Below are 57,671 nucleotides of genomic sequence, written 5' to 3' on the forward strand. Positions count from 1 at the left end.
CTAAGCTTCGCCAAGCCATAAGGGGCGAGGAGCGCGATCTCATCAATGCGGCGGTGGATGGGCTGGATCACGCGACCCACGCCTTTGCCCAGCGCCGGATGGATCGGGCCGTGGCCCAGGCGCTGAAAGGCCATTCCCTTGACGAGATCGAGGCGAGTATGGCAACTGACCCGGCCCCGGGCGGGGGCCGGACCGGGCGCCCTGGCGCGGCTGATTGAAATTGCGGAATTCCGAACGGAGTCAAATAGATGCCTAAGATGACCTTCATCAATCCTGACGGGACGCGCGTCGAGGTCGATGCGCCAGTCGGGCTTTCGGTGCTGGAAATCGCGCATCGCAATAACATCAATCTCGAAGGCGCGTGCGAAGGTTCGCTGGCCTGCTCGACCTGCCATGTGATCGTGGATCCGGAGTGGTACGACGTGCTGGAGACCGCGACCGAGGATGAAGAGGACATGCTCGATCTTGCCTTCGGCCTCACGCACACCTCGCGCCTCGGCTGTCAGATCAAGATGACGGAAGAACTCGATGGCCTCACCGTCAGCCTGCCGTCGGCGACGCGCAACATGATGGTCGACAAATAGCGGCCCCAAGGAAACGATCCGGAACAACGATCGGAGCTGGACGGACGATATGGCGAAAAAACTGCGCTGGACCGACGTCCACGATATCGCGATCGAACTGGAAGAGGCGCGCCCCGACGTCGACATCGTCAACCTGCGATTCACCGACCTGTGGAAGTGGGTGCAGGAGCTGCCGGATTTCGACGACGATCCAAACAAGTCCAACGAGAAGATTCTCGAGGCCATCCAGGCCGCTTGGATCGAGGAGCGCGGGTGACCGAGTCGTCATTGACTGATCCGGCTCAAACACCCCTCACCGAAAAGATCGCAGGCGAAGCGCTCGAGGCTGGCCTGCGCAAGACAGTGCAGTTCCCGCGCACCGGCTCATTGTTCCACGCTCTGTTGGCGCGGCCTTGGATTGATCCCGTCTGCCTGTGGGGTTTCAAGCGCGCCCTGCCCGCGTCGCGCGCCTGGGCCGCTGCGGCGGCGAGCAGCACGTCCCTCGAAGGATTTGCACGCCAGCTTGGGCTGTTCGGCTTACCACCGCGCCTGCGCGGCAAGCTCAACACGACCCATCGCTTGCGCCTGCTGTCGAAGGCAGCGCAGGCCCGCTGGGCGGAAATCGCGTTCGATGGCGTGGACGGCGATCTCGGCGCGGCTGAGCGTGAACGTCGAACGACCGCGCAATCCTATCTTGCCAACCGCTTCCGCTATCTTTCCTTCGCCAAGAAGTATCGCGTCTCGGCGGTGCGCTATCGCACGCCCAAACCGGAATTTGCCATCGAAGCCTTGTCCCAGGTGCTGATCGATCCCGATGCGCTGTTCCAAGTGGCCGATCCGCTGCCGCAAATCGAGCGTAGCCGGTCGGTCGATCACGGCGACGTGGTGGAATACTGGCTGCGGTTCGAGAGCGAGGGCGTGGGGGACGATCCGACCGATACCTGCTACGCCCACATCTACGAACCCAAGCAGCACCCGAACGGCTTGCCGACCTTCTTCTTCGCCCATGGCCTCGCCATGGAGACGGAGATGATGGTGGAAGGGCCGCGCTCCTTCCTGGATATGGCGCGGGTCGGCATGCGCATCGTCCTGCCGGACGGGCCCGGGCACAACCGGCGTTGCAAGGCCGGCTTCTATGGCGGCGAGAGCTTCCTCACCGAGCCGCCGATCTCCGGCATCCAGCATTTCGTGCGCGCGGCGCGGGAATACGCCGCCTTGATCGCATGGTGTCGGGCCCAAGGTCCGGGCAGGATCTCGCTCGGCGGCATTTCGCTCGGCGCCCTGACGGCGCAGGTCACGGCCAGCCGCTGGCGCTATTGGCCGGCGGAATACAAGCCCGACGCCCTGTTCCTAATGACCTCGACCTCGCGGATCAGTGCCCTGCCACTAGAATCATCGCTTGGCCAGATGGCGGACATCGACAACGAAGTGCGCCGCCATGGCTGGAAGGCGGAGCATTTCCGGGTGCTGGAGCCGATCACCGATGCCAGCGCAGAACCGCCGATGGATCCGGCCAATGTCGTGGTCATGGTTGGCTTGCGCGATAACGTCACGCCGGCGGCGGGCGGGCACCTGCTCACGCAGCAATGGCGCGTGCCGAAGGAAAACGTGTTCATCAGAGACCGGGGCCATTTTTCGGCGGCGATCGGCCTGGGCGTCGATCCGGCCCCTTATGCGCGGATGTTCGACATCCTAACCCGTTGAATTTAGCGATTAGTTGGCCCAGATAGACGTGGCGGGGTAGGATGGCCCTTGCGTCATGGCAAGGTCCGGAGACCTCGCCATCACGGATCGAAAGGTGTGAAGACAAACCATGAACTCACTCGGTTTCAACAAGCGGCCGGAAGATACGCGCGTCGTCGTCGCCATGTCGGGCGGCGTCGACAGCTCGGTCACGGCTGCCTTGCTGAAGCGCGAGGGCTATGACGTAGTCGGCATCACGCTGCAGCTGTACGACCACGGCCTGACGGTGGGGAAGAAGGGCGCCTGCTGCGCGGGTCAGGACATCTATGACGCGCGCATGGCGGCCGACAAGATCGGCATCCCGCACTACGTGCTGGATTACGAGAGCCGTTTCTCCGATGCCGTGATGCAGGATTTCGCCGAGTCGTACCTGGCGGGCGAGACGCCGATCCCCTGCGTGCGCTGCAACCAGCGGGTCAAGTTCCGCGACCTGCTGGCGCAGTCGCGCGAGCTGGGTGCGGAGGCTTTGGCGACCGGCCACTACGTGAAGCGCGTCGCGGGCGCGCGCGGTGCCGAACTGCATCGCGGTGCGGACCCCAAGCGCGACCAGAGCTATTTCCTCTTCGCGACCACACACGCGCAGCTCGATTTCCTGCGTTTCCCATTGGGCGACCTGCCGAAGACCGAGACGCGCGCGATCGCTGCGCAATTCGAACTTGCGGTGGCGGACAAGCCGGACAGTCAGGACATCTGCTTCGTGCCGACGGGTGGCTATGCCAAGGTCGTGGAGCGCCTGCGCCCCGGCGCGGCGGAGCCCGGCGAGCTGGTGCATCTGGACGGCCGCGTGCTGGGCAAGCATGACGGGCTGATCAATTTCACCGTGGGCCAGCGAAAGGGCCTCGGCCTCGGCGACCTCAACGAGAACGGCCAGCCGCTCTATGTCGTGCGCCTCGAGCCGGAGACGCGCCGCGTGTTCGTCGGGCCGAAGGCGGCGCTGGCCAAGCGGAGCGTCACGTTGCGCGAGGTGAACTGGCTGGGAAGCGCTGACGAGCGGACGGAGAATGTCGAGGTCGAGGTGAAGCTGCGCTCGATGACCGAGCCGAAGCCGGCGATCATCTCGCTGCTACCCGGCGGTTGCGCGCGCGTCGCGTTGCTGGAGCCGCAGTTTGGTATCTCGCCCGGCCAGGCCTGCGTGTTCTACCAGGGCAACCGCGTACTGGGCGGCGGGTGGATCCAGCGCGAGCCGGCGGCCGAGGCTGCGTAAGGGGACGGCAATGGACCTGACCGAACTCACCGAAGAGATGCGCAAACGTGCCGGACAGAACGTGAAGCTCGGCTACAAGGTGAAGTTCATCCTGGAGGAAGAGGACGGCATCATCTTCTGGGACGGGACCGAGCATCCGCCCGCGATTGACAACGAGGATAGGCCGGACGCCACCACCACCATCCGGATCTCGGCCGAAAACCTGCAGAAGCTGATGGCAGGCGGCCTGGACCCGACCCTCGCCTACATGACCGGTAAGCTGAAGGTCGAGGGCAGCATGGGGGTGGCCCTGAAGCTGACCTCCATGTTCTCGGATTAGTCCGCCGGATCAAAGGCTTGCACTATCCTTGACGGCGCGGACGGTGGCCTTTATATGCTTGCCTCCGCGTTCCGGCCGGTTACCTCAACCGGCCCTCCGGTGGCGCCGTAGCTCAGCGGTAGAGCAGGGGAATCATAATCCCTTGGTCGGTGGTTCAAATCCGCCCGGCGCTACCAAACTAACCCGCTGAACTCGCAGACTTTTTTCTGTTCTCGCCAGGGAACAATGGGCGAATTGGCCTGTCCCGCCCAGTGCCAGCAAAATCAATGCTTTGCCGTCCAGTGCCGTCCAATGCCACGCGAGTTTGGCCCAACGGATTCCACGTTTGTTCTCTGGACGAGGTCCGGCAAAATCGGTCCATTCCGAAGCGAGGCGGTGCATGTTGGTCTGGGTGCCCGACGAGACGATCGAATTCGTGATTATGGACGCGATGCGTGGCGTGCGCCTTCCAGCCGATCCACCCTCGCGCCGGCGCGGCCGCCTCCAGCTGACGAAGCTCGAGGAAGACCAGCGGCGCCTCCTGGCAAAGGCCGTGATGGAGAAGCTGCGGCAGAGCCACTGGCGGATCGTCCGACCGGAGATCCGCCCGCACGGAAGGCCGGATTTCACGTGGAAGGGGTAGGCCCGCTCAGCACTGATCGCGCACGGCGTGCGTCCACGCGGTTGGCAACCTGAAGCTGAAGCGGTCCCCTCATTGTGCATCTATGTGCTCCGGAGACTCGGGAGGAGCGAATGGTGAAGAAGGGGGAAGGCACCATGGTTGGTTCGTGGGGTGGAACGACCAAGAAGTCGGCCAAGAAGAAGGCCGTCAGGAAGGGGCCTAAGAGTCCGTTTGGAAAATCATGGATGAGCGGTTCTTCGTAGTAGGTTTCCGCCCATGGCGACGAGGATCATGGCGTGGGAGACGTCGATGCGCTGCTCGTAATCGCGCACGAGGCGTCGCCATCGGGTCATCCAGCTGAAGGTGCGCTCGACGACCCAGCGGCGGGGTAGAACCTGGAAGCCCTTTTGTTCTTCGGACCGGCGGATGATCTCGATGACGAAGTCGAGATAGGCAGCCTTGTCCATGAGCTTGAGCCGATCGTAGGCGGCATCGGCGAACAGATGTTTCACCCAGGGCCAGCGCTTGCGGATGCTGTCGAGAATGGCCTGTGCGCCAGCGCTGTCGGAGATGTCGGCTGGCGTCAGGTTGACCATCAAAAGCCGCCCGTCGGTATCGACCGCAATGTGGCGTTTGCGGCCGACGATCTTCTTGCCCGCGTCATAGCCCCTTTGCGCGCCAGGGGCCCGGAGCCTTCACCGATTGGCTGTCGATCACACCGGCCGTTGGGCTGGCCTCGCGACCGGCCCGTTCACGATCCAGCATCAGCGTCACGTCGTGGATGGTCTGGAACAGAAAACGCCGCGCCAACTCGCGGAAGCAGCCATAAACCGTCTGCCAAGGCCCGAAGTGGATCGGCAGCATCCGCCAGCCGCAACCGGAGCGTACCAGGTAACGCACGGCGTTGATCACCTCCCGGAAATCGACCTCACGCGGACGGCCCCGACGCCCGGGCTTGGGCATCAGGGGAGCGATCTGCTCCCATTCCTCGTCCGTCAGATCAGACGGGTAGCGCTTGGTCTTCTTGGCGATCTTGGCCATCCGGCCACGGCTCTGTTCTGTCCACATCCAGAGCTTGAATCACAACTCACCACCAAGCGGAAGCGATTTTCCAAACAGACTCTAAGGAGGCGGTTCACAAGAAGGGGGTAAAGAAGAAGGCTGCAAAGAAGAAGTAGCGCGATCTGTCCTATCCCAAGTCGACCGACGGCAGGCGAGGCGGTTTCCTGCGCCCGCCTACTTGCAGGTCGGATCAACGAAGAAGGCGACCTCCGCGAAACTCTGCACAATCAATCGGCAGTACCTTTGTTTCGTGTGTAATGGCCTTATTCTATTTCTAGTACGCCAAATTCTATTTATAAAACAACACGTTATGCCAAATTATTATTGCAGATATAGCCAAAAACGGCTACATCCCAAAATCAAGAATCATACTGCCGAAGTTCGCGAGTTGGGCAGCAGGACGGGGAGTGTTTCCCCTGTAACGATAGGATCATGGTTGGACTGAGTGTGGTCTGCGTCGAAACCGGGGACGGCGATGCTGATTGCGCCCGCAGCGAGGATGCCCGGGTGCCGGGCGTCAGCGGGCGAGTTGCGCATCAAACGATAGGAGACGGTCGTTCGACCAAGCGAGATCGAGGACCAGTAAACTGAATGATCCGCGATTACTTGCGATTGCGTGCGCCGGATCCCCCGGTGCGGCGACGATAAGCAGTTTCCACCAAGCTTGACCCGAAAAATACAGGATAAGTCACGTGCAAACGTACGAGGTCACGAATGAGACAACACCCGAGGACCATTTCGATCCTGGTGCGCCGGCCTTGTGTGGCGCGGCCGTCATGCCTTTCAGTGCTGATGCTATGACCGTGACGCTGTCGCTTGGCGAATTGCAGCGGGATTCTAACGGCGAGATCGTTGTCGTGAATTCCAGCGGCATCCCGACATTACAAATCGTGACCGAGCTGAAGCTGCTCAGATCCGGGGTCGTGGCCGATCACTCGATGGAGAGTGGGTTTCAGGTCGCCGGCTTCAATTACTGGCTCTTCGAGGACGGCACGAAGCTGTTCTACCCGACACATCTGTCGATCGTGCTCCAGAATCACTGAAGCAAGGCTGCCATGACCGATAATCTCCTTATATGGGCGCTCGTTCTCAGTGGGTGCTTTCTCATGCTGATCCTCGTGGAGTGGCTAAGGGCCCGCTTCGATCATATGGATCGAGTTCGAGGCAACGCAGAGGCGCAACGCCGGCTTGGTCTCGACGGGTGGGAGCGCTGGTGGCGGGAAGAGCCGGAGCGTCAAGAGCTACGTGGCGCTCGGTGGCAAAGATCATAGTGATTGCTCGACTAACATCAGCGGTCGTGCGGATCATCGCTCTCTCGAAGGCAAAGCACCAAAAGTCCTGCGTGCTGCCGGCGATGACCCTGCGCAAAAACAGGACACTCATGAGCCATTTCCGAAGGGGAATGGTGTTTGGTGTAGTTATTGCCTGCATCTTAGTCCTCCTGTTGGGTGCCTGAGCGCAGTTGATTCGTCATGCGGCGGAATTGGCAAACACCGAGGAGTTTGGTGTGGCGGGCCGCACACCGCCGTTAGAAACAAGGCCTCGATAGACAGCCACTCAATCTGCCGCTTATGCACGCGGCCTAGGCCACCGCTCGTCCAGTGCTCTGGCGTGCCTGCAATCCCGAACGAGGTTCGCGGTGGCTCAGGTGAGGCGCTGTAATAAACAGAATATGTGATAATATAAATAGAATTACATCGATGGCAGGTCATGTATTATCTCCGCAAATATTTGCTTGCATAACTAATTCTTAACTGCCGGTTCGCTAATCAATCGGCACCTTTAACTGTAACGGACGAGATTCGATGTCTTCCAAAGTCAAGAAGACGCTGGCCGTGGCCGCGGCGGGCCTGCTCTTGGCCAGCGGCTACGCATCCGCTGGCACCACGCTCAAGCTCGGCGGCAGTGCCGCCGTGGGCAAGGGCGTCATCGTTGCCAACCAGGCGGCGATCGAAAAGGACACTGGGCTGACGCTCGACATCACCGTGAACGGCGATGCAAACGGCCTCAAGCTGCTGAACGCTGGCGAGGTCGACGTCGCCATGCTCGGCGCACCGATCGAGTTTGCGGTGAAGCGCTTGAACGCGGAGGCTCCCGGTTCGATCAACCCCAGCGAGTTCGTCGCGACGCAGGTGGGCAGCGACACCGTCAAGTTCATCGTTCATCCGAGCAACCCGGTGAAGACGCTCACCGACACGCAGCTCAAGGAGATCCTCACCGGCAAGATCACGTCGTGGAAGGATGTCGGTGGTCCCGACCAGCCGATCCTCGTCGTAACCGGTGGGCCTGGTCTGGGCGCACGTGCCATCGTCGTCAACCTCTTCCTCAGTGGCACCGACATCGTCAAGACGGCGCGCGAGGTGCAGCAACTGGGGCAGGTAGCCCAGGTGGTTGCCCAGGCGCCGACCGCCATTGGCTATGGCAACGGCGGCAGCATCACCGATGCGGTGGCGGTCATTCCGGGCGTCGAGGTCGTGACGCCGCTCAGCCTCGTCACGCGCGGCGCACCTAGCCCGGAAGCGCAGAAGCTGATCAAAGCGGCGACGAAATACGCCCCGAAGTGACGTGATGGAAACCGGCAGGTCAGCGTGATTGACCGGGATTGCTTGATACAAGGTAGAGGTTCGATGTGATTGGGTTCGCAGGGTTGAAGCGGATGAAGATCTCCACCAAGCTTTCGAGCGTGCTAGGCGCCGCGCTGACGGCTCTGTGCATCATGGGCGCGATCGCCGTGTTTGCGTCGCGCGAGATCCAGGTTCTCGGGCGTGAGCTCAACGCCGAAAGCAGCCAGTTCTCGACTGTCGAGATGACCGTGTCGGTCAACGTCGAGCGCGCCATCGGCATCGTACGATCGGCCCCGTCCGACCTTGACCTGGAATCACTGAAGGGCAAGCGTCAAGACTTCCACGCGGTCCTCGACGAATCAAGGAGCACGCTGAGTGCCCTCGCCAACGCCAAGGCTGGCGTCAAGTCCGGTGCTGACACGATCATGGAAGCCATCGGCGCGTTCGAGGACGCGTCGATCACCGTCTTCGAGAAAACCGCATCGTTCGCTCAGCAGGAGGCCATGGCCGCATTGTCAAACGGCGTCGCGCCGGCGGAACTGGCGCTGCAAGATGCGCTCGAGCAGTTTCGGGTGGCGGCCAACCAGCACAGCGCGGAGAAAGGGGCGGACATCCAGGCGCTCGTCGATGAAATCGCCTGGATCGTCGTCGGCCTGGCCGTGCTGCTGGTGGTGGCAATCGCCGGCCTCGGCTACGCAACTGTCTCGCGCGGGATTGCGCGGCCGATCGCCGCCATCAACGCGGTAATGATCCGGCTGTCGGGTGGCGATGCGGGTGTCGCGGTGCCGTACACCGATCGGCGTGACGAGATCGGCGAGATGGCCCATGCCGTCCAGGTGTTCAAGGACAACGCCATCGAGGTAGAGCGCCTGAAGGCAGAGCAGCAGGCGCAGGAGCGCCGCGCCGCCGAGGAGCGCCGCACCGCGACGCTCGATCTCGCGTCGAAGTTCGAGGCGAGTGTCGGCTCAATGGTCGATGCGGTTGCAGCGGCGAGTACCGAACTGCAAACCACCGCCGGTTGCATGAATGCGACGACGGAGGAATCGAATAGGCAGGCCACCGCCGTCGCCGCCGCGTCAGAGCAGGCGTCGGTCAACGTACAGACGGTGGCGGCCGCGACCGAAGAGCTCAGCTCCTCGGTCAGCGAGATCGGCCGTCAGGTAGCCCGGTCTGCAGAGATCGCCGGCGGCGCGGTAAGGGAGGCGGAGCGCACCAATGCTGAAATGCAGAGCCTGGCGCAGGCGGCGCAGAAGATCGGCGAGGTGATTCAGCTCATTACCGACATCGCGGGCCAGACCAATCTGCTGGCGCTCAACGCCACGATCGAGGCCGCGCGCGCCGGCGAGGCCGGAAAGGGCTTTGCCGTGGTGGCGTCCGAGGTCAAGAACCTGGCGAACCAGACTGCCCGGGCCACCGAGGAGATCAGCGCCCACATTGCCGCCATCCAAGCGGCGACCAGCCGCTCGGTTGCCGCCATTGCCGGCATTGGCGGCACCATCAAGACGATTGATGAGATCGCCGCGGCGATCGCCAGTTCGATCGAGGAGCAAGGCGCCGCGACGCGCGAGATCGCCAGCAACGCCCAGCAGGCGGCGATCGGCACCACCGAGGTATCGGCCAACATCGGTGGCGTCAGCAAGGCGGCGCGCGAAACCGGCGCAGCGGCGGGCCAAGTGTTGTCCTCGGCGGGCCAGCTCGCCGAGCTGGCCAACCGTCTGCGCAGCGAGGTCGGACGCTTCCTCGGTCAGGTCCGCGCGGCGTGATGCGGGCGGCAACCGCTGCCTGCAGCTTGTGAGTCCTGTTCGCAAATCCAAACCCAGGAGATCATCCGTGAAAAGACTGGTTACAGCTATCGCCTTGACCATCTTCATGAGCGGCGCCGCGTTCGCGAGTTCGTGCCCGCTGCATGTGAAGAAGATCGACGATGTCCTGGCCGCGCCGCCGGGCGAGGTGAGCACTGAGGTCCTGGCTCGGGCGAAGGAGCTGCGCGACCAGGGCGAGGCCCTGCACAAGGAAGGTAAGCATGCTGAGAGCATGTCCGCGTTGACCGAAGCCGAAATACTCCTCGGCATCGGGCAGTAGTGGGCTGTGGTAAGAAGCGCGGTCGCTCGAACGGTTCGAAGAACTGGGTGAAGGCATGAAACTACACTTCACACTTGAAACCGCCGCCGGCTCGAACAGACGCAATTCGCTGTTTCATGTGCGATCCAGGCCGGTGCAAAGGGCGTGAGTTTCTGTCCAGGGAGGCCCAAAGTCGATTGGTCAATCGAAGTCGACCATGAACTGGCCTATGCATGAAGCTCCGTGTGCCCCGGGGCGAGGGCATTCCTCGCCACCGGCAACGCGTTCCGCTGGCAATAGACTTGAAGCGAGCTGATCCGGATGAATCGCGGAGCTCGCGGTTAGGCGAGAGTTGGGAAGCGGCTTCATCTCTGAGATGGTTACAGTTTCTGACTCTTTCCCTGAGGCCACTATGCTTACCTTCCATGAGTATGCCCTTCGCAGAACGCTTGGAAAGTTCGTGTGCTGCTGTGGCTGCTCGATATTCCGTATCGCTCGCAGCCCGTGGCGATCTTCTCCGGAGAGAGCCGTAGCGCAAAGTTCGTGAAGATGAATCCCGCCGGTGCAATTCCGGTGCTGGAATTGGACGATGGACGCACGATCGCGGAATCAAATGCGATCCCGTGCTGGCTTGCCGAGGGTACGCGGTTCATGCAGCGGTTCGCGCGCGCGAAGGTGATGCAGTAGTTGTTCTTCGAGCATTACTACGTGGAGCCGGTAATCTGCTCGCTGCGGTTCTGGACCTTGACCGGGCGACTCGAGATCAACGCGGCGCTGGTGCCGGGCAAGCGCGAAGCTGCGGAGCGGGGGCTGAGCTCGCTGGAGCGAGCCCTTACCGCTACTCCGTTCCTCGGTGGTCATTCATTCACGATCGCGGATATCGCGAACTATGCCTATGCACATCTGTCCGCCGATTGCGGTTTGTCGCTCGATTCCTATCCAGCGGCCAAGGAATGGGTTGCGCGAGTGGCGAAGCAGATCGGGCCGGGCCATCCCATCGTTCCATATGGGCGAGAGGCACGACCCGCATAGAACGTCGGTGACCTCTGCCACACCAGATGGTTGCGGCGAAGACCGCACCGCTCGATCTGCTCCAGTGTGATGCTTAGATAGTCCTATAATGTTGGTGGATTATGGCTATAAACGAGTAACTATTTACATTTTTTGGGCCAGGATGTTGAACTGTCAACAGGGCGGGCGTGTCCAGCAATTGCTAGTTCGTCAAATTCCGAGGGTACGCGCTGGGCACAGGTGATGATTGCACGCACGGAGGCGAGAGGCGAATGCGCTCACCGAAAATGGCTGGACAATGCAAGCCGGCACCCTTGCGCAACGAATCGACCTGGCTTGCCAACATAAGCCACGAGATGCGGACACCTCTCAACGCCATCATTGGATTTTCAGAACTGATGATCCTCAACTCGGCCAGCTTGGATCACCGGCACGCCGCGTACGCACGCGACATTCATCGAAGCGGACATCAGTTGCTTCAGGTAATCAGAGATATGCTCGACCTGGCGAGCCTCGAGACCGGCTCCCGCACTTTGACCGACGAACCGCTGAAGCTGCTCGATCTCCTTGAAGACTGCACACGAAAGCTGAGCGCGACCATGGAGAGTCGTCGAACGCGCGTAGCAATCACGCAAATCGGGATGCCGGTTATTGTGCTCGGCGACAGAGCCGCACTGCAAGAGGTGTTTAGCAAACTAGTATCGAACGCGGTCAATTTTGGACCAGCCAATGAATCCGTGGACGTCGCGCTGTCCACATCCCGCAACGGTGGTACAATCGTCGCCGTAACCGACAGAGGTCCTGGTATCTCGCAAAGCGCCGCCCGGCAGCTCCTGTCTCCACTTGACTTCGGGGACGCAACCGTGGCGCGCGAGTATGGGGGAACAGGACTAGGTTTGGCGATTGCCAAGACGATCGTTGAACTTCATGAAGGTAAACTCTCCATCCACAGTTCGCTTGGGCAGGGGACCACAATGGTGGTGGAGCTCCCAAGAGCCAGAATAGTCTATCCGCCATCTGGCGCAGACTCTTTGCCCAGTCTCCAAGGCAGAGCCCGAAGCTCCGGGCATCAGACTTGAGAACGCCCCGAACAATGCATACCGCAGGGCACGCGTCATTGGCGTTCACATACCCAGCGAGGTTCTCAACGCGAGAAGATGATGAGTTTGCAAACGCGACCTGGCCCCTGCTGCACGCGCGAAAGCCCACTCGACCTTGGATCCCCCTTGCAGAAGCGACGAGCATTCTGCAAGCCGTAGAACGACCGGCAGCTTACCGGCGATACAGATACTGGACTGGACCTAATCCCCTGCAGGCGCAATGGTCGGTCATTGAAAACGACGGGCTATAAGTAAAGTAGAAGCATGCGTAATACAATCGAGCAGGAAACGGGAAGTCCGCAGCGCAAGGACATCGCTACATTCACTGCGAGACCGGCTCTGAAACCAGAGACTAAGACGAATCGGGTCGTCGCGATCATCGCGAGGCATCTGAGCCTTCGGTCCTTGGAGAGCACCTTCGGAACGCGGCTTCGCGACCTAATACGGCTTGCGTCATCGACAAGACCGGATCCAAACGAACGACGAAGTTGTGGAAGAGTTCCAACGCTGCTGTCCGGGACCATTTGGAGCAACGATTCTACGGCAATCGTCTGTCTGGTCCGGAATGTTTCGCAAGGAGGGGTGTATCTCATGCAAGAGCAATATGCGCCTGTCCCCGAAGTGTTCGAGTTGAGCATTGCCGGTGGAACCCGCATTCGCTGCCGCAAAGTACGTCAGCATGGCAAGGAGATTGGCGCTGTCTTCTGTTCTTGGATCGCCTTTGACTCGGCAAGGCAGCGCTTACATCCAACTTGATGGTCGATGCAGGTCCATCTATATGGCTGCACTGCATCTCTGTGACGATCAGCGAGCATGTGTCGGTTATCGATGCCTGCCGCAATAGGAGCAACAAGGCGCCTCTGCCTGCACATCTCATTGAGGGTGACTGAATGCTAGATCAGGTAAGACCGAAGCGACGGTCCAACGAAATCGGAAAGATAGCCCAGCAGCTGCGCCAAGCGCAGAAACTGTCGCAGAGGGCACTGGCCGCTGCGGCGGGCGTCAGCGCGCAGACAATCTCGAATTTCGAAACAGGTCGCGTGTTTCCGGACGTTGACACGTTATGCCGGATTGCTGAGGCATTGAAGACCCATCCCGCTACGCTTCTTGGAGTCTGGTCGGAAAATGGAGGCGACATTGATCGACCTGATCACGCCGAGGCAGTCGACCTCCTCCGCAATCTCGACGTACATTCCAGTAGGCTCGTCCTGGAACTGATGCGGCTCTTGCGCAGCTGGGTATTGGAGCGTGACCCGTTGATCAAGCGCTCCTCGTGCCTTGAGTCGGGCAAGCTATGCAGCCCCGGGTGCTGCTAGCTGTGGAGCCTCAACAGGTTGTTCTCGGTCAGGCCGAGGCGGCTGATGGGTGTATTGCTTTGCAGGCTACCATGAGGTCGGTGCCATTTGTAGCGGTGGAGCCATCGAGGCAGTTCTGCGGTGCGTTCGTCTGAGGTGTTGTAGGCGTGGGCGTAAGCCCATTCGCGCAGGCTTGTCTGGATGAAGCGCTCGGCCTTACCGTTCGTCTTGGGCGTGTAGGGCTTGGTTCTGATGTGTTTAAGGCCCAGCTTCTTGCAGGCTCGACCAAAGGCTCGAGAGAGATAGCACGAACCGTTGTCGGTCATGACGCGCTCAACTGTGACGCCCAAGCTTGCGTAATAGGCCACTGCCGCCTCGAGGAAGGCAATGGCGCTGCCCTTTGCCTGATCCTTCCTGACCTGGCTAAAGGCGATTCGGGAGGCATCGTCGATGCAGACGTGGACGAACTCCCAGCCGATGCCGAGATGGCGGTTGATTACGCCGGTTCGTCGTCCCCTGATGCGATGGCCAACAGAGCCGATCCGGCCCAACTTCTTGATGTCGATGTGGATGAGCTCGCCCGGGTGCTCGCGCTCGTAACGCCGCACTGGCTCGGCCGGCTCCAAGGCCTTGAGCTTGTTCAACCCGAGCTTCTGCAAGACCCGACTGACCGTAGTGGGCGAGACGCCAACTTCCCGAGCGATCTGATCGCCAGTCCAGCGCTGGCGGCGCAGCTCGGCAATTCGTTCGATGGTCGCGGTGCAGATGATGGGGTCGAGAGCTGCAAAGGGCGGGCCACCGATCTCAACCCCGGAACATGACGTCTAGGCGCGGCAAGGATATGCATGTAGCCCGATCAAACGTAGTACCCGGAATCATCAATAAGCGCACGCCATGATGGCGCTAACCGACTCTGGGCATTTGAAGATTTCTGTCGCTCGTGACTCACCTATGGCTGATAGTGAGTAGTAGGTCGCAGATCACATATTATGCGCAGAGTAATACTGTAAAGTTCTCTAATATAAACTAATTTATACTCTATATTTACCGAAATTAAACGAGCTATGTTGCAATCTACATAAGCAGGCCCTCGTTGTAGGGCGTGCCTTCGCTAAGAGACTGGGACAAGAGGGGGTCCAAGTTGAGAGGCGGTCTCAAGATTGCATCCGCGGTGAATCTGTTTGCCGTGATTGTCGCCATCGGCATCGTGACGCTGCTGACAACCGCGTTCCTGGCTATCGGCCAGCTGAAGGTGGGCGGCCCGATGTACGTCAGGATTGTGCTGGGCAAGGATCTGATAGCCGACATCTTGCCGCCGCCGGAATACATCATCGAGCCGTTTCTGGAGGCAACGCTGGCTTTGAACAGTCCGAGCGAATGGGCAGCTCGCAAGAAGCGGCTGCAACAGCTTCGCAGAGAGTACGATGCCCGACACGACTACTGGGAACGCGACACGATCTATGATCGTGCAGTGGTCGACGCACTGACCGGCTCCGCTCATGAAGCAGCACTACGCTTCTGGAACGAGTTGGACGCGAGTTTCCTTCCGGCGCTGGAACGCGGCGACTCGGCCGCAGTGGCTCAATCGTACGCGCGAATGGCGAAGGCATATGCCGAACATCGCAGTGTCATCGACAAGATCGTCGTCGCTGCAAACGTCATCAACGCGGAAAGCGAACTTCTTGCCGCGCAGCAAGAAAGCACATTCATGGCGATCGTGTGGGGCGTATCGGGCGTCGTGCTTCTTGTGGTGGCTCTCGGCGCCCTGCTGATGACCCGCGGCGTCATGCGACCCATCTCGCGCATGGCGCATGTCATGAACGATCTAGCCCATGGCAACACGGATGTCACCATACCGGCGGTCGACCGGCGGGACGAAGTCGGACAAATGGCCAAGACCGTTGAGGTGTTCCGCACCAACGCTATCGAGGCGCGAGCGGTTCGCGAGCGGGAAGCGACCCAGCAACTGGAGCGGCAGCAGCGCTTTGACAGAATGGAGGCTCTAACACGCTCCTTTGATGCGGGCGTCAAGACGGCTTTGAAGCACCTGACCGATGCAGCGGGTACGATGGAGAAATCCGCTCGCTGCTTGGCGGAAGTGGCGGACAAGTCGAACAGCCAGGTGACCAGCATGACGAGCGCCAGCGAGGAGGCCTCGACCAATGTGCAGGCTGTGGCGAGCGCTGCGGAAGAGCTGTCGACGTCCTTCCAAGAGATGGAGCGACGTTCCCGGGAGTCGGCGGAAATTGCCCGGAACGCGGCTTCGCAGAGTGCAGATGCGAGCAATAAGGTGGCCGGTCTGGTTCAGTCCGCTGGACGGATTGACGAAGTGGTACGACTGATCACCGACATAGCGGCGCAAACCAACTTGCTGGCCCTGAATGCCACGATCGAAGCAGCGCGGGCGGGAGACGCGGGCAAGGGTTTTGCCGTGGTGGCCAATGAAGTGAAGAATCTCGCCAGTCAGACGGCCAAGGCCACGGAAGAGATCCAGACCCAGATCGGGGCCGTGCAGTCCGCGACTGAATCGGCTGCGGGAGCCATCCAGTCGATCACGGAGACAATTGGCCGACTCAATGGGATTGCGACCGGCATGTCAGATGCCGTGCAGCAGCAGACAGCGGCTACGCATGAAATCGCGCGTTCGATCCAGGAAGCCGCGGTGGGTACCCATGAAGTATCACACAGTATGATGAGCGTTGCGGAAGCAGCAAACGCGACCAAGCAATCCGCCGGCGATGTACAAACGACTGCCGACGATCTAGAGCAGGAAAGCGAGGAACTGCGCAGGTTGGTGGACGACTTCCTTTCCGGCGTGCGCGCCGTCTAGCGCCCCGTTCCTTGCCCCGATGGACGAGATGAGGGATGCGTCGGCACGGTCACCTTTGAAGCACGGCAATTGCATGCCTGGCATCAAACCAGCTCCCGAATTGGCACAGCCGGGCAGGAGCGCGGCTGCGGTCAGAGTCCGATGGTTGCGCGCCCCAACAGCCAAGGCTCAGGCCAGGCCAATAGCCAGCCGGCGGGTTCCCACCCCCGTCGGCTGGCACCACCAAGCGATCAGTCGAGCCGTTGTCGCTCGGCGAAGCGCACGCAACATCCTCAATGAGGTCGGTCTCCGGAGAGTGAGCTCGCAGCGATGGGAGCGAATCGCATGACAGGTTCGGCGGAAATCAGAGTCGGTGCCGCGGAAGTCCGGATCGGCGGGCGCCTGCTGATCGTCCTGATTCTGGTGATGCTGGCGGGCCTGCCGCTCGTTGTCTGGCTCGACATCGACACCATGTCGCGCAACAGGCTCAGCCGCCAAGCGGAGGACCTGAATGCGATGATCACCGGCATTCGCGGCTATTATGCGGACAATGTTGTGGGGCGGATTCTGGAGGCCCGCGCTGCGGGCCATGGCGGCAACACCGAGATCGCGCACAACTACGAGACAATTCCGGGCGCGATCCCGCTTCCCTTCACCCTGTCGCTGGAGCTGGGCCGGGCGATCGGCGAGCGGCAGAAGAACATCACCTATCGGTACATCTCCGACCAGCCGTTCAAGAACCGGCCGCCGCATCCAATGGACGAGTTCGAACGCTCGGCCCTGGCGAGGCTGCGGGCCGCACCGGACCAGGCCGTGACGGACATCCAGCGCTCCGGTTTCAGCAATACCTACCGCCTGGTGGTGCCGGTGATCATGAAGTCCGCCTGCGTCACCTGCCACAACTCACATCCTGAAAGCCTGAAGACTGATTGGAAAGTCGGCGACGTGCGCGGCATCCAAGAGATGATCATCACCCAGCCCTTCGCCGGCACCATCTTCTCCTTCAAATACCTGCTGATCTATTTCTTCCTGGTGGCCGCCACGGGCAGCGTGCTCGTGTTCGTGCAGCACCGGCAAGCGCGCCTCATCCGCAGGTACAACTCTGAGCTGGCGGCGGCGGCGGAGCGCGCGATGGCGGCGAGTGAAGCGAAGAGCAACTTCCTCGCCAATATGAGCCATGAGCTGCGCACGCCGCTGAATGCCATCATCGGCTTCTCCGAGATGATGGCGCGCCAGCTGATCGGCCCGCTCGGCAGCAAGCGCTACGTCGAGTATGCCAGCGACATCAGCGGCTCGGCCCAGCACCTTTTGAAGATCATCAACGACATCCTCGATTTCTCCAAGATCGAGGCGGGCGAGATGCGCCTGCAGGAGGGCGTTGTCGACCTGTCCAAAGTGCTCAACTTTTGCCGGCGACTGGTGCAGCGTCGCGCTGCGGAAGGCGGGCTGATCCTACGCGGCAGCGTGTCGGCCGACGTGCCCAGGGTGCGCGCCGATGAGCTCAAGATCAAGCAGGTGCTGCTGAACCTACTGTCGAACGCGGTGAAGTTCACGCCATCCGGCGGCCTGATCTCGGTCGATACGGCAGTCCAGAACGGCGATCTGATCCTCACGATCAGCGACACCGGCATCGGCATGGCGCCGGAGCAGGTGGGACATGCCCTGGAGCCGTTCGGCCAAATCGACAACAGCCTGACAAGGGCCCATGACGGGACAGGACTCGGCTTGCCGCTTGCCCGCGCATTGGTCGAGCTGCACGACGGCACGCTCGCCATCGACAGCGCGCTCGGCCAGGGCACGAAAGTGACGATCACCCTGCCGGCCGAGCGCCTCATCCGCACCTGATACGTGGCAGGCGCCGGTCGTAGCGTCGTTGCGGGCGCCAGGATGGGCATACCCATCGGAGGAGCGGGTCATGACACGGGCATGCAGACAACGCGACGCATACCAGCCTTCGCGCCGGTGCGCTGATGATCTGAATCGGTTGGAATCGTGATTCTATATAAAGTTGAATATCGCTATAAATAGAATGGACATTCCAAATCTGATTGACGCATTTTTGAGAGTCCAGCCAACCCCCTGGAAACAGCTGCCATCTCGGCGCTCCAGCCGCAATACTGTGATGGATGTCACGATTCCCGCGTTGACATTGCCAAATAGTGCCAGTAAGTCCGGCGAAATCCGATGTGGTTCCACCTTCATGTGTGGAGAGTGCCACATCGGAGAGGATTGTGGTCGATGATCTCCGCCCATCTCAGGATCGCGCGTAGGTATGATCTGGCAACAATCAATGCGTGTAATCGCGCGTAGCAACAGGCGCCGACCCCGTGTGTTCCCGGGCTGCCGCCTGCACCTGTGGAGAGAGCGAAATGGCCATTGTGACTGGAACCGCCGGCAACGACATCCTGGTCGGCACCAACGGCAACGATATCCTGGACGGCCTGACCGGCGCCGACAAGATGGCCGGCGGCGACGGTGAAGACGTCTACTTCGTCGACAACGCCGGCGACGTGGTAACGGAGCTCGCCAAGAAGGGCGTCGACAAGATCGTCAGCTCGATCTCCCTGACCCTCGCCGCCAACGTCGAGGAACTCGAGCTGGTGGGCGGCGCGCTCAACGGCACCGGCAACGGCCTCCACAACTCCATCCGCGGCAACAGCCTCGCCAACAAGCTGGATGGCGGCGCCGGAAACGACACGCTCGGCGGCGGTCTCGGCGACGACACGCTGATCGGCGGCACCGGCAACGACCGGCTCATAGGCGGCGCGGGACAGAACCTGCTGCAGGGTGGCGCCGGCGACGACGTCTACAGCGTCGATAGTGATGATGACGTGATCATTGAGGCCGCCGGTCAAGGGCACGACGCGGTCGAATCATCCATGACGTTCGACCTGTCGGTCAGAGGCGCGAACGTCGAGGATCTCTATCTGATCGGTCCTGGCAACATGGACGGCACCGGCAACGCGCTCAACAATGCCATCTACGGTAACGACTACGACAACAAACTTGATGGCGGCGCCGGCAACGACACGCTCTACGGCGGCGACGGCAACGACATGCTGAAGGGAGGGGCCGGCAATGACACGCTGCAGGGGGGCCAGGGAAACGACACGCTGGAGGGCGGCGCCGGCAACGACCGCTACCTGCTGGTGGATCTCAGCGACACGATCAAGGAGAACGAAAACGAAGGCATCGACGAGGTCGTTGCGATCGTCGACTATACGCTGGGCAACCATCTCGAGAACCTGACCCTGGCCGCCGGAGCCGGCAACATCAACGGCAACGGCAACGGGCTCGCCAACGTCATGACCGGCAACGACGGCGACAACACGCTGAACGGCTTCGGCGGCAACGACACGCTGAACGGCGGCAAGGGCAACGACACCCTCGATGGCGGTCTTGGAAACGACCTGCTGAACGGCGGCGCCGGCAACGACCTCCTCGGCGGCGACGACGGCAACGACACGCTCGACGGCGGCGACGGTCAGGACGAGCTCTACGGTGGCGCCGGCAACGACAAGCTGCTCGGCGGCGCCGGCGACGACATCCTCAACGGCGGCGGCGGCAACGACACCCTGATCGGCGGCAAGGGCCACGATACCTATTACGTCTACGGTCCGAAGGACGTGGTGACCGAGACGGAGGCCGGCGAAGCAGGAGGATATGACATCGTTTTCGCCGACTTCAGCTACGTGCTCGGCGCGAACGTCGAGGGCCTGGTTCTGCAAGGCAGCGACGACATCAACGGCACTGGAAATGCGCTCGGCAACGGTATCACCGGAACGAGCGGCAAGAACAAGCTCGACGGCGGCGCCGGCAACGACCTCATCGCGGCCGGCGACGGTGACGACACGCTGCTGGGCGGAACGGGCAATGACACGCTCTATGGCGGCGGCGGCAACGACAGCCTGCTCGGCGGGGACGGCAACGATCAGCTCTACGGCGGCAGCGGCAACGACACGATGGCCGGCGGCAAGGGCAACGATGAATACGTTGTGGACACTGGCGACGTGGTCACCGAGAAAGCAAACGAAGGCATCGACACGATCATAGCCAGCTTCAACTACGAGCTCGGCGCCAATCTCGAGAACCTGACCCTCACCGGCATCGGCAATATCGACGGCAACGGCAACGCGCTGAACAACGTCATCAAAGGCAACAGCGGCAACAACCTGCTGGATGGCGGAGACGGCAACGACTCCCTCGACGGCGGCGCCGGCAACGATACCCTGATCGGCGGCAAGGGCAACGACACGTATGTGATCGCCCTCGGCGTGAACACCATCGTGGAGCTTGCGGGCGAGGGCATCGATACCGTGGTCAACAGCGCGGCCACCAACCTCCGCACGATCGGCTTCGAGAACATCGAGAACCTGATCCTGACTGGCATCGATCATGTCGGCGGTGCCGGCAACGCGCTCAACAACGTCCTCACCGGCAACGATGGCAACAATTATCTGGAAGGCGACGACGGCAACGACACGCTAAACGGCGGCGCCGGCGACGACACCCTAAACGGCGGTGCCGGCAACGACACCCTGATCGGCGGCAAGGGCAATGATACCTATTACGTCTACAGCCCGAAGGACGTGGTGAGCGAGACGGAGGCCGGCAAACTAGGAGGATACGACATCGTTTTCGCCGACTTCAGCTACGAGCTCGGCGCGAACGTCGAGGGCTTGGTCCTGCTAGGCGGCGGCGACATCAACGGAACTGGAAATGCGCTCGACAACGGTATCATCGGAACGAGCGGCAATAACAAGCTCGATGGCGGTGCCGGCAACGACAACATCGAAGGTGCCGTCGGCAACGACACGCTGCTGGGCGGAACGGGCAACGACACGCTCGAGGGCGGCAACGGTAACGACAGCCTGCTCGGCGGGGATGGCAACGATGTCCTCCACGGCGGCCACGGCAACGACACGATGGCCGGCGGCAAGGGCAACGATGAATACGTTGTGGACGCTGGCGACGTGGTCACCGAGAAAGCAAACGAAGGAATCGACACGATCAAAGCCTACTCCGACTATACGCTTGGTGCCAATCTCGAGAACCTGACCCTCATCGGCGGTCTCAATGGCACCGGCAACGCCCTCAACAACGTCATCACCGGCAACAGCGGCAACAACTACCTCGATGGCGGTCTCGGCAACGATGTCCTGTACGGCGGCGCCGGCCTTGACGTCTTGCTTGGGTACTTCGGCAACGACACGCTCTTCGGTGGCGACGATGGCGACACCCTGAACGGCGAGGACGGCAATGATGTCCTGGATGGCGGCGCTGGCGCAGACATTCTCTATGGCGGCAAGGGTAACGACATCTACATCGTGGACAACACCGGGGACACGATCCTGGAGTACGCAAACGAAGGCATTGACGAAGTCCGCGCGAGCGTGAACTGGACCCTCGGCACGAACCTCGAGAACCTGGCCCTCACCGGCACCGGCAATATCAACGGCACCGGCAATGCGCTCGCGAACGTCATCACCGGCAACAGCGGCAACAACACCCTGGACGGCGGCACCGGCAACGACCGGATGGTCGGCGGCAAGGGCGACGATGTCTACTATGTCGACAGCGCAAAGGACGTCGTCGTCGAGAACGCCAAGGAAGGCTACGACACCGTCTACAGCTCGGTCAGCTATACGCTCGGCGCGAACCTCGAGGCCCTGTACCTTCTGGACGATGCCCTCAGCGGCAACGGCAACGCGCTCGACAACTTCATCAGTGGCAACGGCAGCGATAACAAGCTCGACGGCGGCGCCGGCAACGACGCCATGGAGGGAGGAACCGGCAACGACACACTCAAGGGCGGAACCGGCAACGATACGCTCTATGGCGACGCCGGCGACGACCTGCTCGATGGCGGCACCGGTAACGACACGCTCGACGGCGGCACCGGCGCGGACGACATGCGTGGCGGCACGGGCAACGACCTCTATTACGTCGACGACATCGCCGACAAGGTGACGGAGGTGGCCGGACAGGGCATCGACCGGATCATCTCCGCCATCACCTTCGATCTCGCCGCCAGCGGCGCCAACGTCGAGGAGCTCGTCCTCAGCGGAACAGCCAACATCAACGGCGCCGGCAACAACCTCAACAACCTGATCATCGGCAATGACGGCAACAATATCCTCAGCGGCGGCGCCGGCAACGACAGTTTGAACGGCGGCAACGGCCACGACTATTTGACGGGCGGCGCCGGCAACGACACGCTCACCGGCGGTCTCGGAAACGACATATTGGCTGGTGGCCTCGGCAACGACCGATACCTGCTGGTGGACGCCAGCGACACGATCATCGAGGAGGCGAACGGGGGCATCGACCATGTCGAGGCGACCGCCACCTACACGCTCGGCGCCCACCTCGAGAACCTGACCCTGATCGGCGCCGGCTTCCTCCAAGGAACCGGCAACGAACTCAACAACGTCATCACCGGCAACAGCGGCGAGAGTGAGCTGCTCGGGCTTGGCGGCAACGACACGCTTAATGGCGGCACCGGCAACGACACGCTGCATGGCGGCACCGGCAACGACTCGTTGATTGGCGGTGATGGATATGACTGGCTGTATGGTGGCACCGGCAACGACACCATGCGCGGCGGCAAGGGCGACGACTGGTATCATGTCGAGGACGCCGGGGACGTCGTGATCGAGAACGTCAACGAAGGCTATGATACCGTCGTTACGACACTGACAAGCTACACGCTCGGCGCCAACATCGAAAATCTCCGTTTCATCCTCGCCACGACCGACGCGATCGGGACCGGCAACACGCTGAACAACACCATCTATGGCGGAGGCGGCAATGACACCCTCAACGGCCTAGCCGGCAATGACTGGCTCGAGGGCGGTCTCGGCAGCGATTCGCTGATCGGCGATATCGGGAACGATATCCTTATCGGCCAGGACGGCAACGATACGTTGAACGGCGGCGCGGGCAATGACCAGCTGGACGGCGGCGACGGCGACGATTTGATGGTCGGTGGCGTGGGCAACGACATGTATGTCGTAGACTCGACCCTTGATGTCGTGCAGGAGGCGGCAAATGGCGGCATCGATACCGTCTATGCCTACGTCAACTACACGTTGGACGCCAATATCGAGAACGCCTACGTGCAGGGCGATGGCCTCACACTGACCGGCAACGACCTCAACAACGCCCTCTATGGCCAGGATGGCGCCGATGTCCTGCGCGGCGGCAAGGGCAACGACACGCTGTTCGGCGATGTCGGCAATGACACGCTGAGCGGCGGCGAGGGCAACGACGTGATCGAGGGCGGACTCGGCGCCGACCTGTTAAGCGGCGGCACGGGCAATGACCTCTTCCGCTATCGCCTGGACACCAAGGCGGATCTGGACAACATCGGCGGCGATCTCATCACTGACTTCGAAGTTGGCAAGGACAAGCTCGACCTCTACGACCTGTTCACAGACTTCAACATCAGGGTGGACGATCCGCTCACCGCTGGATTCCTGAGCTTCCAGGTAAGCGGCAACGATACGCTCCTGCTATTCGACAAGGATGGCGGCGGCAACAGCTTCGTCAACCTGGCGACGCTGCAGAACGTGACCGATGTGACCCTCTCCGACGTGATCTATCAGCAGGGGGGCGGATCAATCTCGTAGGCTTGGGCGGCGCGCCTTGTTCAGCCCTCGGCGCGTCGCCCTCTCCCCGTCACGCCCGGATCCACGCGACCAGGCGTCCACGAGTTTAACCACGCAGACGCTCGTGGAAGGCCGGCACCCCAAGCTGGCCGTGACGGGGAGAAAAGATACCGACCGAAACGACTCCAAGGCATAAGATCGAGAACACCGCAAACCTATGAGCGGCCAAAGAAGCCCACATAGGTCAACAAACATAGGCAGGTAGGTCAAAATACGAGGAAGCGAGCAATGCTGCCGTGCAACGTTGTTGGGCGAACCAGAATCAATGAACAAGCCGCATACGAGGCGGCGAGATGGCTTGCGAACATGAGCCACGAGCTGCGCACGCCGTTGAACGCCATCATCGGCTTCTCGGAGCTGATGCTCAGAAGCATGGATGGGCTCAGTGAGCGCCAAATAGCTTATGCAGGTGACATACACCGCAGCGGACGCCATCTGCTCGAGATCGTGGGGGACGTTCTTACTCTGACGGGGCTGGAAACCGGCTCCCTGCCTCTTGTTATAGAGCCCGTGGACCTGGCTGCTCTCATGGAGCTCTGCGCAGACAGATTAAGGACGGCCGAGAGGCCGATGAAGGTGCGCCTGGAGATCACTCAAATTGGGGAACCTTTCTCCGTCCTCGGGGACCCGAACGCCTTTCGGGAGATGTTCTGCAAGCTGATTGCAAACGCAGCGAGATCCGGCCCTGCGAATGCACCGGTACAGGTCGTCCTATCCGGCAGTAAAGATGGCGGGGCTATGGTCGCAATTTCCAACACCGGCTCAGCCGCACGGCGGGAGACCATCACTCACACGCTACGGCCGCTCGAATGCAGAGATGCAACCATCGCACAGGAGTTCTGTAATTCCGGAATTGGTTTAATTCTCGTGAAGAAGCTCGTGGAGCTTCATGACGGGGTGCTTTCCGTGCACAACTCGGCCGACAACGGGACCACGGTCGGCGTCGAGTTTCCTAGCAAGCGCGTGCTCGCCCTGGAGCCGGCGAGCAAGGCAGCCGGCTAGTTCATCCCATATGCAAAGCAAAAGAACTTCCATTTGCGCCCGGCCTGATAGCGCCCAGGAGCAAGGATCGCGCGCGCGGCAGGTCGAGGCGGTGGAGCATCGGCTGCAGGATAACGATTTCTCGCATTCAATGAGTGCACCCGCGTCCCTTCTCGAAACAGCTGCCAGGCGCGCACTTGGAAGACGCAGTCGCGGCGATCCATCGGCAACAGGCAGCCCTGACCACAAGATCGCGGAAAGGGTCGCTCGACACATCGAGAAGGTCTATCTCGAGTCCGTCTTCGGACCGACGCTTCATGGACTGCTGGAGCTTGCGGGTGGCGCAAAGCGTGACGGCCGCGATCGCCGCGTGCGCAGAAGAATTCCCACCGTACTATCAGGTGCAGTATCGATAGACGCGAATGTGATCGCGAGTTGTGTGGTCAGGAACGTCTCGCAAGACGGTGTCTTGATAATTCTTCACGAACCGCTGCTCGTTCCCGATCAGTTCGAGCTCATCATTTCCGGAGCCAGCCCAATTGGCTGCCGCAAAGTTCGCCAGCAGGGCTGTCGGATTGGTGCCGCCTTCTCTCCAAGCTCGCCTTTGATAGCGCCCTCGCAAGTAAAAAGGCCTGATTGAGGCGTACCCGTATTCAAGCGGTAGGCGGCTTGGCGGCCGACCCTTTGGTGATCAGGCAATGAACCAAGTCATCCCGACGAAGCCCCTCGATATCGTTACAAGGCTGCGGTTCTTCGTGAACGGCGAAGCGCCGATTGACCTTGTCATCCGCGATGCGGCGCGCGAGATCGAAACCTTGCGGTCGGCGCACAGCGAACTCCTTACCGCCGTTGATGTGCTGACCAAGTACCTTCCGGCTCCGAAAGACGCCGTCGATTCGCAACAACGTGCCTCGCTGCTCGCGGTAATGACGCGCTATCATGAGTGGCAAGCTGGGATGGTCCACCCGGATTGCCACCAGTCGGCAAGCCGGGATTACCCACTAAACGAAGTGCGATAGCAAATATAAGGATCCGCAGCGGCGCACAAATGTCGTCTGACTCTTCGAAAATCAACCCAGGCCGGAGCACATTTGGGGAGCGTCTTCGTACTTGGTGGAACGGAGATATTCTGCCTAACGTGCATCAGCCGGCTCCAACGAGTCTGGGGGACCGTTTCCGTGCTTGGTGGAACGGAGACATTCTGCCTGATGTGCATCAGCCGGCTCCAACGAATGCAAAGGCGACAATTCGGCAGAGCCATTCCAAGTCGGTCACAGTAGCGTCGCGCACCGAGGCGAAATCCAGGCGGCCTCCGCTGGTCAATGGAGAGTCGGTCGAGATCCGGCTGGCTCAATTGCTCTGGGGTGACGGCTGCTCGAAGCCGGGGGGACCGGACTATATCGTGGAGCTGGCAAGGCCTCTCATGCTCAGCGCGGGCAAGGAAGTGCTCGAGTTCGGATGCGGTCTCGGGGGAGGAGCCAGAGCCTTGCACAGGGCGTATTCGACCTGGGTTACAGGCTACGAACCAAGCGCACAGCTTTCAGCTGCGGCAGCCGTGCTCTCCAGAGTAGCCAGACTGGAGAGGTCAGTAAACATCATGCACTTCGCCTCGTATCCTCTGCAATTACGGACGAACTTCTTTGATTGCGCCATCTCGACCGATACTCTGTTTCAGATGGAGTACAAGAAGGAGCTGATCAGTGGCATGATCCGCGGCCTGAAGGTACATGGGCAGCTTCTGATTACCGATTTTGTCAGGCGAGAGGGTTCCGAATCCTATAGCAAGTGGCTTGCCGCGTTCGGTCCAACCCCAGCCCACGTCTGGAGCGCCGAGGATTACATGCGGTGCCTGCGGGCGACCAATCTCGAGCTGCAAACGATCAAGGACATCACCGAAATGTACCGTCGAATGGTGCTGGAGCACATGGCGCGACTTGCGGTAAAGGCTGAGCTGTCCATGTATGCAAGAGCCTTTCCGCACGCAGTCACGGCCCTGCTGAATCTCTGGGAGGCGCGCGTTGCCGCGTTGGAAAAGGGCGCCGTCAAAGTGATGCAGTTCGTTGCATCCAAGCGGCGTGAGGTCAGGCTCCTTTCGGACTGGTAGCGATCGCGACCGTGATCGCCGACGTGCTCTCGAATCCCATCGAGCTTGATCATGCAATGCCGGGGATCATTCTGTCCAGAACACGCGCATTGGCCGCCAGATCCAGAAACGTATATCGGTTACGAATCTTTCGCGCGTTTCGGACCGCTTGCTCATGGCGTACGGGGCGCGTCTGCCTCCTTCAGGATCACTGCGAGCATCTCCGCATGCAAGGAAATTGCAACGATTGCAGCACAAATGTTATCCCATTTAGCAGCGATCCGCTGGTTGATGCTGTCGGCCTTCTCTTCCGTCAGGCGCTTCTGGCTGAAATCCTTCCAGCAGGACGGACCGAGGGTGGGGCCAAATCCGGCAATCAAGTCATACTCATCGTGTGGTCGGCTGAAACGACAGGCGGTGGTCCATCAATCATCCTGCCTTGCAGGCGTGCCATCGTCAGCGTGGTCACGGCGATCTGCTCGCCATGGAACGCGAACGGGCGGCTCGGATCCGGCAACATGTCCCCGTAATGGCTGATCAGATGCTCGCCCTGGCTCGCGGCAGGACGCAATTTGCATAGAGAACCGGCCATCCGGACGGGGAGGAGTCGGCTTTCGGCACATTTCGGCCTTCGGATTTCGCTCGCGCGGAATCTCCTTACTGGTATCGAACTTGCCTCGAGTTCAGCTCAGCTTTGGGCACGCAATGGGCGCAAATGCACCTAACTCATTGAAGCTGCGTGCAGCGAGATCGAGCTGACTTGATCAATAACACTCTGGATCTCTTAGCTTTCTGCTTCTAGGCTGCCCGCTCATAACGGTGTTGTGGGGAGTTCAGGTTTCCGAGCGGGACCTCTCTCGCAATACTGATGCAGATGCACGGCAGCTTTGGCACTGCGGCTGCATTACGGGCAGTCAAATCAGCATTGTGAGCGAACTTCGGTCTCAGTGGTCGTAAGCCCCAGCCTACTCAGACGATCACAACCAGCGGGTTTGGCTCTGGATGGCCTGCTGCCACCGACGGTCCAACTTGGCTCTCCGGAAGCCTGATCTCGGATGACAAGGCCGGGTTTTCGTTTTGTGCTCCCGAGTATGGCTCTCGGTGGCTGTGCTTCCCCGCAACCACTGACGACCAAACTCGATGGTCGGCAAACCCGGTCTCGGATGACGAGGCCGGGTTTTCGTTTTGTGCTCCCGAGTATGGCTCTCGGTGGCTGTGCCTCCCCGCAACCACTCTTTCATTCGATTTCCCACGACAATCTGCGCTCATCTACGCTTGAGTACGCGAAAATCCAATAGGTTCAAATCAGGCCACCTAATCAGCTTGGCGGTCTTGGTCAGCCGCCAGGCCGAATCGGCCAGCGCCACGTGGCTGAAGACGTGAGGGAAGTTTCCCTGCTGGCGGCGCGTTCTCGGGTCATACTCTTCCGCCAGGAGACCGACATCGTTGCGGAGATCGAGTAGCCGATCAAATAGTTCGCAGGCCTCGTCATGGCGGCCGAGCATCGCGAGGTTATCTACGAGCCAAAAGCTGCAGGCCAGAAACGCCCCTTCACCCGGCGGCAATCCATCCCTCGTCACGGTGGAATCGTATCTCAGCACGAGAGCGTCCACCTTCAGCCGCTGCCGAATTGCATCGACCGTGTGCCGTACGCGGGGATCCTCTGCTGGAAGAAAGCCGACGATCGGAATCAGCAGCAGGCTGGCATCCAGCGTCTTGCCACCATAACATTGCACGAAGGAACCGATTTCGGCGTTGTATCCGTTTCGACAGGCGTCCTCATGGATCTGTCTGCGGATCCGCCGCCAATGCTCGAGCGGCGCATCGAGATGACACGTTTCGGCACTTCGGATAGCCCGGTCCATGGCAACCCAGGCCATAACCTTGGAATGCGTGAATTGATGGCGTCCGCTCCGCACTTCCCAGATGCCTTCGTCCGGCTCCTGCCAGATCGTCTCCAGATGCGCGATCAGCGCACGTTGCAGGGCCCATGCATTGTGATCCAGGTCCAAGCCACCGCATCGCGCTTGATGGAGGGTGTCCATCACTTCACCGAAGACGTCGAGCTGAAGCTGGTTATGGGCGGCGTTGCCGATCCGCACGGGTCTGCACCCCTGATAGCCGGGCAGCCAGGGCAATTCCAGTTCTGTGAGACGTCGCTCGCCGGCGATTCCATACATGACCTGGATCTGCGATGGGCTACCCGCGACCGCGCGCAGGAGCCAATCTCGCCACGCTTTCGCCTCGTCGTAATAGCCGGCATTCATCAAGGAAAGTAGGGAGAAGGTCGCGTCACGCAGCCAGCAGAAGCGGTAGTCCCAGTTCCGGATCCCTCCAATCCGCTCCGGCAATGACGTGGTGGGCGCCGCCACGATTCCGCCTGTAGACGCATGGGTGAGCGCCTTGAGCACGATATGGGAGTGGACGACGGCGTCCGCCCAGGGTCCATGGTAGCCGCAACGCTTCGCCCATTTCGCCCAGAACGACTCGGTGTCGCGGAGAGCTCTTTGAGGATCGATCGGTACAGGTGTTATATCATGCGATGACGCGTAGCTTAGGACAAAGGGGACGGTATCGCCGGGGCCGATTGTGAAGTCCGCGACGGACTTCAGGTCCTCGCCTTTGTGCGAAACGGCCGAGCGAAGAATGAGCTGGTCGGGTCCGGCGACAGCGCGCGTACCGCCATCTTCCATGCGGGTGACCCACGGCACGACGACGCCGTAACCCAGGCGCAGCACCAGTTCGGAGCGCATGGGCACACGGCCGTGGAGCCCCTTCGCGATCCGGATCAGGGCAGGGCAGTCGCCACCCAGATCCATGAGGTCAATAAGCCTGACCGCGCCGTCTTCGACTTCGAAATCCGTCTCAAGCACCAGCGTCTTGTCACGGTACCGCCGCTGAATCCGGCTCACCGCGGCCGTCGGTGCCACTAACCATCGCCCGTGCTCCGGCTCTCCAAGCAGCGCGGCGAAGCAGGCATCGGAATCGAACCGTGGCCAGCATAGCCAGTCTATCGAGCCGTCCCGCCCCACGAGTGCCGCGCTCCGACAGTCGCCAATCAATGCATAGTCTTCGATGCGGCCCGGCATGCGAATGCCTCATCCGCCAGCACGGAAAGCGGGGTAGAGCGCCATCCCGCCATCGATGAACAATGTGGTCCCAGTCACATAGTCGGACAGATCCGATGCAAGCCAGAGGGCAGCTTCCGCCACGTCGGCACGTTCTCCGATCCGGCCATAGGGGATCAGCCGCAGGAGCGCAGCCTCCGCTTCCGGCGTCTCCCAGGTCGCGCGATTGATCTCTGTCCTGATCGCCCCCGGCGCTATGCCGTTCACCCGGATCCGCTTCCCCGCCAGTTCCTGTGCCAGGGTCTTCATCATCAGCAGCACGCCGCCCTTGGAGGCGGCATAGTTGACATGACCGGCCCACGGGATCGCTTCGTGCACCGAACTCATGCAGATGATCTTCCCGCGCGCGCGTGAGTGAGGCGTGGGTTCCTGCATCTCGAACTGCCAGATGGCTTCGCGCGCGCAGAGGAATTGTCCCGTGAGGTTGACCGCGAGCACGCGTTGCCACTGCTCGAGCGACATCTCGCCGATAGCCGCGTCCATCTGGATGCCAGCATTCGCGACAAGAGTGTCGATCCGTCCGAACGCAGCCACGAACGCCGCCACCATGGCTCGCACCTCATCCTCGCGCGATACGTCTGCTTTCAGGGCGATCGCCTGGCCACCCTGCGAAGAGAGATCCTTCGCGATCTGCTCGGCCGCGTCGGGCTTCGAATGGTAATTGATCCCGACCGCGGCCCCAGCGGCCGCAAATCGCCGAGCAATTGCCTCGCCGATGCCCGAGCTGGCGCCGGTGATCAACGCGGTTTGGCCTAGCAGAAGCTGGCGAGGATCGATGTCCATCATGCCCTCAGACCACGAATCGATCCCACGCGCCATAATGCTCGGCGCTGCGGCTTCCGCGCGGCAGGCTCATTACGATGATCAAGAGGCCGGCCACGGTATCATTCCACGCGGCTCCCGTGCTGGCCCCCTCCAGCAGCCATGGCGCGGCCAGCAGCCACAATCCGAACAGCAGGTTGATGAAGCGCAGCGCGCGAGTCACCTCGGCCATGGCACAGACCGCAACGGTGATGATGAGAGACCCGACCAGATGGTCACTGTCCGCGATGCCGGCTTCGGTTCCGAAGATCAGGGGTGAGAACATCAGCCACGCACCGAGCGCGCAACTCACAAGCAGTGGCCATGGAGCGGTGACGCCGCGGACTGCAGCGATGATCTGGCCCCGAATGGGAGCGGAGAAGCCGGGGTCCTTCTCATCCTTGCCACCCAGCGGTTCGGGGCCGCCCTGGAAGAAGGTCCGCCAGAATGGCCGCCCCGCTTTCACGCTGCGCCACATATATTGCGCCATCGCCACCACCTCATCCAGCGTCAGAGGAATCATGATCAGCATCGCCAGCGCAGCGATCAAGCAGAGCGTGCAATAGGTGCCGATCGTGATAGGCTGGATGATGATGAAGAAGATCGAGACGCCGCCCAGCGGAACCACCAGGATGAAGAAGAACGTCACCATCCATGGCATCGTGCGCCAGCGCGTGGACGTGCCCATCGCGCCCATGAGCGCCTCGAGCATGTAACTGGTGGCGCCCAAGCCCCCATCCGGGATCGGCCAGGCGCGCGATGTTGCCGAGGTGATGATGTGCTCGGTCCCGTTCTTTTCCGCCTCACCGGCGAAGAACGGTTCCCAGACTGCATGGACATGGCCCATCTGATAGGCGGCGAGGTCGCGGGCGATGAAAAAGCCAAAGAGGCCAAGCGCGATGATCGGCAGCCGCTGTAGCCAGGAAGACGGCGAATAGCTCCAGCCCGGGGGCACCGTGCTTTCGTCCATCATGCCCTCGTGACTCATGCCCGGCATCATGGGTATCAGCACGGACAAGGCGATCGCGAATGCACCGACGATGGTGTCGTTCATGTAGGCAGCCCCGTTCGGGGTCCAGAAGAATAGCGGTGCAAACAGCAGCCAGAGCCCGACGCTGGTCGTACCCCATTGCGCCCACGCGAAGCGGGGCGAGATCGCGAGGGCGCCGAACGTCACCAGAAGCAGGCCGCTGACGATATCGCTCCAGCCCGTGAGCGCATTACGCAGCGCGGGTTCCCACAGATCGCGCTCCGCACTGATGTCGCGCAGCGGCCCTGCAGCCGCCGGATCGAATAAGCTGAACTGGAATGGACTGGTAAGAAGCCATGTCCCTAGGGCGATGATCAGGAAATGTGCCCAGAGCGTCATGGTGTGCATCTCGGCCATGCTTTCCATGTGTCGACGCATGGGCTCGCCCTGCTTCGCGTGCTCTGCCGCGGCGACCTTTGCCTCGGCGGCCTTGCCTCGGTCAGCGACCTTGGCTGCATTCAGCTTGTTGGCTCGGTACCAGTCAGCCGCCTTGGCTTTGAGGGCCGTGATCATCCGGGGCAGGGTCGTGCGCAGGGAATGCCTCGGGTCCCAGCCGAGCAGGCGCCGCGCGCGGCTGATGTCGATTTCGTAGTGGTCTTCTGCGATGTCGACCATCCAGGATCGGATGAACGGGTCCTCGCCCAGCACGTCCTCCTCGACCCAAGCGCCGGCCTTCGCGAGTGGCTTCGGAATCTCCCAGGTCTGCCAATCCTCCCCGCGAATCAGGCGCCCGATCTCGCGCTGCAGTTCGCCGTAGCCGATCGCCTCTGGCTCACCGAGGAGGATTGCTGTTTCGGCACCCAATTCCTTGCGCCGCTCAACGATCCGAACGACGGCATCGACAAGATCATCGAGATGAAGGAATGACTGCCCGGTACGCAGGTCGCCCGGGTAGACATGGCCTTTCGGATCCTGCTCATAGATCCGCGCGATCTGCTGCGCGATGAACGGATTGCGGCACATGTCATCATAGACGCCGGCGGGGCGCATGTACACGACCGGGATCGCCCCGCGCTTGTCGTGAATCAGGCGCTCGGTTTTGATCTTCGAATCGCGATAGGGCAGCTTGGATTCGAGCGGCCATTCCTCGCTGATCGTTTCGCCGGGGCGCCCAGGCTTATGCGCCAGCATGGAGCTTGCAAAGATGAACTGCTCGACCTCGAGTGCTTGTAGCGCGCGCAGCAGCCGTTCGGTCCCGTCGATTGTGATCTGGTCGTACTTCGGATTTGGCTCGCCGGTCAGGTCAAAATAGGCGGCGAGATGGATCACGGATGCGATCTTGCTACCATGGCTCTGGCGGACGCTGTGCAAGGCCTGTCGAACGCTGTCTTCGGACGTGAGATCGACGTGTGCAAAGGTGGCGTTGTCGGGCATCGATTTCGGCGGAGAAAGATCGAAGCCGATGACCTTATAGGTGTCTGCGAGCGTCTTTGTGAGCGCTCTCCCGATGAATCCCGCCGCGCCGGTGACGATGACCGTGTCTCTCTGCTCAGGCATCCGGAGCCATCTTACTTGTGTGACCGCAGATATTTGATCAGAGCGGCAATTCCCAGGATCAGAACGACAATGACCAGGAGACCGATTAACCCCCATGCCACCGCCCATCCAGCCCATGTCGTGCATCATGGTCGTGCCTCGTTTAGGATCGCGCAGACCCGCTCGAAATTCGGCTGCAGCTCACGGCATCACGTGTTGCTCGCCGCTATAAACATGGGGTCCATGAGCCCCGTTGCGCATTGCAGCGGCCGGCTGCACCCGCGAACGTTGACACATGGGAAGCTCTGGGGCCGTAATCGGACATCCGCAGAACCGGTTGCCGGTTCCGGTGAGGCTCGACTTGGCAGCCCGTTAGGATGTGGGATTGGCTGTGGCGCCTGTAGGGTTTCTACAGCGGCCAGTGGTCACAGACCCGTGATGCCCGCTTGTGTCCGGCCTCCTGTTTCGCCAAACTATCGGGGATGAAACGCTGGCGGCAGGCATTTGTGCTGGCGCTCGGGCTTCTCGTGGCCCTGGGTATGGGCCTGTCTGCGGTCCATGCGAGCAACATGGCTGCGAAGATGGCCATTTCCGGTGAGGAGATGGCGTCCGGTTCCAGCGACTGCAGCAGCTGCAATGGCGATATGGGCGGGACAAAGGCCATGGCGTGTGACGCGGTCTGCGTTGCGCCTGTTACAGCCACTGTGCCGCAAGCTTCTGCCTTGCAGATCGATCGGCCGGTCGATCGACCTCTGATGCGTGCCCCAGTTCTATCGAGCTGGGCAGCCTCACCCAATCCTCACCCTCCAAAGTTCATCGCTTATATCTGACGCCTTGTCGTTCGCTGCGGGCTGATAGAGGCGTCTGAGCGCGCTCGCGCGCGTCCCTGAGCACGCGCGCGAGGGTTCCAGGATTTGCGGTTCGCCACGGCTGCCACGCGGTGGATTTGGAGGCCAACGAGTGAAGATGAATTCCAGTCTAATTGTGTCCGGCCGCAGCGTTCTGCTGGCCGGTGCCGGCGTGGCTTTGACGGTCGTTACGCCTTGGGCGACGCACGCTGATGGCGTCCGCGAGATTCGGCTTGCCGCGATGCCGGGGCAGGCGTCCTTGGTCGGCGAGGACTACCCGCAAACCAATGTGCTGGGTTACGACGGAAAGGTGCCCGGTCCGACATTGCGCCTGAAACAAGGCGCGCCGGTGCGCATCATCGTCGAGAACAAGCTCGACCAGGATACTACCGTGCACTGGCACGGCATCCGGCTGCCCAATGCGATGGACGGCGTGCTTGGCCTCACGCAACCGCCGATCAAGCCCGGCGAGAGTTTCACCTACGAATTCACGCCGCCCGATGCCGGAACGTTCTGGTACCACCCACATGCCAGCAGCCTGCAACAGCTCGGGCGCGGCATGGCCGGCGCCCTCATCGTGGAGGAACGGCACCCGGTCGGTTTCGATCGCGAAGTCCTGTGGATGATCAACGACTGGCGGCTGAAGCGCGATGCGCAGATCGCCGCCGGGTTCGGCAATGGCATGGAAGCCGCGATGTCGGGTCGCGTCGGCAATACCGTGACGATCAACGGGACGTTGCCAACCGCCGAGCCCGTGCGTGCGGGTGAGCGTGTCCGCCTTCGCCTCGTCAACGGCGCGCTCGCCCGCATCATGGCTCTGCGTTTCGAGGGGCATTATCCCGTCATTATTGCGATCGACGGGCAACCCTGCGATCCCCATGAACCGGAGGGGAGTCGTGTGGTGCTGGGCCCAGCCATGCGCGTTGACGTCGCGCTCGACATGGCGGGCGAGCCCGACCAGCGCTACCGCGTGGTCGACGATTTCTACGACGACCTCGCCTACACGCTCACCCACCTGTCTTACGACGCGCAAGCGGCCGTGCGCGCCAATCCGCTTGAAGCGACCAGCAGCCTGCCGCGCAACCCGTTGCCCGAGCCCGACCTTGCAACCGCCGAACGCCATCAGCTTGCCCTGCAGGGCGGCATGATGAGCGGAATGATGATGGGAGGAATGATGGGCGATGGGCGAGTGTACCGGACCTATTTTCTCAATGGTCGCGGCATCGAGGACATAGGATCGACTTTCTCATTGCTCGATCTAACACCTCTGGGCCGACAGGAACAGTGGCAAGACGTTCCGTCGGGTCGGCCGCAAGGTGAACCATACACTTGGTGGCGGCTTCATGATCACTATGGGCAAGTTGCCGCGTCCCATCCCCGTTGCGCGGAAGGTTGACAACTGGGGCTTCTTTAAGACCGGCTAGGCCAGATCGCGACTGAATTGCGAACGGCCGCAGTGGACCACTGTACATCTGCCAATTGGCGATCGTTCTCGGCGGATGTCCCAGCTGGAACTGGCCTAGCCTTAGACGGCTCGAAGCGTCCACGCGCCATCTGCATCCACGCAAATGCTGAGCTGTCCGCCTGAACCACCCACGAAAGCTCGTCCGGAGGATGTCGGCTGCTGGCACGACTCTGCATTGAGTAGGGAGAGCGAGTCCGCTCTGCCCGGTAATTCAGATATCGATCTGCTCGGCAATCGTGAGAGCGTCATCGACCTCGATGCCTAGGTATCGGACCGCGCTTTCGATCTTCGTGTGGCCAGGCAAGAGCTGAACCGCGCGCAGATTGCCTGTCCGACGGTATATCAGCGTGGCCCTTGGTTCGACGGAGCGAGTGCGCTCCGAATAGTCGCGGAGCCAGGCCAATACCGGCTATCCAGCTCGAGACCAGGCGAGAGTATTGTCGGGCCGAGATGCAACGGTCTGGCTGACCCCGGCTCTCAAACAGGTAGTCGCCCAGGTGCTTCTGGTTGGTCTTGAGGAAGGCATCGACCGCCTCCTGAGCCTGTTCCGTCAATTCAAACTTCACGGGATGTCCGGTTTTGCGCTGGTGGACGCACCCTCGATCGGCCGTCATGCCGCGAGGGGCGACGTCCTCGACCTTGATGTGGCCAAGCGGACTCTGCGCCGCGACTCGCCCGTGGACCCCGATATGGGTCCTATTGTGCTGTGGCGGCGATCGGGCGCCCTAAAGACAAAAGGGCGCTTTTCAGCTCAGTTACTTGCGATTCAGGCAGTGGCAGTGCCGGCTTGCGGCAGATTCCGACATTGCCCCCCAGCAGGTTGGTCGCTGCCTTGACCGAAGAGTTGTAGTCATGTGTCCAGTAGAATAGCTGCGCAGGAAGCAACGCTTTCCATAGCGCGGCCGCCGCATCGAGGTCACGTTTCGTAACCAAGTCATATAGCCGGACGGCTTCATTCGGAGTTGCGTTAGCGCCACCCCAGATCAGCCCAGGGCACCCCGCGAGCAGCGCCGGGAAAGCGAGCGTATCGCCGCCGTTCAACACTTTGCCGCCCGTTGCGACCAGTTGCTGTATCCTGGTGAAGTCGCCGGTGCTGTCCTTGATGTACTGAATGTTCTCGATCTGGAGGAGACGGCTGAAGAGATCGGGCGTGATGTCACGGTTTGTGTTCTGAGGTATGTTGTAGACGATGATCGGCGTTTTGATCGCGCGGGCTACGGCTTCAAAGTGCCACATCACGCCGTCCATGATCGGACCCTCGAAATAGGGCGGCAGGATCATGAGCGCGTCCGCGCCGAGACCTTCCGCAAACTTCGCGTTCTCGATGGTGTCCCGCGTGCTGACTGCGGACGACTGCGCCACGAATCGGGCTCTGCCGCGAACCTGCTTTGCAACGAGCTGATGGATCTGACGGCGCTCTGCCTCGCTGAGATACGCGAACTCGCCAGTGCCGCCGCACGAGACCACCGCATGGACGCCGGCTTCGAGCAGCCGCTCGATATGACTCGATAACGCCTTCTCGTTCAGATTGTCGCCGGTACTGTCGAACGGCGTGCAAGTCGGAACGCAGATCCCTTTGATTTCAGCCATTGCTTTGCTCCTTCTAGCCTCGCCGCAGCGAGACGACCTTCGGATCGGACTCCATATCTGCAGGATAGAGACTGCGCTCTGCCTGCGGCAACGTTGACTCCCAGCGCCGGAAATCTGCGATCATGCGCTGCTCCTCCAGGACCGGCAGCTCCGACATCGGCGGCAGTACGCGGCGCCATGCCGCAACCCCGGTGCTGTCCGCCACCAGCGCCTTGAGCGAGGCGATGAACGGACGGCGTGACAGCACGACGTCCGCCCTCAGCATCTGCTGGATGTGGCGGCGGCGCTCGAACTGGTTCGGCGCGTCGAACATCGCCCGCAGTAGCCGCGGCATCACGTTCGCGAGCCCGCAGATCGTGCCACGCCCACCGCTTGCGAGCAGCTGCGGCACATGCGTTTCGGTGCCGGTGAAGACCGACAGGTGAGAGAAGCGCCGGAGCAGCGCCTCTGTGAAATCGAGATCGCCGCCGCTGTCCTTGATGCCGACGACCTTGTCCGAATACCGTTCGTCGAGCCGCCGGACCACCGTTGGCGTGATGGGTACGCCGCTGATATCAGGAAAATGGTACAGATAAAGGCGCAGGTCCGGCCGGCCGATGGCGTCGATGACCGAGGCATAGAATCGGAACGTGCCGTCTTCGGTGATGCCGCCGCGATAGACGCATGGTGGCATCAACAACACGCCATCGACCTTCTGATCGATGGCGTGGCGCGCTAGTGCGACGATATCGGGCATCGACAAGGCGCCGACCGAGACGATGATCCGATCGGCGGGAATGCCAGCGGCAATCACGCGCTCGAGCGTCGCTGTGCGATCGGCCACGCTGAACTCGGCGCCTTCGCCGGTCGTGCCGAACAGAGTCACGCCGTCGCAGCCATCATGCATCAGCTTCCGGCAGCGCTCGACCAGCAGATCGATGTCGGGCCGGAACGAAGCCGTAATGGGCGTGGCGACCGCCACCACAAGGCAATCGCGCTGAGGAAGACCACTCATGCCGGCAAGCTCCCCTTTGATGACCATCCCCGGTAGCCCGGTGCGCCGCTCGCTCGGAGCGGTTCCGCAGCTGTCGCCCGATCATCCACCCGGATTGATAATTGTCAACAATCTCCCTTGACGCGATGCGCTGCGGATGAGAGCATTTCGGTAAGCAAGGGGCGATCCGGCGGCCGCAGAGGACCGGCGGCCGCCGTTGAAGGAAGCCGCAAGGCACGGCCAAAGGCGGGCAACAGGGGTGAAATCCGTAGGTTCCGTGAAAGTCGAACGTCGCTCGCTCGATTCGCGCGCGGCCGATGTGCTGCGCGAACAGATCCTGAGCGGCAATCTGGTACCCGGCCAGCGGGTGACGGAAACGGCACTCGCCGCCCAGCTGGAGGTGAGCCGTGGCACCTTGCGCGCCGCGCTCCGTGCCCTGGCACATGAAGGCCTGATCCAGCAGGTGGCGTACACCAAGTGGATGCTGCCGGAATTTTCGCACGCGGACGCGTGGGAACTCTACACGTTGCGTGGCACGCTCGAGGGCATGGCGGCACGGCTCGCGGCCGAGCACCGCACGAGGGACTGCGTTGCGACCTTGGAAGCCGCATTCGAGCGACTGGTGGCGGCGGTGGGATCCCGCAAGCACGGCCGGGTGGCTGAGGCCGATCTCGCTTTGCACAAGACCATCGTTGCGATCACCGGGCATCAGCGCCTGATCGACCAATACCGGCTGCTGGAGCAGCAGGTGCGGCACTATATCATCTCGTCCAACGCGCTGATCATGGACCTCAACCAGATCGTCGCCGAGCACCAGCCGATCGTGCGCGCAATCGTCGCCGGCGAGCCGGAGAAGGCCGAGCGCCTGGCGCGACAGCACAACGCGCCGGAAGTCGAGCGCGCGGCCGAGGCGCTGGTGCGCGAGCGGGCCGCCGCCAAGGCGTCACCAGGTAAGCCGGCAACGAAAGCAGCCGCGCGCCGAGGCGCCGGCAGTCAGAAGGAGCCAGTCAAGGCCAACGCATAACGTCAACGAAAGGGGAGGGTCACATGAACACGATCACCGACAACCGGATGGCGATCATGCAGGACGAGGTCTTTGGGCCCGTCATCCCGCTCATGACCGTCACAGATTTCGACGAGGGGCTGCGTCTTGCCAACGAGTCGCGCTATGGGCTTTCCGCCTATGTCTTCACCAAGGACATGCGCCGCCTGATGCGCCTCATCCGCGAGCTGAAGTTCGGCGAGATCTATGTGAACCGGCCGGGTGGCGATGCCGTCCACGCGCATCATGCCGGCCTGCGGCACAGCGGCATCGGCGGTGAGGACGGCAAATACGGCCTGGATGCGTACTTCCAGAAAAAAACCATCTACGTCAACTACGCGTGATCAGCTGAAGATCAGGGCCACGCCACAGGAGCAGGCGATGAGCGAAAGACGCAACCAACCGCCGGTGCTGCGCTTGGACCCGAGCGATCCCTTGGTGATTGCGACGCGGGACCTTGCACCGGGGGAGGCGGTGGGGCTAGGCGGGCTGGCACCGGTGGAGCCGATCGCGCGCGGGCACAAGATGGCGGTCACGCCGATCGCAGCGGGCGCGCCGGTGCGCAAGCTGGGCCAGATCATCGGCATCGCCACCCGGCCAATCGCGCCGGGCCAGCACGTCCACGTGCACAATGTCGAGTTCCGCCCGAGCGCGGCCGATCACGGCATCGGCGCGCATCGCAGCAACCTGGCGGTTCTGCCCGACACCCAGGCGGCGACGTTCGAGGGCGTCGTGCGGGCGGACGGATCGGTGGCGACCCGCAACTATATCGGCGTGCTGACGACGGTGAACTGCTCGGCCCAAGTGGCGCGGATGATCTCCGACCATTTCCGCCTGTCGGGCGAGTTGAAAGACTACCCGAATGTCGGCGGCGTCGTGGCACTCACCCACAAGAGCGGCTGCGCCGGCGGAGAGGAGACGGAGGGGAATTATACGCTGCGCCGTACGGTGGCGGGCTATGCGCGGCACCCGAACTTCGCAGCCGTCCTGGGTGCGAATCGAACCAGCTTCCCCGATTGATCGCGGAGGAGCATCTGGAGGCCGACGGCCGCCTGCATCCCCTGATCATCCAGGAGAGCGGCGGCACTCGGGACACGGTGCAGGCGGGCATCGCGAAGATCCGGGAGCTGCTGCCCCAGGCCAACGCGGTCCAGCGCCGGGCAGTGCCCGCCAAGCACCTCATCCTCGGCATGCAATGCGGCGGGTCCGACGGCTTCTCCGCCATCACTGCCAATCCCGCGCTGGGCGTTGCCGCCGACCTCCTGGTGCGCAACGGCGGCACGGCGATCCTGAGCGAGACGCCAGAGATCTACGGCGCCGAGCACATGCTGCTCGGCCGTGCAGTAAGCGAGGAGGTCGGCCGCAAGCTGCTCGACCTGCTGCGCTGGTGGGAAGCGTACGCAGAGCGCAACGGGGAGTCGCTGGACAACAACCCGTCGCCCGGCAACAAGGCCGGCGGGCTCACCACCATCCTGGAGAAGTCGCTGGGCGCGGCGGCGAAGGGCGGGCGCAGCGACCTGATCGACGTCTATCGCTATGCCGAGCCGGTCACCAGGCGCGGTTTCGTGTTCATGGACACGCCGGGCTATGACCCTGTCTCGGTCACTGGACAGGTGGCGGGCGGGGCAAACATCATCTGCTTCACCACCGGGCGCGGCTCGTGCTTCGGCTGCAAGCCGGCACCGAGCCTGAAGCTCGCGACCAACACCCCGATGTTTCACCGCATGGCCGACGACATGGACATCAATTGCGGCGAGATCCTCGACGGGGGCGCCAGCGTCGAGGAGATGGGCGAACACATCTTCCGAATGATCCTCGCCACCGCATCGGGCCAACGGACCAAGAGCGAGCTGCTGGGCTACGGCGAGGACGAGTTCGCGCCATGGCATCTCGGCGCGACGTTGTGAGCAAATGGCCACCCGAGAGGGGGCTGCGATCAATCCTGGCCGACTATCTCGGCAAGTTACGGCTATCGCTATATGGTATGCACTGCATCCCGAGTTGGGAAGCGCTGCGTTCGGAACTAGGCCATCGGGATGCCATCTTGTGCCTCGGCAACGGCCCATCCTCCGAGGATTCCCGGATCGACGCTCTCGAATTCGACTGTCTGTTCCGGGTTAACTGGATTTGGGCACAGCGCAGCCGTCCTGCCGACCCCACTCTTGTTTTCACGGCCGATCCTGATTTGCCACCGCCAGCCACCAATCCGATCGTCTGCTTTCCTACCCGGGAGGACGCAAATCGCGTGCTCGCTGGATATGGCATGTCTCGAAGAACGGCATGCAAGATCTACTTCGTCTTTACTGAGATCGAGCCGGCGGAGAGAAGTCTGCCATATCGGCCGACGAACGGAGCATTGATGATAGCGGCGGCCGTACGCCTTCGGCCGAGCCGCCTGATCATCGCGGGGGTCGATCTCTACCTGCATCCGGATGGAAAGTATCCCGGCTTGTCTGACGAGCCAAACGACTACGACGCAATGCATCATCGCGACGTTGATCTCGCCTTCATCCGCGACGCGCTGAACCGATACGAAGGTCGAATCGAGATACTGAGCGACCAGCTCCGGTTGGCGCTGGAAAGCCACTCGTGTTAGCGCCCATGTGAGCGCCGCACAGTGGAGATCGGCATCAGGCCCGCTAGTGATGCTGTGGACGGCTCCCCTCGACCGGCGCGTATGTGCCATTGAAGTGACCGCCGCTGGGGCGGTCGCGGTGATGGGGAGCCAACCATGCAAGCGATCACGACAGTCGGTCTTGGCATTGCTAAGTCGGTGTTTCAGGTCCACCGCGTCGATGCGGCGGGGAAGGTGATCATCCGCCGTCAGCTGAACGCCGACACGTTCTGCCGTTCTTTCAGAGGCTACTGGCCTGCGTCGTGGGCATGGAGGCCTGCGCCACATCGCATCATTGGTCGCGTACGCTCCGAGCGCTCGGGCATACGGTGCGGCTGATGCCGCCGGCCTACGTGAAGCCCTATGTCCAGCGGCGGAAGAACGATGCCGTCGACGCTGAGGCCATCTGTGAAGCAGTGACCAGGGCGAACGCTACAAGGAACCCGCCGCGCTGGCAGCGTGACCGAGATCACGCCGGCAACCGGTTCGGCCTGGTCAATGGCTTCGGTATCGCCATGCTCGGCATCTCGCCGATCGTGATGACGCTGGCCATGAACGGCATCCTGCAGGGCATCGCGCTGCTCTATTCGCAGGGCACGCCGGCAGGCTTCTCGGCGCCGTTATGCGCTGGTTCATGACTTCCAGGACGGAGTTCGTGACACCGGTCGTCGTATTTGTCCTGCTGTTCGTCGTCGCAGCGGTGATCCTGCATCGGAGGACACCGTTCGGCCGACGGATCTATGCCCTCGGCAATGGTGAGCGGGTGGCGGCCCTGTCCGGCATTGCCGTCAACCGCACCACCTTGCTGGTCTACATGCTGTCTGGTTTCTGCTCAGCCCTGGTCGGCTCGATGCTGACCGGCTTCTCGGGCCAGGCCAGCCTCGGCATGGGCGATGAATATCTGCTGCCATCGGTCGCGGTCGTGGTGCTCGGCGGAACCTTGATCACCGGCGGGCGCGGCACCTTTCTCGGCATGGTCGGTGGCGTCTTGCTGCTGACCGCCTTGCAGATTCTGCTGGCCGGAGCGACGCTGCCCTATGCTACGCGAGTCATCATCTTTGGATTGGTCGTGCTGGCGGCCATGGTGGCTTTGCGCGAGCGAAACAACTAGGAGACGCAGCATGGGGACGCCTGTCGGTCGCAAGATCATAGAGAGCATCAAGCCTGGATTGCGCGTGTTCGTGTCGGCCGGCGCCTCTGGGATTGGCCGCGCCATTGCTGACATGCTGATCCTGCATGGTGCGCGTGTTCACATTTGCGATGTGTCCCAGGATTTCCTGGCAGAGTTCCGCCGCGCACATCCGCAGCATGGCGCTACCTTGGCTGATGTCTCGAAAGAGGCGGACGTCGCGAAGGCCTTCGAGGAGCTTCGCGCGAAGCTCGGCGGGCTCGATGCGTTGGTCAACAATGCCGGCATTGCCGGCCCGACCGGCGGGGTGGAAGAGATCGCGATCGAAGACTGGCGGCGCTGCATCGACATCGGCCTGACCGGGCAGTTCCTGTGCGCCCATCATGCCGTGCCGCTGCTGAAGCAGGCCGGCGGGGGCGCGATCATCAACATGTCGTCCGCCGCCGGCCGCCACGGCTATGCCTTCCGCACGCCCTATGCCGCAGCGAAGTTCGGCGTCGTCGGCTTCACCCAGAGCCTCGCCAAAGAGCTGGGTCCGCACAACATCCGTGTCAACGCGATCCTGCCCGGCATTGTCGAGGGGCCGCGCATCGAATCCGTCATCCGCGCGCGCGCCGGCCAGCTCGGCATCAGCTATGAGGAAATGGAGAAACAGTATCTGGAGAAGGTCTCGCTGCGCCGCATGGTGAGCCCGCACGACGTGGCTGCGATGGTGCTGTTCCTGGTATCACCGATGGGTGACAATATGTCCGGCCAGTCGCTCGGGGTCGATGGCAATGTGGAAACGCTTTAGGAGTATCTGAAATGGCGGTCATTGCCATCGTGGGGGCTGGACTCATCGGTCGCGCATGGGCGATCGCTTTTGCGCGCGGCGGGCATGAAGTCCGCGTTTATGACGGCGTGGCCGGCGCCGCGGAAAAAGCCGTGCAGTTCGCCACAAACGTCTTGCCGGCTTTGGCGGAAGAGGGGCTGCTGGACGGCCAGTCGCCGTCCCATGTTGCCCGGCGATTGCGAGTTATGGATACGCTGCCGGCGGCCGTGTCGGGGGCCAGTCACGTTCAGGAGAACACTCCCGAAAACCTCGAAACCAAGCAGCGCGTGTTTGCCCAGCTGGATGACATAGCCGCGCCCGACGCGGTTCTCGCCAGCTCGGGGGACGTGATCGAGACGATCGAGCGCGAACGGCGCACGAAGCTGCCGGAAGCGGAGCTCCAGCGCCGGCAGGTGTGGCGCGACCGTCGCCTCATGGGGCTGGCGGCGCACAAACGCAAAGCCAGCCGCGACATCGGTTCATAAGAGAAGAGAATTGCAATGGCTCAGAAACGCAAAGTCATCATTACGTGTGCCGTTACCGGCTCTATTCATACGCCCTCGATGTCACCGCATCTGCCGGTAACGGGCGAAGAGATCGCTGATGCGGCGATCGGCGCTGCCGAGGCCGGCGCCGCGATCGTGCATCTCCATGCACGCAATCCGAAGGACGGCAGGCCGGATCAGAGCCCCGAGGCCTTCGAGCCTTTCCTCAAAGTGATCAAGCAGCGCTCCGCGTGCGTGGTGAACATCACCACCGGCGGCGGACAGGGCATGACGTTGGAGCAGCGCGTCGCACCGGCCGCCAAGTTCAAGCCGGAGGTCGCTTCACTCAACATGGGCTCGATGAATTTCGGCCTCTACCCCATGCTCAACCGCTTCAAGGAATTCAAGCACGAGTGGGAGCGCGCGCATCTCGAAGGCTCCCGCGACGCGGTCTTCCGCAACACCTTCAAGGACATCGAATATGTGCTGACGACCTTGGGCAATGCCGGGACCAGGTTCGAGTTCGAATGCTACGACACGTCGCATCTCTACAATCTGCATCACTTCCTGCAGCGCGGCCTGGTAAAGCCGCCCTTGTTCGTCCAGACGGTGTTCGGAATCCTGGGCGGCATAGGGTCGCATCCTGAAGACGTTATGCACATGAAGCGCACGGCGGATCGGCTGTTCGGCGACCAGTACCACTGGTCGGTGCTGGGCGCCGGCCGAGCCCAGATGCAGATCGCGGCGATGGCGGCCGCGAACGGCGGCAACGTGCGTGTCGGCCTCGAGGACTCCTTGTGGGCCGGCCCGGGCAAGCTCGCGGCGTCCAATGCCGAGCAGGTGCGGCTGGCGCGCCAGATCATCGAAGGGCTCAATCTGGAGGTCGCGACGCCGGACGAGGCACGTGAGATTCTGAATCTCAAAGGGGCCGACAAGGTCGAGTTCTAAGACGGGAGTGCTTTTATGTTGCGGATCGAGATCTTCAGCGAGCGCCGGGAGGCGCTCGGGGAGGGGCCGCTCTGGGACGTACAGGAAGAGCGACTCTCGGTCTTGCGGCTTTCCAGACGCTTTATGTCGGCGACGATAGTCTCCATCGGTCCGCCGGCCTTTAGCTAGTGCGTTGAGTAGCTTGTTCAGGTCTCGATCGATCCTCCGAAGCTCCGACTGCCAAGCGGCTTGGTCCGCACGTTTCGATATCAGCGCGCGATTGATTTATCGCGTAAGCGCGACCGGCAGATGACGTTGCCGATCGCGCTACATCGGACTATCCGACTAACGGCGGCAGATCACTGTCGCCACCGACCTACGCGTGGCGACGGGCGAAACAGCCGGCATCATCGGCGAATCCGGCTCGGGCATGTCGATGACGGACAAGGCCTTCATCCGGCTGCTTCCCGCCAACGTATGGGGCCGATGGCCGCGCTAATAGGCAATGGGTCCCATCGGCTCCGCTGCCCGGATGGAACGATCCATGCGAGGTTAGTCGGGCCATGCTGCCCAGAAATCGACGGCTGCGGTCAGCTTGGATAGCAACGGTACATCGTACGATGCCACCCGGGCTTCGATATCGGCGAGGCCGTCGCCGTGCTGTACGACCCTCCAACCCGCGCGACGCGCGCATCGACAGCTTCTTTCAGCTCTGGTTCGTGCCCCTCATCCTAGGATCCCTGGGGCTCGTGTTCACCGCTGTCGGCGGCACCATCATCGCCTTATGCGCTCGACCGACAGAGCGCCGCTGCCGGGGCCGAGTAGCCGGCGCCTTCGTGACTCGAGGCGGATGACGCTAGAGCCAGTGATGGTGTATTAAAGCGCCTCTCGTTGTCCGAGACGCCGTCGAGGGATCCCAGGACGACGCTGGAGTGCGCCGGGAGCGAGTGCTATTGTTCACCAAGCGCCTCGACCAGACGGAAAGCTTCAGATGGAGTTTCGCGTCCTCGGATCCCGGCCGGCCGTAACGGAAGCGCGGGATCCTGCGCTAGACGTCCGCAAGACGGTTACGATTCTTTTCATCGACATCGTCGACTCGTCGCGGCTCAGCCTCGCCCTCGATCCGGAAGCGTTACGGAACCTGCTCGCGCGTTACTTCGACGAACTGAGCGCCGTCATCCGACGGCACGGCGGGGTCGTGGAGACGTACATCGGCGACGCGATCATGGCGGTGTTCGGCGTGCCGATCCTGCACGAGGACGATGCGTTGCGCGCAGTGCGGGCGGCCGTCGAGATGCGCGACACACTCGCCATCCTGAACCGCGAGTTCGAAGCGGGCTGGGGCGTCCGCCTGGCCAGCCGGACCGGCATCAACACCGGCGAGGTAATCGCCGGCGCGCAGGGACATTTGTCCGTTACCGGAGAGGCCATCAATGTCGCCAAGCGCCTCGAGGAGGCGGCGGCGGCGAATGAGATCCTGATCGGGGAGCCGACGTACCGCCTCGTCCGCGACGCCGTGGTCGTCGAGCCGAGCGGGCAGCGCGCGCTCAAGCACGGTAAGACAATCCACGCCCTGGTCGTGGTAGACGTCCGGACCCGCGTCCCCGGTAGTGTGCGCCGCTTCGACTCACCTTTCGTCGGTCGCGTACGCGAGCGTGCCTTGCTCGAAACCACGCTCCGCGACGTGGTCCGCGATAGGACCTGCCATCTGCTGACCGTGCTGGGCGGTGCGGGAGTGGGCAAGTCGCGATTCGTGTCGGAATTCGCGGGCGTGTTAGCCGGCGACGTGACGGTCTTGCGCGGCCGCTGCCTGCCCTACGGCAAGGGCATCACCTACTGGCCGCTGGCCGAGATTGTCCGGCAGATTGCGCGCGCAGAGGGGCGGGATCCCGGCGAGCAGACCGAGTCTGCGATCTCGGCACGGCTCGTCGGAGAGGAGAAGGCTGAGCTGATCGTCGAACGCTTGAGCAATGCACTCGGGCTCGGCGGCCCGGGAGGAGCAACGAGCGAGGAGACCTTCTGGGCCGTCCGCAGATTGCTCGAGGCGCTCGCGCGCGCAGGGCCGCTCGTCATCGTGATAGATGACCTCCACTGGGCCGAGCCGACATTTCTCGACCTGATCGAGCACCTCGTCAAATTCTCGCGCGATTTTCCGATCCTGCTCGTGTGCATCGCCCGACCGCAGCTGCTTGACACGCGGCCGGGCTGGGGTGGCGACAAGCTCAAAGCGACGTCGATCGTCCTCGAGCCACTCAGCGACGCTGAGTGCCGCGAGCTGATCACGAACCTGCTCGGCCGCGCGCCCCTTCCCCCTACCGCAGAGTCAAGGATTGCCGGCGCGGCCGAGGGCAACCCGCTTTTCGCGGAGGAGTTTGTGGCGAAGCTCGTCGACGACGCGCTGCTCACGCGCGAGGGCGACCACTGGGCCGCCTCGTCGGACCTTTCCGAGCTGCCCGTTCCATCGACGATCCACGCGCTCCTCGCCGCCCGTCTTGAAGGCCTCCCGGCCGACGAACGCGCGATCCTGATGACCGCGGCGGTCGAGGGCTTGGTGTTTCACCTCGGCGCAGTCGGTGAACTTCACCCAACGCTCGACACACTGCTCGAGGACGGCCTGCGGGCTCTCGTCAGCCGGGATCTGATCCGCCCGGACACCGGGAACTTCGCCGGCGAGAAGGCCTTCCGCTTCCGCCATGGCCTGATCCGCGACGCCGCTTATCGCTCGCTGCCGAAGAGCGCGCGGGCCGATCTGCACGAGCGCTTAGCCGCCTGGCTCGAGCGAACGGCCGGGGACAGGCTCGGCGAATTCGAAGAGATCGTCGGCTATCACCTGGAGCAGGCCTTCCAGTGCCGTGCCGCAATCGGACCGCTCGACTCGCGCGCCGCCCTCCTCGCCGCCCAGGCATCCAACCGGCTCGAGGCGGCAGGGCGGCGGGCGCTCGTCCGCAGCGACCTGCCCGCGGCGATCAGCCTGCTCCAGCGGGTTTCCCGGCTGCTCCCCACTGAGGATCCGCGGCGCATCGCACTGCTCGTCGAGCTGGGCGCCGCGCTGATCGAACGCGGCCGGCTGGCCGAGGCTGCGCCCGCGCTCGAGGAGGCGGCGCGGCTGGCTAACGCCGCGAACGACCAGCGCCTGATGTCGCATGTGCTCATTCAGCGGCAGTTCCTCCGGTCCCTCCACGGCGAGGAAGGCGGGTTGGAGGAGGCGGCACGCGCGGCGGCCATGGCGGTCCCGGTTTTCGAGCGCTTCGGGGACGATCTCGGCCTGTGCCGCGCACGGCGGCTCGAGGCGTGGTTCTTCTTTAACGAGGCCCGCGGCGAGGCGGCGGCCGCGGCATGGGAGCGCGCGGCCGCACATGCGCGGCGGGCAGGGGATCGGCATGAGTACTACGAGATTCTCACTTGGATCGCGGCCGCGCTCTGGTTCGGGCCGACACCGGCGGTCGAGGGCATCCGCCGCTGCGAGGCGATGCGCGCGGAGGTACGCGAGAGCCGCGAGTCCGAGGCCGCGATCCTCCGCCAGCTCGCATGCCTCAACGCGATTGTCGGCCAGTTCGCACTCGCCCGCGAGCTGATCGCGACGAGCAATGCCACCTACGCCGACCTCGGCCTCACGCTCTACGTAGCATCCTCCGAGCACGAGGCCGTCGTCGAGCTACTCGCCGGGAACCCGGCTGCAGCCGAGAAGAGCGCGCGTGCGGCGTGTCGCGCGCTCGAGGAGATGGGCGAGCGCGCGTTCCGCTCGACGATGGCGGCGACCCTCGGCCTTGTGATCCTCGAACAGGGACGCGACGAGGAGGCCGAGGCCTTCGCTGAGGTCAGCGCCCGGCTGGCTGCGAGCGGCGATCTGACGACGCAGGTCCGCTGGCGCCGGGTGCGTGCGCGCGTGCTCGCGCGGCGGGGAGAGAACCGTGTGGCGGAGGCGCTCGCGCGCGAAGCATTGGCGATCGCCGAAGCGACCGACTTTGTCAACGATCGGGCGGATGCACTGATCGATCTGTCGCACGTGCTTGAAGAGTCCCGCCGATGCGGCGAGGCGGTCGCCGCTGCATCGGGAGCGCTGCATCTCTACGAGCTGAAGGGAAATGTGGTCGCCGCGGCCGCGACCCGGCTCCGCATAGGTAAACTCGCCAGGACATGACACTGTAGTGCGGCGGCATGAGCGGGTTCCGCCGCACACCCTGTGAACCGCTCAGACTGGAGGTGATGCGATGCCCCCCAACTTCGACGATAAGCTGACGATCAACGACCATGGATGTCTAACACCTAAAGGCCCCCTGGGGCTCGCCGCCGATGAGACGGCGTTGAGGCTCGATATTTGGATCTTCCAGGATCGCGCCGCCTGCATGGGCTTCCTACTCAACCCCACGGGGGCTACGTGGACGATAAACTCGGACCCCCATGAAGATCACTTTGGAAACCCGTTCCAGCCCGGTGCGGCGATCGGGATGGGGTTGTTGGTCAAAAAAAATACCGCGGGACAGGCTATCGTGGAGCAGTGGAATAGACCTATTACCCTGGTTGGCAAGTAAAGTCGGTCCAGACCACCAGACGCGGGGTCCGAACTGAAGAATCAGTTGATGTCGGCGTACGTGATCGCGTCGGAAGCGGGGCGATCGACAGTGCGCAGGGTGCCGCCTGACTGCGCCACCCAGCCGAGCGCCCGCCACTCCGCCCGAATCTTCGCCACATCCTCGCACGTCGTGCCGACGAAATCGGCTAGATCGGCTGTGAGATGGGCACACCGCGAAGAGCGGTGCCGACGTTGCTGCCGGTAAGACCGACTTCGATTCTCACACCGTCGATTTGCGCAAGAAGGTAGACGCGGTGTGGATCGACACGCAGCGCCCCAATGGTCCGAACGACAAATCGCCGCTTTTAGAAGCTTTTTATGTTGCGCCCATGTTGCGTCGAAAACGCCGTCTCGGAGGCTCTCATTCGCCTCGATCTGTTCGCGCTGGTCGACTGCGACCGCCAGCATCAGCCAGCGCGCTCCTTGCGGTGCCGGGAATTGGATGCGGCGCAGCGCCACGCGCAGGGTCGACTTCTGCGGGCCGGACACATCGGCTGCAGCGATATCCGAGTGGGATCCGTCCTCCGGTTCATCAGGCAGATCGAGCTCCTGGTCCCACAGCGAGCGCGAGCGCAGTATCTGCGCCGTTCAGGATCCGCGATCTGCCAATAAAGGCCGCCATACGGCTGGTCGAAGCGCGGGTCGGCCGGTTCACCGTCGAGATCTACGCCGCCGGCGTTGTCAAACACGATCAGACCGGCGAGTTGCCGCACACCACCAGCTCGGCCAGATCGTGCGCGATCTCGCCGCGCGATATCCGCATTTGCTGTCGCCGCGCTGGCCCGAGCCCCGCTGGGCGCATGGCAAGGCAACGCGCCACCTGTGGCTGGAAGGCGAGATCCTCAGTTGGCTCGGCGCCTTGGGCGGCAGGCTGGCGGCGCGCAAGGGCATTGGCCTCCCCGAGCAATACAGGGCCTTGCACCGCCTTGCTTTCGATTATCGGCTGGAGCCGCGCGCGCCTACTACCTGCAGGAACTGCATCGCGCGCCGCTGGACCTGACCGCGCCGCCGGTGCTGGGCCGCTACGAGACGAAGAACTGGCTGTTCAAGGCGCTGAATCGGTATCGCCGACGCCTGCGCGGGGACTAACCGCCTTATCGCAGCTTAGGCGACAAGAGGGAGTTCGCCCAGCATTGCGCCGCGCTTGGCGTGCCGACGCCACCCGTGCTGCTGAGCGCGTCGGATGGCGTCGTCAGCTGGCATGCGACGAGGGCTGAGCTCGATCGCGATCTGTTCGCGAAGCTGCAGCGCAGCAAGGGCGCACGGAAAACCGTCACGCTGCGACGAGTCAGCAACTTGGTTTCCGCGATTCCAACGGCCGCCATCATACGCTAAGGCAAGTGATGCGGAAGCTGGCTGAACGATCACGCCCCGACAAGCTGATCGTGCAGCCGTGCATCGCCAACCACCCACTCCTATCCGACGTGGCCGACGACTCCCTGGCCGTCGTGCGGGTCGTCACCTGTCTGGATCAGCATGACCGGCCGGTCGTTACCCAGGGCATGCACGATCTGATCGCGCAGACCGGAGCGTGGGTGTACAGCGTGCTCAAGGGGCACCTGAACTACTTCGCCGTCTCGGGCAACGACCCGAGCCTGTGGTGGTTCTTCAACCAGGTGAAATGGCACTGGCTACGCTCGCTCCGGCGGCGCAGTCAGCGGGCCTACATCAACTGGGAGAGATACATCCGGCTCGTTGACCGCTTCTTGCCGCCAATCAGGATATTGCACCCGTTACGCTATCACCGCTTCGACGCCAGAACCCGAGGGAGGAGCCCGGTGCGTTAGCAGCGCACGCCGGGATCTGCGCGGGGGGCGGCCGGCGACGGTCGTCTCTACCGCGACCTTTCCTTGTGTGCCAGGCAGGCTTCCGAGGGCGTGCCTTCATACAGAATGAGGATCACACCTTGTAGTGTCGAAGTTGCCGAATATTGAGTCGCAACTCAACTGGCCTGAATCTGGGTGGATTGTGCCAAAAGACGAACCAGATCAACGCAGTCGTGCATAGCGCTGCGATTCCATGGAGCGGAATGTTTCACGCCCGCCCGCAGCTGAATAGGACCATTGATCTATCCGCCGCATGCCATCATTATTTGAGTGCTGCGAGGTCATTAACCTGCGGCTTGGGGAGGGGCATTTCCCATGGACAGCGCAGGAAACGCCGAGACCGGATTGGACACGGCTCTCGTTCTGGAGCAGTTGCAGCGTATCATCGACAGCAAGGATTTTGATGCGTCCGAGCGCAATCGGCGCTTCCTTCGATATGTAGTGGAGGAAATGCTCGCCGGACGCGGTGAGCGGATCAAAGCGTACAATATCGCCACGTCTGTGTTCGGTCGCGATGAGAGCTTTGATCCACAATCGGATCCGATCGTCCGGATTGAAGCAAGCCGCTTGCGGCGATCGCTCGATCGCTATTACCTGACCGCTGGTCGCGATGACGTCATTCGGATCACGATCCCGAAAGGCTCCTATGCTCCGAGCGTGGAAGGATCTGTCGAGGAGGTACCGCGGGATTCAGCCACGCCGACGCATGAAGTGCCGGGAGGACAGGCACCAGCGAATGAGGTTTCACGCAAGCCGTCTATGACTATCGCCGCCGCGGCGGGCTTAGCTGTACTTGCCGTGATGGTGTCTGGGGTCCTGTGGGCTACCGGATATATCCCGCAGCCCGCCGATTCGGTTCAGGCTGAGTCGTCTCGCCGCGGGCCCGCGATACTGGTCGCCCCGTTCGAGAACGACGGCGGTTCGCACCAGCAGAGTGAATTCGCACGTGGCTTCACGCGAGAAGTCATCACGGGCCTGACCCGTTTCAACGATCTGTTCGTCTTCGGGCCGGAAACAAGCTTCCTCTATAATGGAGGTACAGATATCTCGAAGATCGCCACGGAGTTGGGCGTTGATTTCATCCTTACCGGTGGCGTGACGACGACACCGACCAACTTCCGCATTACCACCTCGCTGCTGGATGCCAACAACGGTCAATATGTGTGGTCAGATCGATTCGTCGGCGACCTTGCCGCTGTCGATGTCCACGCTGTGCGGGACAAGATTGCCGACCAGGTAATCCAAAAGCTGGCGCAACCCTATGGCGTGATCTTCAACAAAAAGGCAAGGGAGATCGAAGGCAAGCCGGCGGAATCCATGACATCCTACGAATGCGTCCTGCGCTTCTATCAGTATTGGCGTTCCTATCGAGTGGAACTCCATGAACCAGTTCGCGAATGTCTCGAACGCACAGTCACCACTGATCAAAGCTACGCGGACGCCTATGCAAGTCTGGCCATCGTGTACGTCGATGCCTATCGCTTCAACTTCGGCAGGGAATCACTCTCCTTCGATCCGATGGTGCGGGCGCATGAACTGGCGCAGCGCGCCATCGAACTGGCACCCGATTCCTCCTTCTCCTATCACGCCCTGCACCTTGTCTACTGGTTGATGAACGAAGTCGATCTGAGCTTAGCCGCCGGTGAGCGTGGCCTGCAGCTCAACCCCAACAACAGCAGTCTAATGGCCGACCTCGGCCTGCGCTATGGAGACAGAACCCAATGGGACAAGGGCCTGCCGCTGCTTGAAGAGGCCTATGCTCGCAATCCGGGCCAGCCGGGCCAGTACCGGATTGCATTCGTCCTCAAGCATTATGTCGAAGGCGACTATGAAGAAGCACTTGCCCAGGCAAAGCAACTCGATGCTCCCAACGTCGCAATCGCGTATGTGGCACTCGCCATGTGCTACGGCCAGCTCGGGCGCGCCGAAGAGGCGAAGGCCGCCGTGGCGCAGATCCTGGCCATCGACCCCACCTACGGGGCTCGTGCGCTCGATGATCTCAGGATGCGCAACGTCCACGAAGACTACATCCCGCTGATACTGGACGGTTTGGCCAAGGCGGGAATGGTGATACCTGGATACCCGCGTGATGCTTCCTAGACAGGCTGTGGCAGAGCGTGCGCACCCGGTTTCTTAACGTTGCTTAAGACGCAAAGCGGTGTGTTTGAGGCAGAGTTGCCGCGATCCCTTGCCGTCCTGTTTGTCGATGGCGCTCTCAAAGAATGACGTTCCATAGCGTACTGATGCCTTGCGTTCATGAGGACGAGGCGAATCTTCCATGACATCCGTGGGTTACTGAGGCGCCCGTTACCGTAACGTGCTTCCCTTCGCCGTGCGTGCGACCTCAAGCTGCTGGGTGCCGGCATCGCTGGATTGACCAGCAATCGGGGCATGCGGAGGTGGTCCGCGACTTGTCGAACAGTCCCCCATACCTGGCGCTGGTTGTTCGTCGGTTCCCCGATCGCGCCAACGCTGTGGCGCGATTGATGGCAACCAGCGAGCAGTTCCAATCCCTGTGCGAGGACTACGAGCTGGCGGTCAACACCCTCCAGGGCCTTGAAGAACGGAACCGCCTGGAGGACGTCCAAAGGATCATGGAATACCGCGTGTTGATTGCGGATTTGGAACGCGAGCTGGAAGCGTGCCTGGGGGAAAGACCAAGTGAACGGCATTAATCACAAGCGCGGAACCCCACGGCGGGCAGCCGCAATCCTCCTGGCCCTAACGGGAGCGATTGCGGCGGCCACTCCCGCCTGGCCGGAGAACCCAAGGTCGTCGCTTGCGAATGACGACTGGTCGCTGAGTATCTCACCCTATGTCTGGGGCGCCGGGATGGAAGGCAGCATCGCCTCGTTCCCCGGCGCACTGGCTGCCGACGTCGACGTCAGCTTCAACGACATCCTTGATCACCTTGATCTGGCGGGCATGGCCATCGTCCAGCTGCGCTATCAGCGCTTCGCCGCCTACATGGATCTGATCTACACGTCCGTCAGCGCCGACCAGGAGACGCCGCTCGGCATCCTGTTCGACGATGTCGAGCTGGAGAACGAAATCTTCATTGGCACCTTCGGGGGCGCATATCGCGCAATCGAAACCGAACACGCGACGTTGGATCTGCTTGCCGGGGTGCGTGTCTGGTCTGTCGATACCGTGCTCAAGCTAGAAGGCGGCGTGCTGCAGGACCAGGAGTTCGAGCACGGCGAGAACTGGATCGACCCGATCATCGGTCTTCATGGCCATTATCAGTTCGAGAACGGCATCTTCCTGACCAGCCTGTCCCAGGTCGGCGGGTTCGGAGTCAGTTCCGACCTCACCTGGGACAGCTTCGCGGGCATCGGCTACCGCTTCAACGCCACGGTATCGGCGATCGCAGGATACCGGCACCTCGAGGTCGACTACGAAAACGATGGTTTCATCTTCGATGTCGAGATGTCAGGCCCCGTGATTGGCATGACGATCCGTCTATGAGCTCTCGGGAGGGATCATGACGCACGACGTGATCACGAGACGGCAGTTTTCGCTGAGCCTGCTCGCGGGCATCGGTGTGGGTCTGGTCCCGGTCATTGCCGCTGCCGACTACGTCGAATCCGGCACGGTCACCCTCGAACAGGTGCAGATCGCCTTCATCGGCAGCGGAAACCTGGGTGGCGGCACGCTGATATTCGGCGGAAGGAAGTACGGTTTCACCGTGGGCGGCCTGGGCGTTGGCGGGATCGGCGTCTCGAAGATGGAAGCGCAGGGGACTGTCTATAATCTGCGCAGTCCGGCCGATTTCTCGGGCGGCTACTTCCAGGCTCGCTATGGATTGGCCGTGGGGCAGCTGAGCGCGGGCGAGCTGTGGCTCGAGAATGCGCACGGCGTCGCAATCCATCTCAAGGCCGAGCGGACAGGCCTCGCGCTCTCCCTGGGCGGCGATGCGGTCTACATCGATCTGGATTGAGGGGAGAACATCATGATGCGCACCAATCGGGCGGCTATCGCACTTGCTCTGCTCGGCGCAGCGCTTGGAGCTTCGTCGACAGTTCTGGCGGACCAGGAGCAGACGATCAAGGCCTTCGCCGCCTGGCAGGGCCGCGGCCAGATGTACGAAACAGGCGTCAACCGCGCAACCTTCGTCGGTTCGTTCTCCGGCATGATATTCGTCGAGACAGACAAGGGGCCGCTGGATTCCGGATTCATGATCTGCCCGGCAATCGTCGACGTGAATCTGTCCGATGCCACGCAAGAGGGCAGAGGCCGCTGCACCATTTCGGCGAAAGATGGATCGCGCGCCTATGGCGAGATCACGTGCAAGGGCGTCCACCTGGTCGGCTGTGACGGTGACTTCACCTTCACCGGTGGAACGGATCGCTTCGCCGGAATTTCCGGTGGTGGGCCGATCACGATCCGCAGCGGTCTGCAGGAGTTCGCGGCGACCGGCGGGAATACCGTCCATGAATCGGCCGGCGGAATCATCTTTTGGCCGAAGCTGACCTACAAGCTCCCCGAAGCGCCGCAGCAATAGGTGCCACGATGAAACAACGCGTGAACAGGCGCAGGCCGATCGCGCTCCTGATTGTGGTTACTGCGTGCTCGATCGCCATCGGATCGCCGGCATGGCCGCAATCGGCGCCGATCATTTATCCGAGTGCGGGCCAGTCCCTCGAGCAGCAATCCAGCGACGAAGCGGCGTGCCGTACCTGGGCGCAGCAGCAGACAGGCGTCTATCCCGGACAATCGGCACCCAACTACTACGGCAATCCGTACGCGCAACAAGGCGCGCCGGTGTTGGGCGGCGCCGCGCGCGGCGCTGCGCTCGGCGCGATCGGTGGTGCGATCGCCGGGGATGCTGGAGAAGGCGCGGCAATCGGTGCAGCCGTGGGCGGGACCGCAGGCCTGATGCGCCGCAACCAGCAGCGCCGGCAACAGGCCTACGCCAACGAGCAAGCCATGACGCAGTACCAAGCCGATCTCGGCCGCTACAACCAAGCCTTCGCTGCCTGCATGCAGGGGCGCGGATATGTCGTCAGGTAGAGATTGAGGCAAGACATACGCGGCCTTGGAACAAGAGCGGCCCGTGACCCTGCCCTCGGGTCACCGCCGGTCCTCTTCCGATCGCCACCCCCAAGGCGATCGGAAGCGGGCTGCCGATCAATGTGGATCGCCAGCCGCAAAGAGGGGCAACAGGCTGCAACGGGCATTTTGAAGGGAACTTGCCATGAACATTACTCATTCTTCCGCCGCGTGGCTATTCATCGCTTTCGTCGTGTCCAGCTGCGCATCGACCGACGTGACCCAGCGCCAGCAATATCAGGGCGAGAAGCTTGCGCAGCCCGGCCGGGTCATCATTCATGACTTCACCGCCAACCCCGCCGACGTGCCGGCCGAATCGGCTTTCGCGGCTCAGAACGCCGTCGCGAACACCATCCCGACGGCGGAACAACTCGCAGCGACCAGCAGGCTGGGTGCGGAGATCGCGCGGCAGGTTACGGCACAGCTGCGCGGTGCTGGCCTGCCGGCCGTGCAGGCAACGGGCCAACCTGCACCTCAGGTCAATGACATCGCTATCAGGGGCTATTTCGTTTCGGCGGAAGAGGGCAGCGCCGCCAAGCGTATGCTGGTCGGATTCGGCTCCGGCAATGCGGAATTGATGACCGCGGTCGAAGGGTTCCAGATGACACCACAGGGCCTGCGCTTGCTCGGCAGCGGCCATGTCGAATCCGGCGGTAACAAGGCGCCGGGTGTGATTCTGCCGCTTGCGGTCATGGCGGCCACTGCAAACCCGATCGGGCTGGCGGTCGCCGGGACAGTGAAGGTGGCCGGCGAAGCGACGGGCTCATCCACCATCGAGGGCGCGGCCAAGAGGACCGCGGACGAGATTTCAGAACAGTTGATAGACGCAGCCGAG

Annotated in this window: 49 protein-coding genes, 1 tRNA gene and 3 pseudogenes (2 of these 53 only partly in view); 45 read left to right on the forward strand and 8 right to left on the reverse strand. The window is 62.2% G+C overall.

Annotation, left to right across the window (positions count from 1 at the left end):
* The 8 genes from hscA to DTX69_RS13135 all read left to right on the forward strand — a co-directional run.
* Positions 1–218, forward strand: the 3' portion of a protein-coding gene (gene hscA, locus DTX69_RS13100) for a Fe-S protein assembly chaperone HscA (RefSeq protein WP_119301985.1). Its footprint begins 1,714 nt before the window's first position; only the last 218 of its 1,932 coding nucleotides appear in the window; the start codon falls outside the window, past its left edge; the stop codon is at positions 216–218.
* 30 nt (positions 219–248) lie between these two features.
* The gene (locus DTX69_RS13105) at positions 249–584 is read left to right on the forward strand and encodes a ferredoxin family 2Fe-2S iron-sulfur cluster binding protein (protein WP_119301986.1); all 336 of its coding nucleotides are present in this window, start codon (positions 249–251) and stop codon (positions 582–584) included.
* 49 nt (positions 585–633) lie between these two features.
* Positions 634–840, forward strand: coding sequence for a Fe-S cluster assembly protein IscX (iscX, locus tag DTX69_RS13110; RefSeq protein WP_284735738.1), 207 nt, complete (start codon positions 634–636; stop codon positions 838–840).
* The gene (locus DTX69_RS13115) at positions 837–2,267 is read left to right on the forward strand and encodes an alpha/beta hydrolase family protein (protein WP_119301987.1); all 1,431 of its coding nucleotides are present in this window, start codon (positions 837–839) and stop codon (positions 2,265–2,267) included. Before iscX ends, DTX69_RS13115 begins: the two co-directional genes overlap by 4 nt.
* Positions 2,268–2,376: 109 nt before the next feature.
* Positions 2,377–3,510 (forward strand): tRNA 2-thiouridine(34) synthase MnmA, encoded by a 1,134-nt coding sequence (gene mnmA / locus DTX69_RS13120; protein ID WP_119301988.1) that lies wholly within the window; start codon positions 2,377–2,379, stop codon positions 3,508–3,510.
* A gap of 10 nt (positions 3,511–3,520) precedes the next feature.
* A complete protein-coding gene (locus DTX69_RS13125; protein ID WP_119301989.1) occupies positions 3,521–3,829 on the forward strand; it encodes an SCP2 sterol-binding domain-containing protein in 309 nt (102 codons plus the stop codon).
* Positions 3,830–3,930: 101 nt separating this feature from the next.
* Positions 3,931–4,005: transfer RNA gene (locus DTX69_RS13130), tRNA-Met, on the forward strand.
* A 203-nt stretch (positions 4,006–4,208) separates the two neighbouring features.
* Positions 4,209–4,451: a hypothetical protein gene (locus tag DTX69_RS13135; RefSeq protein WP_119301990.1), complete on the forward strand. Its 243-nt coding sequence runs from the start codon at positions 4,209–4,211 to the stop codon at positions 4,449–4,451.
* Between the two features lie 218 nt (positions 4,452–4,669).
* On the opposite strand, the gene DTX69_RS13140 is transcribed toward DTX69_RS13135, so the two are convergent.
* Positions 4,670–5,498 (reverse strand): IS5 family transposase gene (locus DTX69_RS13140; RefSeq protein WP_284735739.1). Its coding sequence is split into 2 segments (ribosomal slippage): positions 4,670–5,119 and positions 5,121–5,498, totalling 828 coding nucleotides; the frame shifts between segments, so codons are not numbered across the junction.
* A 686-nt stretch (positions 5,499–6,184) separates the two neighbouring features.
* On the opposite strand from DTX69_RS13140, the gene DTX69_RS13145 reads away from it, so the two are divergent.
* The 8 genes and pseudogenes from DTX69_RS13145 to DTX69_RS30975 all read left to right on the forward strand — a co-directional run bounded on the left by DTX69_RS13145 (position 6,185) and on the right by DTX69_RS30975 (position 13,544).
* Positions 6,185–6,535 carry a hypothetical protein gene (locus tag DTX69_RS13145; protein ID WP_162917126.1) on the forward strand — a complete coding sequence of 117 codons (351 nt, stop codon included), beginning with the start codon at positions 6,185–6,187 and terminating at the stop codon, positions 6,533–6,535.
* Positions 6,536–7,297: 762 nt separating this feature from the next.
* Complete coding sequence (locus tag DTX69_RS13155; protein WP_119301993.1) at positions 7,298–8,056, forward strand: substrate-binding domain-containing protein; 759 nt, start codon at positions 7,298–7,300, stop codon at positions 8,054–8,056.
* A 152-nt stretch (positions 8,057–8,208) separates the two neighbouring features.
* On the forward strand, positions 8,209–9,819 hold the full coding sequence (locus DTX69_RS13160; protein WP_284735740.1) for a methyl-accepting chemotaxis protein: 1,611 nt from the start codon (positions 8,209–8,211) through the stop codon (positions 9,817–9,819).
* 67 nt (positions 9,820–9,886) lie between these two features.
* Positions 9,887–10,138 (forward strand): hypothetical protein, encoded by a 252-nt coding sequence (locus tag DTX69_RS13165; RefSeq protein ID WP_284735741.1) that lies wholly within the window; start codon positions 9,887–9,889, stop codon positions 10,136–10,138.
* A gap of 429 nt (positions 10,139–10,567) precedes the next feature.
* Positions 10,568–10,804: pseudogene (locus tag DTX69_RS30620) on the forward strand (glutathione S-transferase N-terminal domain-containing protein); the annotation flags it as partial.
* Positions 10,805–11,149 carry a glutathione S-transferase family protein gene (locus DTX69_RS30625; RefSeq protein WP_284735742.1) on the forward strand — a complete coding sequence of 115 codons (345 nt, stop codon included), beginning with the start codon at positions 10,805–10,807 and terminating at the stop codon, positions 11,147–11,149.
* Positions 11,150–11,400: 251 nt separating this feature from the next.
* The gene (locus DTX69_RS13175; protein ID WP_119301995.1) at positions 11,401–12,207 is read left to right on the forward strand and encodes a sensor histidine kinase; all 807 of its coding nucleotides are present in this window, start codon (positions 11,401–11,403) and stop codon (positions 12,205–12,207) included.
* 911 nt (positions 12,208–13,118) lie between these two features.
* The gene (locus DTX69_RS30975) at positions 13,119–13,544 is read left to right on the forward strand and encodes a helix-turn-helix domain-containing protein (protein WP_119301996.1); all 426 of its coding nucleotides are present in this window, start codon (positions 13,119–13,121) and stop codon (positions 13,542–13,544) included.
* Here the strand turns inward: DTX69_RS30975 and DTX69_RS13185 are convergent.
* Positions 13,541–14,281, reverse strand: a pseudogene (locus tag DTX69_RS13185) (IS481 family transposase); the annotation flags it as partial. The gene DTX69_RS30975 and the pseudogene DTX69_RS13185 sit on opposite strands and share 4 nt — an antisense overlap.
* 413 nt (positions 14,282–14,694) lie before the next feature.
* Between DTX69_RS13185 and DTX69_RS13190 the strand changes: the two are divergent.
* The 6 genes from DTX69_RS13190 (at position 14,695) to DTX69_RS13215 (ending at position 27,087) form a co-directional block, all read left to right on the forward strand.
* Complete coding sequence (locus tag DTX69_RS13190) at positions 14,695–16,353, forward strand: methyl-accepting chemotaxis protein (protein ID WP_119301997.1); 1,659 nt, start codon at positions 14,695–14,697, stop codon at positions 16,351–16,353.
* 324 nt (positions 16,354–16,677) lie between these two features.
* On the forward strand, positions 16,678–18,177 hold the full coding sequence (locus tag DTX69_RS13195) for an ATP-binding protein (RefSeq protein ID WP_119301998.1): 1,500 nt from the start codon (positions 16,678–16,680) through the stop codon (positions 18,175–18,177).
* Positions 18,178–18,701: 524 nt separating this feature from the next.
* The gene (locus DTX69_RS13200; RefSeq protein ID WP_119301999.1) at positions 18,702–23,963 is read left to right on the forward strand and encodes a beta strand repeat-containing protein; all 5,262 of its coding nucleotides are present in this window, start codon (positions 18,702–18,704) and stop codon (positions 23,961–23,963) included.
* Positions 23,964–24,230: 267 nt separating this feature from the next.
* Positions 24,231–25,004 (forward strand): sensor histidine kinase, encoded by a 774-nt coding sequence (locus DTX69_RS13205; RefSeq protein ID WP_119302000.1) that lies wholly within the window; start codon positions 24,231–24,233, stop codon positions 25,002–25,004.
* 677 nt (positions 25,005–25,681) lie between these two features.
* Positions 25,682–26,002, forward strand: a complete 321-nt coding sequence (locus DTX69_RS13210) for a hypothetical protein (protein WP_119302001.1) — start codon at positions 25,682–25,684, stop codon at positions 26,000–26,002.
* A 404-nt stretch (positions 26,003–26,406) separates the two neighbouring features.
* The gene (locus tag DTX69_RS13215; RefSeq protein WP_284735743.1) at positions 26,407–27,087 is read left to right on the forward strand and encodes a class I SAM-dependent methyltransferase; all 681 of its coding nucleotides are present in this window, start codon (positions 26,407–26,409) and stop codon (positions 27,085–27,087) included.
* A gap of 152 nt (positions 27,088–27,239) precedes the next feature.
* Here the strand turns inward: DTX69_RS13215 and DTX69_RS13220 are convergent, their stop codons facing one another.
* The 4 genes from DTX69_RS13220 to DTX69_RS13240 form a co-directional block, all read right to left on the reverse strand.
* Positions 27,240–27,446, reverse strand: coding sequence for a hypothetical protein (locus DTX69_RS13220; protein WP_119302003.1), 207 nt, complete (start codon positions 27,444–27,446; stop codon positions 27,240–27,242).
* Between the two features lie 885 nt (positions 27,447–28,331).
* Positions 28,332–30,155, reverse strand: a complete 1,824-nt coding sequence (locus DTX69_RS13230) for a glycoside hydrolase family 15 protein (protein ID WP_119302005.1) — start codon at positions 30,153–30,155, stop codon at positions 28,332–28,334.
* A 9-nt stretch (positions 30,156–30,164) separates the two neighbouring features.
* A complete protein-coding gene (locus DTX69_RS13235) occupies positions 30,165–30,977 on the reverse strand; it encodes a glucose 1-dehydrogenase (RefSeq protein WP_119302087.1) in 813 nt (270 codons plus the stop codon).
* A gap of 7 nt (positions 30,978–30,984) precedes the next feature.
* A complete protein-coding gene (locus DTX69_RS13240; protein WP_119302006.1) occupies positions 30,985–33,522 on the reverse strand; it encodes an NAD-dependent epimerase/dehydratase family protein in 2,538 nt (845 codons plus the stop codon).
* Between the two features lie 1,086 nt (positions 33,523–34,608).
* On the opposite strand from DTX69_RS13240, the gene DTX69_RS13250 reads away from it, so the two are divergent.
* Positions 34,609–35,745: a multicopper oxidase domain-containing protein gene (locus DTX69_RS13250; RefSeq protein WP_284735744.1), complete on the forward strand. Its 1,137-nt coding sequence runs from the start codon at positions 34,609–34,611 to the stop codon at positions 35,743–35,745.
* Positions 35,746–36,510: 765 nt separating this feature from the next.
* Here DTX69_RS13250 and DTX69_RS13260 read toward each other — a convergent pair.
* Both DTX69_RS13260 and DTX69_RS13265 read right to left on the reverse strand, forming a co-directional pair.
* Positions 36,511–37,404, reverse strand: a complete 894-nt coding sequence (locus DTX69_RS13260; protein WP_119302009.1) for a dihydrodipicolinate synthase family protein — start codon at positions 37,402–37,404, stop codon at positions 36,511–36,513.
* Positions 37,405–37,417: 13 nt separating this feature from the next.
* The gene (locus DTX69_RS13265; protein WP_162917128.1) at positions 37,418–38,398 is read right to left on the reverse strand and encodes a dihydrodipicolinate synthase family protein; all 981 of its coding nucleotides are present in this window, start codon (positions 38,396–38,398) and stop codon (positions 37,418–37,420) included.
* Positions 38,399–38,654: 256 nt separating this feature from the next.
* Between DTX69_RS13265 and DTX69_RS13270 the strand changes: the two genes are divergently transcribed.
* The 22 genes and pseudogenes from DTX69_RS13270 to DTX69_RS13365 form a co-directional block, all read left to right on the forward strand.
* Positions 38,655–39,401, forward strand: coding sequence for a GntR family transcriptional regulator (locus tag DTX69_RS13270; RefSeq protein ID WP_162917129.1), 747 nt, complete (start codon positions 38,655–38,657; stop codon positions 39,399–39,401).
* 23 nt (positions 39,402–39,424) lie between these two features.
* On the forward strand, positions 39,425–39,763 hold the full coding sequence (locus DTX69_RS13275) for an aldehyde dehydrogenase family protein (RefSeq protein ID WP_119302012.1): 339 nt from the start codon (positions 39,425–39,427) through the stop codon (positions 39,761–39,763).
* 37 nt (positions 39,764–39,800) lie between these two features.
* Positions 39,801–40,439 (forward strand): UxaA family hydrolase, encoded by a 639-nt coding sequence (locus tag DTX69_RS30980; protein ID WP_407643983.1) that lies wholly within the window; start codon positions 39,801–39,803, stop codon positions 40,437–40,439.
* Positions 40,436–41,326, forward strand: coding sequence for a UxaA family hydrolase (locus tag DTX69_RS30985; RefSeq protein WP_407643984.1), 891 nt, complete (start codon positions 40,436–40,438; stop codon positions 41,324–41,326). Before DTX69_RS30980 ends, DTX69_RS30985 begins: the two co-directional genes overlap by 4 nt.
* 137 nt (positions 41,327–41,463) lie before the next feature.
* Positions 41,464–42,015 carry a hypothetical protein gene (locus DTX69_RS13285; RefSeq protein WP_162917130.1) on the forward strand — a complete coding sequence of 184 codons (552 nt, stop codon included), beginning with the start codon at positions 41,464–41,466 and terminating at the stop codon, positions 42,013–42,015.
* Positions 42,016–42,150: 135 nt separating this feature from the next.
* A pseudogene (locus DTX69_RS30115) lies at positions 42,151–42,458 on the forward strand (IS110 family transposase); the annotation flags it as partial.
* Between the two features lie 209 nt (positions 42,459–42,667).
* Positions 42,668–43,144 carry an ABC transporter permease gene (locus tag DTX69_RS30120; protein WP_162917109.1) on the forward strand — a complete coding sequence of 159 codons (477 nt, stop codon included), beginning with the start codon at positions 42,668–42,670 and terminating at the stop codon, positions 43,142–43,144.
* Between the two features lie 10 nt (positions 43,145–43,154).
* On the forward strand, positions 43,155–43,955 hold the full coding sequence (locus DTX69_RS13295; protein WP_119302014.1) for an SDR family oxidoreductase: 801 nt from the start codon (positions 43,155–43,157) through the stop codon (positions 43,953–43,955).
* An 11-nt stretch (positions 43,956–43,966) separates the two neighbouring features.
* A complete protein-coding gene (locus DTX69_RS13300; RefSeq protein ID WP_119302015.1) occupies positions 43,967–44,458 on the forward strand; it encodes a 3-hydroxyacyl-CoA dehydrogenase NAD-binding domain-containing protein in 492 nt (163 codons plus the stop codon).
* A 15-nt stretch (positions 44,459–44,473) separates the two neighbouring features.
* The gene (locus DTX69_RS13305; protein WP_119302016.1) at positions 44,474–45,406 is read left to right on the forward strand and encodes a BKACE family enzyme; all 933 of its coding nucleotides are present in this window, start codon (positions 44,474–44,476) and stop codon (positions 45,404–45,406) included.
* Between the two features lie 970 nt (positions 45,407–46,376).
* Positions 46,377–49,526: an ATP-binding protein gene (locus tag DTX69_RS13310; RefSeq protein WP_119302017.1), complete on the forward strand. Its 3,150-nt coding sequence runs from the start codon at positions 46,377–46,379 to the stop codon at positions 49,524–49,526.
* A 70-nt stretch (positions 49,527–49,596) separates the two neighbouring features.
* Positions 49,597–49,917 carry a hypothetical protein gene (locus DTX69_RS13315; protein WP_119302018.1) on the forward strand — a complete coding sequence of 107 codons (321 nt, stop codon included), beginning with the start codon at positions 49,597–49,599 and terminating at the stop codon, positions 49,915–49,917.
* Between the two features lie 774 nt (positions 49,918–50,691).
* On the forward strand, positions 50,692–50,958 hold the full coding sequence (locus DTX69_RS13325) for a hypothetical protein (protein ID WP_119302020.1): 267 nt from the start codon (positions 50,692–50,694) through the stop codon (positions 50,956–50,958).
* A 149-nt stretch (positions 50,959–51,107) separates the two neighbouring features.
* Complete coding sequence (locus tag DTX69_RS30125) at positions 51,108–51,293, forward strand: hypothetical protein (RefSeq protein WP_162917131.1); 186 nt, start codon at positions 51,108–51,110, stop codon at positions 51,291–51,293.
* 8 nt (positions 51,294–51,301) lie between these two features.
* Positions 51,302–51,745 carry a hypothetical protein gene (locus DTX69_RS13330; RefSeq protein ID WP_119302021.1) on the forward strand — a complete coding sequence of 148 codons (444 nt, stop codon included), beginning with the start codon at positions 51,302–51,304 and terminating at the stop codon, positions 51,743–51,745.
* A gap of 354 nt (positions 51,746–52,099) precedes the next feature.
* Positions 52,100–53,884 carry a tetratricopeptide repeat protein gene (locus tag DTX69_RS13335; RefSeq protein ID WP_119302022.1) on the forward strand — a complete coding sequence of 595 codons (1,785 nt, stop codon included), beginning with the start codon at positions 52,100–52,102 and terminating at the stop codon, positions 53,882–53,884.
* Positions 53,885–54,270: 386 nt separating this feature from the next.
* Positions 54,271–54,459 carry a hypothetical protein gene (locus DTX69_RS13340; protein ID WP_162917132.1) on the forward strand — a complete coding sequence of 63 codons (189 nt, stop codon included), beginning with the start codon at positions 54,271–54,273 and terminating at the stop codon, positions 54,457–54,459.
* The gene (locus tag DTX69_RS13345; RefSeq protein WP_162917133.1) at positions 54,446–55,252 is read left to right on the forward strand and encodes a hypothetical protein; all 807 of its coding nucleotides are present in this window, start codon (positions 54,446–54,448) and stop codon (positions 55,250–55,252) included. The genes DTX69_RS13340 and DTX69_RS13345 overlap by 14 nt, the downstream gene beginning before the upstream one ends.
* A 16-nt stretch (positions 55,253–55,268) precedes the next feature.
* Positions 55,269–55,724, forward strand: a complete 456-nt coding sequence (locus DTX69_RS13350; protein ID WP_119302025.1) for a hypothetical protein — start codon at positions 55,269–55,271, stop codon at positions 55,722–55,724.
* A gap of 12 nt (positions 55,725–55,736) precedes the next feature.
* Positions 55,737–56,288, forward strand: coding sequence for a hypothetical protein (locus DTX69_RS13355; RefSeq protein ID WP_119302026.1), 552 nt, complete (start codon positions 55,737–55,739; stop codon positions 56,286–56,288).
* 8 nt (positions 56,289–56,296) lie between these two features.
* Positions 56,297–56,797, forward strand: coding sequence for a glycine zipper domain-containing protein (locus DTX69_RS13360; RefSeq protein ID WP_119302027.1), 501 nt, complete (start codon positions 56,297–56,299; stop codon positions 56,795–56,797).
* A gap of 184 nt (positions 56,798–56,981) precedes the next feature.
* On the forward strand, positions 56,982–57,671 hold the 5' portion of the coding sequence (locus DTX69_RS13365; protein ID WP_119302028.1) for a DUF4410 domain-containing protein. The gene runs 18 nt beyond the window's last position; the window shows 690 of its 708 coding nt (coding positions 1–690); it begins with the start codon at positions 56,982–56,984; the stop codon falls past the right edge of the window.

This window comes from Dongia deserti (assembly GCF_003574735.1).
Lineage (GTDB): Bacteria > Pseudomonadota > Alphaproteobacteria > Dongiales > Dongiaceae > Dongia_A > Dongia_A deserti.

What these genes read in the sequence shown, in the direction of transcription:
- DTX69_RS13355 (WP_119302026.1), top strand. Translation starts at nt 55,737, where the DNA reads ATGATGCGCACCAATCGGGCGGCTATCGCACTTGCTCTGCTCGGCGCA.
- DTX69_RS13315 (WP_119302018.1), top strand. Translation starts at nt 49,597, where the DNA reads ATGCCCCCCAACTTCGACGATAAGCTGACGATCAACGACCATGGATGT.
- DTX69_RS13200 (WP_119301999.1), top strand. Translation starts at nt 18,702, where the DNA reads ATGGCCATTGTGACTGGAACCGCCGGCAACGACATCCTGGTCGGCACC.
- DTX69_RS13360 (WP_119302027.1), top strand. Translation starts at nt 56,297, where the DNA reads ATGAAACAACGCGTGAACAGGCGCAGGCCGATCGCGCTCCTGATTGTG.
- DTX69_RS13275 (WP_119302012.1), top strand. Translation starts at nt 39,425, where the DNA reads ATGAACACGATCACCGACAACCGGATGGCGATCATGCAGGACGAGGTC.
- DTX69_RS13350 (WP_119302025.1), top strand. Translation starts at nt 55,269, where the DNA reads ATGACGCACGACGTGATCACGAGACGGCAGTTTTCGCTGAGCCTGCTC.
- DTX69_RS13235 (WP_119302087.1), bottom strand. Translation starts at nt 30,977, where the DNA reads ATGGACATCGATCCTCGCCAGCTTCTGCTAGGCCAAACCGCGTTGATC.
- DTX69_RS13340 (WP_162917132.1), top strand. Translation starts at nt 54,271, where the DNA reads ATGGCAACCAGCGAGCAGTTCCAATCCCTGTGCGAGGACTACGAGCTG.
- DTX69_RS13215 (WP_284735743.1), top strand. Translation starts at nt 26,407, where the DNA reads ATGCTCAGCGCGGGCAAGGAAGTGCTCGAGTTCGGATGCGGTCTCGGG.
- DTX69_RS13330 (WP_119302021.1), top strand. Translation starts at nt 51,302, where the DNA reads ATGCGGAAGCTGGCTGAACGATCACGCCCCGACAAGCTGATCGTGCAG.
- DTX69_RS13230 (WP_119302005.1), bottom strand. Translation starts at nt 30,155, where the DNA reads ATGCCGGGCCGCATCGAAGACTATGCATTGATTGGCGACTGTCGGAGC.
- DTX69_RS13135 (WP_119301990.1), top strand. Translation starts at nt 4,209, where the DNA reads ATGTTGGTCTGGGTGCCCGACGAGACGATCGAATTCGTGATTATGGAC.
- DTX69_RS13175 (WP_119301995.1), top strand. Translation starts at nt 11,401, where the DNA reads ATGCGCTCACCGAAAATGGCTGGACAATGCAAGCCGGCACCCTTGCGC.
- DTX69_RS13195 (WP_119301998.1), top strand. Translation starts at nt 16,678, where the DNA reads ATGACAGGTTCGGCGGAAATCAGAGTCGGTGCCGCGGAAGTCCGGATC.
- DTX69_RS13160 (WP_284735740.1), top strand. Translation starts at nt 8,209, where the DNA reads ATGGGCGCGATCGCCGTGTTTGCGTCGCGCGAGATCCAGGTTCTCGGG.
- iscX (WP_284735738.1), top strand. Translation starts at nt 634, where the DNA reads ATGGCGAAAAAACTGCGCTGGACCGACGTCCACGATATCGCGATCGAA.
- DTX69_RS13300 (WP_119302015.1), top strand. Translation starts at nt 43,967, where the DNA reads ATGGCGGTCATTGCCATCGTGGGGGCTGGACTCATCGGTCGCGCATGG.
- DTX69_RS13125 (WP_119301989.1), top strand. Translation starts at nt 3,521, where the DNA reads ATGGACCTGACCGAACTCACCGAAGAGATGCGCAAACGTGCCGGACAG.
- DTX69_RS13155 (WP_119301993.1), top strand. Translation starts at nt 7,298, where the DNA reads ATGTCTTCCAAAGTCAAGAAGACGCTGGCCGTGGCCGCGGCGGGCCTG.
- DTX69_RS13240 (WP_119302006.1), bottom strand. Translation starts at nt 33,522, where the DNA reads ATGCCTGAGCAGAGAGACACGGTCATCGTCACCGGCGCGGCGGGATTC.
- DTX69_RS30975 (WP_119301996.1), top strand. Translation starts at nt 13,119, where the DNA reads ATGCTAGATCAGGTAAGACCGAAGCGACGGTCCAACGAAATCGGAAAG.
- DTX69_RS13260 (WP_119302009.1), bottom strand. Translation starts at nt 37,404, where the DNA reads ATGGCTGAAATCAAAGGGATCTGCGTTCCGACTTGCACGCCGTTCGAC.
- DTX69_RS13210 (WP_119302001.1), top strand. Translation starts at nt 25,682, where the DNA reads ATGAACCAAGTCATCCCGACGAAGCCCCTCGATATCGTTACAAGGCTG.
- mnmA (WP_119301988.1), top strand. Translation starts at nt 2,377, where the DNA reads ATGAACTCACTCGGTTTCAACAAGCGGCCGGAAGATACGCGCGTCGTC.
- DTX69_RS13295 (WP_119302014.1), top strand. Translation starts at nt 43,155, where the DNA reads ATGGGGACGCCTGTCGGTCGCAAGATCATAGAGAGCATCAAGCCTGGA.
- DTX69_RS13105 (WP_119301986.1), top strand. Translation starts at nt 249, where the DNA reads ATGCCTAAGATGACCTTCATCAATCCTGACGGGACGCGCGTCGAGGTC.
- DTX69_RS13205 (WP_119302000.1), top strand. Translation starts at nt 24,231, where the DNA reads ATGCTGCCGTGCAACGTTGTTGGGCGAACCAGAATCAATGAACAAGCC.
- DTX69_RS13310 (WP_119302017.1), top strand. Translation starts at nt 46,377, where the DNA reads ATGGAGTTTCGCGTCCTCGGATCCCGGCCGGCCGTAACGGAAGCGCGG.
- DTX69_RS30120 (WP_162917109.1), top strand. Translation starts at nt 42,668, where the DNA reads ATGACTTCCAGGACGGAGTTCGTGACACCGGTCGTCGTATTTGTCCTG.
- DTX69_RS13305 (WP_119302016.1), top strand. Translation starts at nt 44,474, where the DNA reads ATGGCTCAGAAACGCAAAGTCATCATTACGTGTGCCGTTACCGGCTCT.
- DTX69_RS13265 (WP_162917128.1), bottom strand. Translation starts at nt 38,398, where the DNA reads ATGAGTGGTCTTCCTCAGCGCGATTGCCTTGTGGTGGCGGTCGCCACG.
- DTX69_RS30980 (WP_407643983.1), top strand. Translation starts at nt 39,801, where the DNA reads ATGAGCGAAAGACGCAACCAACCGCCGGTGCTGCGCTTGGACCCGAGC.
- DTX69_RS13335 (WP_119302022.1), top strand. Translation starts at nt 52,100, where the DNA reads ATGGACAGCGCAGGAAACGCCGAGACCGGATTGGACACGGCTCTCGTT.